At 43.9% G+C, this 57,671-nt stretch carries 49 protein-coding genes, 1 tRNA gene and 1 riboswitch (1 of these 51 running past the window's edge); of the genes, 3 read left to right on the top strand and 47 right to left on the bottom strand.

What is annotated here, in order from left to right; all coding sequences use genetic code 11:
- A protein-coding gene (locus DWX61_RS16395; RefSeq protein ID WP_118626383.1) for a DegV family protein crosses the window boundary here: on the bottom strand, window positions 1-679 show its 5' portion. 161 nt of this gene lie to the left of the window's left edge; only the first 679 of its 840 coding nucleotides appear in the window; the start codon lies at window positions 677-679; the stop codon falls past the left edge of the window.
- Between the two features lie 159 nt (window positions 680-838).
- Here DWX61_RS16395 and DWX61_RS16390 point away from each other — a divergent pair, with 159 nt between their 5' ends.
- Entirely contained in the window at window positions 839-1,342 is a 504-nt protein-coding gene (locus DWX61_RS16390) for a DUF5721 family protein (RefSeq protein WP_118516106.1), read from the top strand.
- Here DWX61_RS16390 and DWX61_RS16385 read toward each other — a convergent pair whose 3' ends face one another.
- The 30 genes from DWX61_RS16385 to DWX61_RS16240 form a co-directional block, all read right to left on the bottom strand.
- Window positions 1,343-1,675 carry a sporulation initiation factor Spo0A C-terminal domain-containing protein gene (locus tag DWX61_RS16385; protein WP_118516107.1) on the bottom strand — a complete coding sequence of 111 codons (333 nt, stop codon included), beginning with the start codon at window positions 1,673-1,675 and terminating at the stop codon, window positions 1,343-1,345.
- A 280-nt stretch (window positions 1,676-1,955) separates the two neighbouring features.
- Window positions 1,956-4,010, bottom strand: coding sequence for a molecular chaperone HtpG (gene htpG, locus DWX61_RS16380; protein WP_118516108.1), 2,055 nt, complete (start codon window positions 4,008-4,010; stop codon window positions 1,956-1,958).
- Window positions 4,011-4,250: 240 nt separating this feature from the next.
- A complete protein-coding gene (locus tag DWX61_RS19400) occupies window positions 4,251-7,199 on the bottom strand; it encodes an LPXTG cell wall anchor domain-containing protein (protein ID WP_270427748.1) in 2,949 nt (982 codons plus the stop codon).
- Window positions 7,200-7,319: 120 nt separating this feature from the next.
- The gene (locus tag DWX61_RS16370) at window positions 7,320-7,577 is read right to left on the bottom strand and encodes a glyoxalase (protein WP_118516109.1); all 258 of its coding nucleotides are present in this window, start codon (window positions 7,575-7,577) and stop codon (window positions 7,320-7,322) included.
- A 1-nt stretch (window position 7,578) separates the two neighbouring features.
- Entirely contained in the window at window positions 7,579-8,382 is an 804-nt protein-coding gene (locus tag DWX61_RS16365; protein WP_118626381.1) for an HAD family hydrolase, read from the bottom strand.
- Entirely contained in the window at window positions 8,375-9,040 is a 666-nt protein-coding gene (locus DWX61_RS16360; protein ID WP_118626411.1) for an HAD family hydrolase, read from the bottom strand. Before DWX61_RS16360 ends, DWX61_RS16365 begins: the two co-directional genes overlap by 8 nt.
- A gap of 8 nt (window positions 9,041-9,048) precedes the next feature.
- Window positions 9,049-9,654, bottom strand: a complete 606-nt coding sequence (locus DWX61_RS16355; protein ID WP_118626379.1) for a Maf family protein — start codon at window positions 9,652-9,654, stop codon at window positions 9,049-9,051.
- Window positions 9,655-9,806: 152 nt separating this feature from the next.
- Window positions 9,807-11,474, bottom strand: a complete 1,668-nt coding sequence (locus DWX61_RS16350) for a glutamine--tRNA ligase/YqeY domain fusion protein (RefSeq protein WP_015525883.1) — start codon at window positions 11,472-11,474, stop codon at window positions 9,807-9,809.
- Window positions 11,475-11,588: 114 nt separating this feature from the next.
- Window positions 11,589-11,661 (bottom strand) — tRNA-Thr (locus DWX61_RS16345).
- Between the two features lie 164 nt (window positions 11,662-11,825).
- Window positions 11,826-12,185: a hypothetical protein gene (locus DWX61_RS16340; RefSeq protein WP_118626377.1), complete on the bottom strand. Its 360-nt coding sequence runs from the start codon at window positions 12,183-12,185 to the stop codon at window positions 11,826-11,828.
- Window positions 12,186-12,269: 84 nt separating this feature from the next.
- Window positions 12,270-12,854 carry an RNA polymerase sporulation sigma factor SigH gene (sigH, locus tag DWX61_RS16335; RefSeq protein ID WP_118626375.1) on the bottom strand — a complete coding sequence of 195 codons (585 nt, stop codon included), beginning with the start codon at window positions 12,852-12,854 and terminating at the stop codon, window positions 12,270-12,272.
- 36 nt (window positions 12,855-12,890) lie between these two features.
- Window positions 12,891-13,616: a 23S rRNA (guanosine(2251)-2'-O)-methyltransferase RlmB gene (rlmB, locus tag DWX61_RS16330; protein WP_227573913.1), complete on the bottom strand. Its 726-nt coding sequence runs from the start codon at window positions 13,614-13,616 to the stop codon at window positions 12,891-12,893.
- 10 nt (window positions 13,617-13,626) lie between these two features.
- Window positions 13,627-14,052 carry a Mini-ribonuclease 3 gene (locus tag DWX61_RS16325; protein WP_021650980.1) on the bottom strand — a complete coding sequence of 142 codons (426 nt, stop codon included), beginning with the start codon at window positions 14,050-14,052 and terminating at the stop codon, window positions 13,627-13,629.
- Window positions 14,037-15,446, bottom strand: coding sequence for a cysteine--tRNA ligase (gene cysS / locus DWX61_RS16320; RefSeq protein WP_118516116.1), 1,410 nt, complete (start codon window positions 15,444-15,446; stop codon window positions 14,037-14,039). The genes DWX61_RS16325 and cysS overlap by 16 nt, the downstream gene beginning before the upstream one ends.
- A 1-nt stretch (window position 15,447) precedes the next feature.
- On the bottom strand, window positions 15,448-15,939 hold the full coding sequence (gene ispF, locus DWX61_RS16315) for a 2-C-methyl-D-erythritol 2,4-cyclodiphosphate synthase (RefSeq protein WP_044961210.1): 492 nt from the start codon (window positions 15,937-15,939) through the stop codon (window positions 15,448-15,450).
- 70 nt (window positions 15,940-16,009) lie between these two features.
- Window positions 16,010-17,275, bottom strand: a complete 1,266-nt coding sequence (locus DWX61_RS16310; RefSeq protein ID WP_118626373.1) for a sn-glycerol-1-phosphate dehydrogenase — start codon at window positions 17,273-17,275, stop codon at window positions 16,010-16,012.
- A 129-nt stretch (window positions 17,276-17,404) separates the two neighbouring features.
- Complete coding sequence (locus tag DWX61_RS16305; RefSeq protein ID WP_118626371.1) at window positions 17,405-20,257, bottom strand: transporter substrate-binding domain-containing protein; 2,853 nt, start codon at window positions 20,255-20,257, stop codon at window positions 17,405-17,407.
- Window positions 20,258-20,304: 47 nt separating this feature from the next.
- Window positions 20,305-23,247 (bottom strand): response regulator, encoded by a 2,943-nt coding sequence (locus DWX61_RS16300; protein ID WP_118626369.1) that lies wholly within the window; start codon window positions 23,245-23,247, stop codon window positions 20,305-20,307.
- 5 nt (window positions 23,248-23,252) lie between these two features.
- Entirely contained in the window at window positions 23,253-25,103 is a 1,851-nt protein-coding gene (locus DWX61_RS16295; RefSeq protein ID WP_118626367.1) for an ABC transporter substrate-binding protein, read from the bottom strand.
- A 34-nt stretch (window positions 25,104-25,137) separates the two neighbouring features.
- Window positions 25,138-26,637 (bottom strand): response regulator, encoded by a 1,500-nt coding sequence (locus tag DWX61_RS16290; RefSeq protein WP_118626365.1) that lies wholly within the window; start codon window positions 26,635-26,637, stop codon window positions 25,138-25,140.
- A gap of 79 nt (window positions 26,638-26,716) precedes the next feature.
- Window positions 26,717-27,076: an Hpt domain-containing protein gene (locus DWX61_RS16285; protein ID WP_118626363.1), complete on the bottom strand. Its 360-nt coding sequence runs from the start codon at window positions 27,074-27,076 to the stop codon at window positions 26,717-26,719.
- 47 nt (window positions 27,077-27,123) lie between these two features.
- Window positions 27,124-27,315 carry a response regulator gene (locus tag DWX61_RS16280; protein ID WP_118626361.1) on the bottom strand — a complete coding sequence of 64 codons (192 nt, stop codon included), beginning with the start codon at window positions 27,313-27,315 and terminating at the stop codon, window positions 27,124-27,126.
- A 106-nt stretch (window positions 27,316-27,421) separates the two neighbouring features.
- A riboswitch (cyclic di-GMP riboswitch) is annotated at window positions 27,422-27,497 on the bottom strand.
- A gap of 200 nt (window positions 27,498-27,697) precedes the next feature.
- Entirely contained in the window at window positions 27,698-28,069 is a 372-nt protein-coding gene (locus DWX61_RS16275; protein ID WP_302473032.1) for a RidA family protein, read from the bottom strand.
- Between the two features lie 94 nt (window positions 28,070-28,163).
- Window positions 28,164-29,630 carry a serine hydrolase gene (locus tag DWX61_RS16270; RefSeq protein WP_286188086.1) on the bottom strand — a complete coding sequence of 489 codons (1,467 nt, stop codon included), beginning with the start codon at window positions 29,628-29,630 and terminating at the stop codon, window positions 28,164-28,166.
- A 123-nt stretch (window positions 29,631-29,753) separates the two neighbouring features.
- Complete coding sequence (locus tag DWX61_RS16265; protein WP_118626407.1) at window positions 29,754-32,120, bottom strand: ATP-dependent DNA helicase; 2,367 nt, start codon at window positions 32,118-32,120, stop codon at window positions 29,754-29,756.
- Between the two features lie 178 nt (window positions 32,121-32,298).
- A complete protein-coding gene (locus DWX61_RS16260) occupies window positions 32,299-32,520 on the bottom strand; it encodes an HPr family phosphocarrier protein (protein WP_118513597.1) in 222 nt (73 codons plus the stop codon).
- A 317-nt stretch (window positions 32,521-32,837) separates the two neighbouring features.
- Window positions 32,838-34,157 carry an aspartate kinase gene (locus DWX61_RS16255; protein ID WP_118513599.1) on the bottom strand — a complete coding sequence of 440 codons (1,320 nt, stop codon included), beginning with the start codon at window positions 34,155-34,157 and terminating at the stop codon, window positions 32,838-32,840.
- 182 nt (window positions 34,158-34,339) lie between these two features.
- Entirely contained in the window at window positions 34,340-34,621 is a 282-nt protein-coding gene (locus tag DWX61_RS16250) for a DUF2325 domain-containing protein (protein ID WP_015525835.1), read from the bottom strand.
- A gap of 143 nt (window positions 34,622-34,764) precedes the next feature.
- Window positions 34,765-35,454 carry a tRNA (N6-threonylcarbamoyladenosine(37)-N6)-methyltransferase TrmO gene (gene tsaA / locus DWX61_RS16245; RefSeq protein ID WP_118626357.1) on the bottom strand — a complete coding sequence of 230 codons (690 nt, stop codon included), beginning with the start codon at window positions 35,452-35,454 and terminating at the stop codon, window positions 34,765-34,767.
- 86 nt (window positions 35,455-35,540) lie between these two features.
- Window positions 35,541-36,407, bottom strand: a complete 867-nt coding sequence (locus tag DWX61_RS16240) for a GGDEF domain-containing protein (RefSeq protein ID WP_182434034.1) — start codon at window positions 36,405-36,407, stop codon at window positions 35,541-35,543.
- Window positions 36,408-36,695: 288 nt separating this feature from the next.
- On the opposite strand from DWX61_RS16240, the gene DWX61_RS16235 reads away from it, so the two are divergent.
- On the top strand, window positions 36,696-36,950 hold the full coding sequence (locus tag DWX61_RS16235; RefSeq protein WP_118513605.1) for a hypothetical protein: 255 nt from the start codon (window positions 36,696-36,698) through the stop codon (window positions 36,948-36,950).
- Window positions 36,951-37,025: 75 nt separating this feature from the next.
- On the opposite strand, the gene DWX61_RS16230 is transcribed toward DWX61_RS16235, so the two are convergent.
- From DWX61_RS16230 to ppdK, 12 genes are all read right to left on the bottom strand, one after another.
- On the bottom strand, window positions 37,026-37,769 hold the full coding sequence (locus tag DWX61_RS16230) for a DeoR/GlpR family DNA-binding transcription regulator (RefSeq protein ID WP_118513772.1): 744 nt from the start codon (window positions 37,767-37,769) through the stop codon (window positions 37,026-37,028).
- Window positions 37,770-37,839: 70 nt separating this feature from the next.
- Window positions 37,840-38,097, bottom strand: a complete 258-nt coding sequence (locus DWX61_RS16225) for an HPr family phosphocarrier protein (protein WP_015525831.1) — start codon at window positions 38,095-38,097, stop codon at window positions 37,840-37,842.
- Window positions 38,098-38,138: 41 nt separating this feature from the next.
- Window positions 38,139-40,052, bottom strand: coding sequence for a PTS fructose transporter subunit IIABC (locus DWX61_RS16220; protein ID WP_118513607.1), 1,914 nt, complete (start codon window positions 40,050-40,052; stop codon window positions 38,139-38,141).
- Window positions 40,053-40,072: 20 nt separating this feature from the next.
- Window positions 40,073-40,984, bottom strand: coding sequence for a 1-phosphofructokinase (pfkB, locus tag DWX61_RS16215; RefSeq protein WP_118513609.1), 912 nt, complete (start codon window positions 40,982-40,984; stop codon window positions 40,073-40,075).
- 338 nt (window positions 40,985-41,322) lie between these two features.
- Window positions 41,323-42,117, bottom strand: coding sequence for an aminotransferase class IV (locus DWX61_RS16210; RefSeq protein WP_118626353.1), 795 nt, complete (start codon window positions 42,115-42,117; stop codon window positions 41,323-41,325).
- A 90-nt stretch (window positions 42,118-42,207) separates the two neighbouring features.
- Window positions 42,208-43,629, bottom strand: a complete 1,422-nt coding sequence (pabB, locus tag DWX61_RS16205; RefSeq protein WP_118626351.1) for an aminodeoxychorismate synthase component I — start codon at window positions 43,627-43,629, stop codon at window positions 42,208-42,210.
- A 36-nt stretch (window positions 43,630-43,665) separates the two neighbouring features.
- Window positions 43,666-44,280: an anthranilate synthase component II gene (locus DWX61_RS16200; protein WP_118626349.1), complete on the bottom strand. Its 615-nt coding sequence runs from the start codon at window positions 44,278-44,280 to the stop codon at window positions 43,666-43,668.
- 121 nt (window positions 44,281-44,401) lie between these two features.
- Window positions 44,402-44,611, bottom strand: coding sequence for a DUF1858 domain-containing protein (locus DWX61_RS16195; protein WP_182434033.1), 210 nt, complete (start codon window positions 44,609-44,611; stop codon window positions 44,402-44,404).
- Window positions 44,612-44,756: 145 nt separating this feature from the next.
- Window positions 44,757-46,118, bottom strand: a complete 1,362-nt coding sequence (locus DWX61_RS16190) for an MATE family efflux transporter (protein ID WP_330575507.1) — start codon at window positions 46,116-46,118, stop codon at window positions 44,757-44,759.
- Between the two features lie 38 nt (window positions 46,119-46,156).
- Entirely contained in the window at window positions 46,157-46,621 is a 465-nt protein-coding gene (locus DWX61_RS16185; RefSeq protein WP_015525821.1) for a GtrA family protein, read from the bottom strand.
- Window positions 46,622-46,756: 135 nt separating this feature from the next.
- Window positions 46,757-47,809 carry a 16S rRNA (cytosine(1402)-N(4))-methyltransferase RsmH gene (gene rsmH, locus DWX61_RS16180; protein ID WP_118626405.1) on the bottom strand — a complete coding sequence of 351 codons (1,053 nt, stop codon included), beginning with the start codon at window positions 47,807-47,809 and terminating at the stop codon, window positions 46,757-46,759.
- Window positions 47,810-48,001: 192 nt separating this feature from the next.
- Window positions 48,002-50,632, bottom strand: coding sequence for a pyruvate, phosphate dikinase (gene ppdK / locus DWX61_RS16175; RefSeq protein ID WP_118513621.1), 2,631 nt, complete (start codon window positions 50,630-50,632; stop codon window positions 48,002-48,004).
- A gap of 270 nt (window positions 50,633-50,902) precedes the next feature.
- Here ppdK and DWX61_RS16165 point away from each other — a divergent pair, with 270 nt between their 5' ends.
- Window positions 50,903-51,781, top strand: coding sequence for an aldose 1-epimerase family protein (locus DWX61_RS16165; protein ID WP_118513625.1), 879 nt, complete (start codon window positions 50,903-50,905; stop codon window positions 51,779-51,781).
- A 136-nt stretch (window positions 51,782-51,917) separates the two neighbouring features.
- Here the strand turns inward: DWX61_RS16165 and DWX61_RS16160 are convergent, their stop codons facing one another.
- The 4 genes from DWX61_RS16160 to DWX61_RS16145 are packed head-to-tail and all read right to left on the bottom strand — an operon-like array spanning window position 51,918 to window position 57,144.
- Entirely contained in the window at window positions 51,918-54,098 is a 2,181-nt protein-coding gene (locus DWX61_RS16160; protein WP_118626345.1) for an alpha-galactosidase, read from the bottom strand.
- Between the two features lie 27 nt (window positions 54,099-54,125).
- The gene (locus DWX61_RS16155) at window positions 54,126-54,968 is read right to left on the bottom strand and encodes a carbohydrate ABC transporter permease (protein WP_118626343.1); all 843 of its coding nucleotides are present in this window, start codon (window positions 54,966-54,968) and stop codon (window positions 54,126-54,128) included.
- Complete coding sequence (locus DWX61_RS16150) at window positions 54,968-55,831, bottom strand: carbohydrate ABC transporter permease (RefSeq protein WP_502696223.1); 864 nt, start codon at window positions 55,829-55,831, stop codon at window positions 54,968-54,970. Before DWX61_RS16150 ends, DWX61_RS16155 begins: the two co-directional genes overlap by 1 nt.
- Window positions 55,832-55,848: 17 nt before the next feature.
- On the bottom strand, window positions 55,849-57,144 hold the full coding sequence (locus tag DWX61_RS16145) for an ABC transporter substrate-binding protein (protein ID WP_118626339.1): 1,296 nt from the start codon (window positions 57,142-57,144) through the stop codon (window positions 55,849-55,851).
- Window positions 57,145-57,671 lie beyond the last annotated feature (527 nt).

The following is a 57,671-nucleotide window of genomic DNA, read 5'->3' as shown; positions in this document are numbered from 1 at the left end:
CCGGAATGTTGATTCCCTTCTCTCCAATGTGATCCACCATTTTTACGATTGCTTTATTCATGCCTCTTGCCTGGTCCAGCTGACAGATCGTTCCTTCCGGAGTAGATCCCATAACCGGCTTGATCTTCAGCGCACTGGCCACCAGAGCTTTCACTCTGCTCAAACGTCCGTTCTTGCGCAGAGTTTCCAGATTCTCCAACACAAAAAATGTGCTCATCTCTTCAATATATTTCTCTACTTCACTTACTACTTCTCCAAAAGAAAGTCCCTTTTCTTCACACTCCATGATCTTCATGGCAATCAGACTCTGACCACCGGATGCAGATTTGGAATTAAATACATGAACCTTTTTCTCCGGCTGCTCTTCCAGGAACAGGTTTTTTCCAAGAATTGCACTGTTATAGGAACCGCTCAATTCTGACGAAAGTGTCACCGCATAAATATGTTCCGCATCACACTCATATGCCTTCATATAGCGTTCCGGAGAAGGGCATGCAGACTTGGGGCATTCCGGGCAGGCCGCAACCTTCTTTAAAAAATCTTTCTGATCGAAATTCTCATCATCTATAATATTCTCACCACCCACCGTCAACGTCAGTGGTATGGATTCAATCCTGCCGTCATTTTTCCATTCATCTAAAAGCTCCCCACAGCTATCTATCGCAATCTTATAGCTCAATTATATCGTCCTCTTTTCCATTATATGTAGTATTCAATACCACATTTATCGTATCACATAAACAGATATTTGAAAAGAGTTTTTTAAAAAGTCTGTCCTTTTTTCTTTATCTGAGATATAATGTCTACACGCGATCACATAAAAGAAAGGAAGTGCGGCATGCTTGCATTAAGGATCACTGATATCCGGGATTTCACAAACAAACTTTTTATAGGAGAAGTATTTGACAAATTCTGTCTATCCGAAGCGACTGTGACTACTTTTAATACTTTTACCATTGACGGAAGGCTTCAGAAAGATTTTTTTGATACAGACAGCATGAACAGATTTGCAGAGCACGGCCGGACACATTCTCTCTGGAAGGACATCAGACCTTTCTGCTGGTCTGTGATCCGCGGTAAGCGTACACCCTTAAGCTTCAGGATCGTGCTGCATTTAAGTCGGAGCGGAATTGAAGCCGCAATGAGAAATACAGATTTCGGAATTTCCTCCGAACAGATAGACGGACTATTCTTAAATCTTCAATTTAAAAATAACAGCCTTCTTTGTACTACCGGAATCTCGCTCAAAACATTCTCTATGGATAAACGCCCGGAGCAGTTCTGGGATGATATGATCCTGAGCTTTCTGTCCAGGAATCAGATTCTTTTTGAAAGGCTGTAGTCAATTCTCTTCTTCTATTTCCCTCAGGTAATACGCAAGCATATCAATAAATTCACTGTTGGTAGGCTTGTATTCCAGAGGATATCCTGCAATCTCATCCAGCAGTTTTTTATTTCCTTCCCAACACACATTTACCATCGTTCTGATATCATGCTCAATATTGGTAGGTGTTGATCTGTACTTCCGTGCCAGGCATGGATAAATGTCCTTTGTGATCCGCAATGGTTTATACTGATCCCCCATAGAAATCTTTATCGCTTCCGCAACGAAAAAATATCCTTTGTATTTCGAATTTGCGCCAAGTCTTCTGATCAATTCATACACCTTTTTCATACATTTGTTCCTCCATTTCATTCTTTTCTCTTTTCAAAAGCACTCCCTTATATATAATACGACACTTATCTATATTTTTCGCTTTCTTCTGAAAATTTATTTTATACATATTAGATACTAATTTGAATTTTTAGTCATATTTTACAGGTTATTTTTATTTAATATCTATTATTTTATTAAAATTTCCTCGAATTGTGTTAAAGATACACATGTTGTTATAAAAAAAACAAAGACTTCGCCCCATTACGGGCGAAGCCTTTCGATCGTTTTGTATGTCGTTTTATTTTGTAAGAACCATAAGGATATCGTTGCTTCTCTTTACAAATTTTGTCATTTCCTCCGGAGAAAGCTGTTTATGACTCATCATTGCAAGATCATAAAGCTGTTCACAGATCACCGGAACATACTCTGATCCCTGATTTTCTGCTATAAATCTTACAAGAGGATGATTTGCGTTCAGTACAAGTACTTCCTGACCACCGAACATATTCGGATCCATTCCGTACATATTGTACATTTTCATCATATCCTGCATACGGCGGCTCTCCTCAGGAAGAGTGATCATCGCTGCAGTTCCCTCATTTTTCAGCTTCTCTACTTTTACTTCAAGTTTATCCTTGCCAAGATTCTTACGGAACACCTCAGTAAGTGTCTTGACTGTTGTTTCATCCGCTTCTCCGTCTTCACGAAGCTCTTCTGTCAGATCTGCATCAATTCTCTTGAACTGGATCGTCTGATCCTGCTGTTCAAGATGGGAAATAAACTGTGAATCGATCACATGCTTCAGCAGTACAGCATCTTTACCCGCTTCACGGAACATATTAATGTACTGGCTCTGCTGTACCTCATCGGTCACATAATAGATCACCGTTTTTTCCGGTTCCTCATTCTGGGATCCTTCAGAAGCTTTCTCCTCTGTCTTCTCCTCTTCAGCTGCTTTTGTTTCTTCTTTTTTATTTTCCTCAATGCAGTCTTTCAGGGTAAGATATTTGCCATCCAGATTCTTAAAGAGGATATAATCGTTCATCTTCTCACCAAATTTCGCATCCTTGATGCATCCAAATTTGATAAACGGGCTGATATCATCCCAGTACTTCTCATAAGACTCTCTGTCTGTCTTGCACATTCCGGTGAGCTTATCTGCTACTTTCTTGGTGATATATTCAGAAATCTTTTTCACAAAACCATCATTCTGCAGTGCAGAACGGGAAACATTCAGTGGAAGATCCGGGCAGTCGATCACACCTTTCAGAAGAAGAAGGAATTCCGGGATCACCTCTTTGATGTTATCTGCAATAAATACCTGATTATTATAAAGCTTGATGGTTCCCTCAATGGAATCATACTCTGTCCTGATCTTCGGGAAATACAGGATACCCTTCAGATTGAACGGATAGTCCATATTCAGATGGATCCAGAACAGCGGCTCCTTGTAATCCATAAATACCTTACGGTAAAATTCTTTATACTCTTCATCCGTGCACTCATTTGGGTGTTTCATCCAGAGCGGCTGTGTATCGCTTAAGGATACCGGCCGTTTATTGATCTTTACTTTATCTTTGGCAGGAGAAACTTCCACAACTTCTTTCTCACCTTTATCATTCTCCTTTTCCTCTGTCTTGGCATCCTCATGGATATGCTCAACTACCACATCATCTTCACGGAGATCAGTCTCATCGATGGTTTCATACTCCTGTTCAGCATTTGCTTTGGAAAGATAGATATTTACCGGCATGAAAGAACAGTATTTCTCAATAACCTCTCTCATACGATATTCATTGGCAAACTCCAGGCTTTCCTCATTGAGGAAAAGAGTGATCTCTGTTCCCGGTTCTGTTTTGTTTCCGTCTGCCATCTCATACTCCGTACCACCGTCACAGGTCCAATGTACCGGTGTGGAACCCTCCTTGTAAGAGAGAGTATCGATATGAACTTCATCTGCCACCATAAATGCAGAATAAAATCCAAGTCCGAAATGACCGATCATCTGATCATCCGTTGTTTTATCCTTATATTTCTCAAGAAACTCTGTGGCACCGGAAAAAGCGATCTGTGTGATATATTCCTCTACTTCATCTGCTGTCATACCAATACCGTTATCGATAAACTTCAAAGTTTTCTGATCCGGATCAACGATAACATTTACAGCCGGTTTGTAACCTTCCGGGAATGTATAATCTCCCATAACTTCCAGCTTTCTCAGTTTGGTGATTGCATCGCATCCGTTGGAGATCATCTCTCTTACAAAAATATCATGGTCGGAATATAACCATTTCTTGATAATCGGAAAAATATTTTCACTGTTGATTGATAAACTGCCATGTTTTGCTGACATATATGTCACTCTCCTTTTGTTTTTATTTTTATTTCTGATGTTCCGACAGAGCCGGAAACCTGTTGTTTTTTTCAATAAATATATACTAATACGACTTTTTACAAAAGTCAAGAAAAATTTAGCACTCATCATTGCAGAGTGCTAGCAGCAACATACAAAACGGATCTCTATGTGCAAAAAAATCCCTCCGTACATTTTTTTTACGGAGGGTGCTGTAAAACTATCTTCTACATTCTGTTCTTATTTTTTCTTTCTACGATATACAAGGATTCCTCCAATACATACCACAGCCACGATCAAAATGATCACAAATGTCATGATCGGTGTACTGTCTCCCGTCTGCACTGCAGATTTCTGATTTGTCTGTGTCACTGCCGGACTCGGAGTCGCAGTAAGAACTGCTGCCTGTGATACCGTAAAAGTAACCGCACTTTCTGACTGTGTACCGGTATCCTTCCAGCTGGAGCCGTCATATTTCTGCTGTCCAAAGGTAACTTTCAGAGTATATTTTCCCGGCTTGCTGACACGGAATGTTGCAGTATAAGGCTCTCCATCCCAGGTACGGGTCTCTGTGATCTTCCAGCTCTTCGGCTGATATCTGGTATCTCCCTTACGCGGGTTTGTATTATCCATCCCTGCACCAGCTGCTGTAAAGGTGATCTTTGTATTGGTATCATACTTGCCATTGGAATCAATTCCTGTGATCTTATTATCCGATGCAGCGGCTTCCTTGCCCTGATATCCGTTTACTGTAATACTTACTGCGATCACTGTACTGATCTTGTTGGGATTCTTAACCCCCTCCGGAAGAATGACAGTACCTTTTACATTAAATATCTGACGTTCTGCAGAAGACGGATCATAGGAAGATCCCTTAACATCCCATTTAACAGATGCCTTCTGCTCTCCCTTTGTTGTAGTGATCTTTACTGTTCCCGGAAGCTTCAGGGCTTTCTGGGTTTTCTGGGTTCCATTAGGAAGATCTTTGATATCGGATGGTTTTTTGATGCCTGTAAGGTTATTCGCTTTCTCACCGTTATCTGCTTTTTTCTTTGTAACGCTGAAATGGACATTTACATAAGCATCCACATTTGCATCATTGGCGATCACAATGTCTTCCAGATATTCCCCCTGTGAAAGTCCGCTGACCGGCTGTACGCTAAAGGTTGCATTATCTCCTGCTTCCAGCTCTGTGGCAGAAAGTGTACCAATTGTATATGCATTTGATGATGGCTGTTTCAGAACGATCTTTGTATTTCCGGTGTTGGTAACTGTAACTGTCTGCTCATCAGGAAGTTCCTTATAGCCTTCTTCTTTGGTTCCAAACTCCAGACTGTCTGTTACCGAAAGACCTGGCTCTGGCTCTGGATCCGGATCCGGTTCCGGTTCCGAAACTGTAAATTCAAGTCGGACTTCGCCCAGTGCGTTTCCGGTGTTCTGATCTGTCACAGAAATCAAACCGCTGTGATCTCCGGCCTGAAGACCTGTTTTGGGCTGTACGGTAAAGGTTGCCGCCTCATCTCCAGGATTGAGCACTTCCGCAGAAGGCTCTCCCACCACATAATCTTCCGGAACAGAAAGCTGGATTCGGATAGCCTCTGTGCCTGTATTCTTTACAGTTACAGGCTGTGCATCCGGTGCGGTCTCATAGCCCTGTTCCAGTGTTCCAAAAGACAGAGGACCTTCCGGTTTCACTGTTGCAGTAACTGTTTTTGGTGTTTCTGTCTTTACCATAACCGAAGCCGTCACTGTAGCAGATGCTTCAGTGCTTTCATCAGAAGCAAATACAAGTTCTTCCACGTATGGATCATCTTTTGCAGAGAGTCCAAGTTTAGGCTGTACGGTAAAGGTCTGCTCTCCTCCCTGCGCCAACTGGATATTTCCGCTGCTCTCCACTTCACTGACCGGCGCAATATCAAAAAACTCCGACTCAGGCTGTACTAACGTCACAGCTTCTGTACCTTCGTTTTTGATCGTGACTGTACTTGTTGTTTCTACCTTTTCATAACCGGCAGTCAGATCATCAAAAGGCAGTTCTGTCGGATTCGCAGTTAGCTTGTATATTTTTTCCGTTGCAGGGTCCGATGTTTCCCCGGGATCTGTCTGCTCATTATTTTCATTATCTTCGACTTTTTTATTTTCCGGTTCTTTTACTGTAAAGTCCGCTTCAAAGAAGACATCGGCACCTTCTTCTGTCTGATACGTGATCAGATCTTTGTATTCTCCAGCCTTCAGACCTTCTCGTGGTTTTACCCACACAGTAACACTTTCACCACTCTTTAATGGCGCATCATCAATATCTGCAGCCATGAAATTCTCCGGGGCGATCTCTTTAAAATTAAGATCTCCGGTTCCGGAATTTGTGATAGTAACCATCTGTGCTTCCGGAATTTCCGTATATCCTTCTTCCACGGAACCAAAATCCAGAATTCCACTTCCATCTTCCGTGTATGCAGATGCCGAATATGTCGGTTTCTCATTTTTTTCGGAAGCGTCTGCTGCTGTATCTGCGGAAGCTGGCGTCTCCGTCTGACTGTCTCCGGATGCATCTGTCTCATCGGTATTCTGAGACCCTGACTGTTCTCCGTTTCCGTTTACTTCTACAACAGGATTTTCTGCTGGTTCCTGGGTATCTGCGGATTCCTGCTCATCTGTGGAACCCTGTGTGCCGGTATTTTCCTGTACATCCGCAGACTCTGTTTCTTCTGCCGGCTCTGTGGTTTCCTCAGGCTGAGCACTGTCAGGTTCCTCTGACGTTCCCGCTGCTTTGGCTTCTTCCTTTTTCTTTTCTGCCAATGCTTTGGCTTCCTCTTCTGTTTCGGAAACTTCCTGGGTCGTCACCGTAAGCTCACCACTGACTCCCGTCTCTTCTTTTCCGGTAATCTTCAGAACGATCGGAAGACCCAGATCTTTTTCATCAATTTTATAAGTCTTGTCAGTTCCTACTTCTGTAAGTAGATCTCCGTCCTTTAATGACCAGGAAAAACTCACATTATCATCTGTGATCCCCTCCGGCTTGACCTTTGAGTAATCTGCACTTAAAGTAGACCCGATCGCAAGTGTTCCTTTGACCTTCAGCTTTCCATCAAGAGTTCCCGATGGAGCTGCAGTGGCAAATACCATCGATGGAAGCAGCGTTACCATCATAAGCACAGCCATGATGACTGCCAGCACTCTGCTTTTTTTCATATTCCATCCTCCTTTACATCATTTTATTTTCCCCACATTTACCCTTTCTACGCAGGGCTTTCTTTTTGCTGATGCAAGTTTATCATATTTAATTTTCAGAGGTGTAATCCCTGCTTTCCGTCAGCCTTCTACGATCATATATTTTCCGTCCGGAAGTTTGAACACTTCACTTTCTTCTTCCAGTTCCTTCAGAGAAAGCCCATCCACATCTGCGCCCATTCCATCCAGATATTTTTTTACATCCTTCAGGGAATCCAGCACAACTGCCATGCAATCCTCGAGGAACTCCTCTGCCTCCTCAAAATCCTCTGCTACCGGCTCATCAAAAAGCTGACCCTGTTTTTCCAGAAATGTCTGGACATATTCTTTCTTGTACATATTAAAGTACCTCCTTTATATCTCCGCCCGCCGCGATCAGTCTGCGAAGTACTGGTTCCACCTTCTCTGTTTCGTAGGAAGCAACCGCCTTTACCCCAGGCTTCGCATGCTTCATGGCAAAGCTGTATTTTACAGATTTCATCATTTCAATATCATTGTATTCATCCCCAAACACCATGCATTCATCCGGTCCGATTCCCAGAAGTTCCTGGTATTTACGGATCCCTTTTGCTTTGTTCGTGGTAAATGGAACAAAATCCACCCACGCAAATCCAGATGTCACAACAGTACATCTATCCTTGAACCGTTCCCTCCAATACCGGATGGATTCCTCCGTCATTCCTTCTTTCTCGTAAACCGCAACCTTCATACAAGGCTCTGTGATCTCATCAAAACTCTTTATGATCTTACACTGGTTTTTTACTTCTTCGATCATCAGATGGCGATAATGTTCTGTCTTGGGCATGATATAATAAAAATCCTTTGTAGAACAGGAAAATTCCGCTCCGGGCTTTTCCCATATTGCCTGAATGATCTCACTGACCAGTTCTTTGTCGAAGCTGTCGCAGTACAGAAGCTTCTCATTCTGAACAGCAAGCCCGCCATTTTCACTGATAAATGCCATATCGTCCTTTACCGGCGCAAAAAGATTCCTCATATTGGCATACTGTCTGCCGCTGGCTGCCACAAAGAGGATTCCCATTTTTTTCAGTTCCTTTACCAGCGGAAATATCTCTTCCGGCAGCGTCTGTCTTCCACCGATGAGCAGCGTTCCATCCAGATCACTGGCAACCATCTTAATCATGCTGCTTCTCCTCATAAATAGTAAACAGATCACCAGGTACAGCTGCTACAATATCTGCACCGTTATTTTCAAGCTCTTCTCTGTCGCGGAATCCCCACAACGCACCAACGGTATACATTCCGGAAGCATTTCCTGTCTGCATATCAGTCTTTGTATCTCCGATATACATACATTCTTCCGGCTTTACGCCAAAATCTCCCGCGATTTTCAGTGGTCCATCCGGCGCCGGCTTTCTGCGGATCCCTTCCTGCTGTCCCATCACCTCATCAAACAGATCGCCATAGATCGCCTTTACCACTTTCTGTGCCGCAACATGAGGCTTATTGGAGCATACAGCCATCTTAAGGCCTGCATGTTTCAGCTTCTGAAGAGTTTCCGGCATATCTTTATATGGCACAACTTTATACAGCGGATCTTCATCAAATTTCCTGCGATAAAGTTCCCTGACTTCTTCGTAGTGTACCAGTTCCGGATCTCCTGCATCGATCAGACATCTTCTGATCAGCATATCTGCACCTTCACCGCTGTAATAACGGAAATTATCTGCCGGCTGTGGTTTCAGGGAAAACTTTTCCATGATCTCATTCGCCACATATGCCATGGATTCCAGTGTATTCGCAATTGTTCCATCCAGATCAAATATACAAGCTTTTATCATTTTATCTTTCATCCTCTCAGGTTCATTCCCAGTTTTTTTGTCTCATAGATCAGTCTTGCCACAGGCAGTCCCACCACGTTGTTGTAATCACCACGGATTCCCTTCACATAGGCTCCCCAGGCGTCCTGGATCCCATAGCTTCCGGCTTTGTCCATTGGGTCTTTGCTGTTTACATATTCCTTTATTTCTTCCTCTGTCGCCGGATAAAAGCTCACATCCGTGCACTCATGGAAGGTATGAGCTTCCCATCTCTCTTCTTCTCTTATCAGTAAAGTTACACCGGTATATACCTGATGCGTGTTCCCCTGCAGCATAGCGAGCATCTCTATTGCATCTGTCTCATCTGCCGGTTTACCTAAGATCTTACCCTCATAAGATACAACGGTATCTGCACCGATCACAACCACATCTCTCAGCTCCCGGTTCTCCTCTTCCTCCAGCGCATATGCCGTAAACATAGCTTTCTGACGAGAAAGTTCCTCCACCACTTTCGCAGGCTCTGCACTGGTGATCAGTTCTTCCCCGCTGGCAGGCTTCACTTCAAAGGTGACTCCTACCTGGCTTAAAAGTTCCCGCCTCCTGGGAGATGCGGAAGCAAGCACGATTTTCTTCATGTGTAATTCCTCTCTTTCCTGTGTTATCAGTATAACCGTTTCTGTAAACGGGCGCAACCGAAATGATGACGATAAAACAAAACAAGCAGTACACCCTGATACCTGTTCACGGTGTACTGCTGTCATATGTTTCGTATTCTTTTTGACAGTTTTTATGCTTTCGGTAATTTGAAAGAGCTCTTCAAAGATACAATGCGGTTAAATACCGGTGCTCCCTCCCTGGAATCATGGATATCCGCGCAGAAGAAACCGTTACGTACAAACTGATAGCTGTCATAGCCTTTTGCTTTCAGAAGCTCCGGCTCTACATAAGCACTTGTTACCGTAAGAGAATTTGGATTTACATTAAGAGAACCATCTTCTTTATTGTAAACACCTTTTTCTTCATCTACGATATTTTCGTAAAGCCTTACCTCAACTTTACCTGCATTGGATGCTTCCACCCAGTGGATCGTTCCTTTTACCTTACGTCCGTCCGGTGCATTTCCACCCTTGGTCTCCGGATCATAAGTACAGTGGACTACACGGATCGTTCCGTCGTCATCTGCCTCGTAACCTGTACAGGTTACAAAATATGCATTCATAAGACGAACTTCATTTCCAATATAGAGACGTTTGTATTTCTTAGGAGGCTCTGCCATGAAATCATCACGTTCAATGTAAAGTTCTCCACTGAACGGGATCTTTCTGGTTCCAAGTTCCTCGTTCTCCATATTATTCGGAGCTTCCAGATACTCAACCTGTCCTTCCGGATAGTTATCGATCACAAGTTTGATCGGATCAAGAATCGCCATCATACGCGGACGTTTCAGCTTCAGGTCCTCGCGGATGCAGTACTCAAGCATTGCATAATCTACAGAACTGTTAGCCTTTGAAACACCACAGAGTTCTACAAATTTACGGATGGATTCCGGTGTAAATCCACGGCGGCGGAGTGCAGCAATGGATACAAGTCTTGGATCATCCCATCCATCTACGATGCCGTCCTCAACAAGTTTCTTGATATAACGTTTACCCGTAACAACATTGGTCAGGTACAGCTTTGCAAACTCGATCTGCTTCGGTGGGTGCGGATATTCCAGTTCCTTTACAACCCAGTCATAAAGCGGTCTGTGATCCTCAAACTCCAGAGTACAGATAGAATGTGTCACACCCTCGATGGCATCCTCGATCGGATGAGCGAAGTCGTACATCGGATAGATACACCATTTATCACCTGTATTATGATGTGTCATGCGGGCTACACGGTAGATGACCGGGTCACGCATGTTCATATTCGGTGACGCCATATCGATCTTGGCGCGGAGAACCTTCTCGCCATCTCCGTATTTGCCCTCACGCATCTCTTCAAAAAGCTGAAGATTCTCTTCTACAGTACGGTTTCTGTACGGGCTCTCTTTACCCGGCTCTGTAAGAGTTCCTCGGTACTCACGGATCTGATCTGCAGTCAGGTCGCAGACAAAGGCCTTGCCTTTCTTAATAAGCTTCACTGCTGCCTCATACATCTGGTCAAAATAATCAGATGCAAAGAAAAGTCTGTCTTCCCAGTCTGCACCAAGCCATTTCACGTCAGCCTTGATGGACTCTACAAATTCGGATTTCTCCTTTGTAGGGTTGGTATCATCAAAACGGAGATTGAATTTTCCGTTGTATTTCTGAGCCAATCCATAATTTAAAAGAATGGATTTCGCATGTCCGATATGAAGATAGCCGTTAGGTTCCGGTGGAAAACGTGTATGCACGGTGTCATAAACGCCTTCTTCAAGATCTTTGTCTATAATATTTTCAATAAAGTTTTTGGAAACTGTTTCGTTCTCCATTGCTTTCCCTCCTAAATATCATCCTGATGTTTTATCTTATCATAAATCCGGAGTTTTTGAAACCCGCAAAACCTGTATTTAAACAAAAAATTGTCTGTTTTTGGACACAAAAAAAGCTGCTGACGGGAATCGAACCCGTGACCTCCGCCTTACCAAGGCGACGCTCTACCGACTGAGCCACAGCAGCTTGTTTCGCGACGTTTATGCCGCTCACAGTTGTTTATATTATCAGATGATTGTCATATTGTCAATACATTATTTTTATTTTTTTAAAAATTCATATTTTCATGATTATAGCACAAAAAATCCTGTGTGCCGCCGCTCACAGACACAGCACGCAGGATTCTCTTTTTACTCTTCTGTCTTTGTCTCTTCTGTTTCTGTCTCTTCTGTTTCTTCTGCTTCGGCCTCCGATTCATCATCAGCAGGTGTTTCCTCTTCTGCTTCTGTTGGTGCCTCTTCAGCATCCTCTGCCTCTTTGGAAACTTCTACAGTCTCAGATGCAGTCTTGTCCCAGTCCTGGAAGACTTCTTTCTCTTCTTTTTCTTCCTTCTTCTCGTCATCCTTGAAATCATCAAGATCTTCGAAATCATCCTCAAAGTCTTCTTCGCATACGGATCGTCTGGATACAAGTGCTGCGATAGCTCCTGCTGCGGCGGCGGTAAGCGCTCCTACTGCAACAAGTCCCCAGTATTTATTGATCTTTGCCATAATTTGGCCTCCTTTCTTATTCTGCTCCTTATGAGTATTATTTTAATACTTTTACATTCAAAAGGAAAGAGGTATTTACTCTTCTCAAAAATAGCTTTTAATTTTCCCACGGATTCTCTGCAGTGCATTATCAATGGATTTCGGTGTTTTTCCAAGAATCCGGGCAATATCCATATATCCATTTCCATCCAGATACAATTGCAGTACCCTGTTTTCCAGAGGGCTCAGGCTCTTTTTTATTTCATTTTCGAGAGCCTCCACATTTTCCCGGTCGATCAGGATCGATTCCGGATTATCATACTCCACACAGGAATCTCTGTAACTTTCTTCCGCTTCTCCGTCGCTTAAAGACACATAAGTGTTCAGTGGCTGATGTTTCTGGCGGTTTGAACTTTTAATGGCAGTATAGATCTGTCTGTCAATACATATATTTGCAAAAGACTGAAAAGACGCCTCCCTGTCTGGCTGGTAATCACGGACTGCCTTAAACAGTCCGATCATCCCCTCCTGTATCAGATCATCTGTGTCTCCGCCTATCAGAAACATGGCACGAGCCTTTTTTCTGACCAGACCTTTATACTTTTCCATCAGATAATCTGCAATTGCAGATTCCCCTGCACGAAGTCTTTCGATAAGAGCTTCATCCGTCATCTCATTATATCGGCACATTTTTTCTCCGAACAGCTATGGCTGTATTTGATGTATTTATTTTGACAGTCTCTGTCTTACGATCTCAAAAGCAAGGACTCCTGCAGCTACAGAAGCGTTAAGGGAATCGATATCCCCCTTCATCGGGATCGCGGTAGTAAAATCACATTTCTCTTTTACAAGGCGGCTTACACCATTTCCCTCATTTCCGATCACAAGGCCAATAGGTCCTGTCAGATTCTGACGATACATCACCTCTCCGTCCATATCTGCACATACGAACCAGATGCCTTTTTCTTTCAGTTCATCAATAGTCTGTCCCAAATTAGCAACCTTGGCAACCGGTGTATAATTCAGTGCGCCTGCCGACGTCTTGGCAACCGTAGCAGTCAGTCCTACTGCTCTGTGTTTGGGAATGATCACACCATGAGCACCTGCAAGATTTGCGGTACGGATGATAGCTCCCAGATTATGAGGATCCTCAATATTATCAAGAAGAATGATAAACGGAGGCTCTCCTTTATCTTCTGCTTTCTTTAAGATATCCTCTACTGTGGAATAATCATAAGCCGCAACCTGAGCGATCACTCCCTGATGCGCACCTGTCTCGCTCATGGAATCCAATCGTTCCTTTGGAACAAATTTTACAATGGTATCATGTTTTCTGGCTTCTCTTGCGATGGTGCGGACCGGTCCGTCCTGACAGCCATCCAGAATAAACAGTTTATCAACACATTTACCGGAACGAAATGCCTCAAGTACCGCATTTCTTCCTTCTATCATTTCAGTCAATTTAAATTTCCTCCTTCTCAAGTCCTGCATGGACCAGTTCCAGTATCCTTGAAAAATCCTCTTTCAGGTAAAGATATCCCATCAGCGCCTCAAAACCTGTAGCACGCCGATAATCCGCCATGGTGGCATGTTTGGCCATGGTAGCGGAATGGGCATTTCTTCCTCTTCGATATACACTTTTTTCTTCTTCTGTCAAAAGTGGTTCGAGGATCTCCATCATACCCGACTGTGCAGATGCTTTTACAAGGCTGCTGGCTTTTTTGTGGAGACGATTTACCGGACAGTTCGCTTTTTTCACAAGAATAGTACGGATCACCAGCTCATAAACACCATCCCCGATATAGGCCAGTGTCAGCGGCGAATAAGTCCGAAGGTCTGCGTCTTTCAGATCAAACAGCTCTTTAAGTTTCTTTAAGCTCTCTGCCATTTCACACCTTCTCTTGTATCTTTGAGGATGATACCTTTTTTCAAGAGCTCATCACGGATCTCATCTGCTCTCTTGAAATCCTTTGCCTTTCTTGCAGCCTGGCGCTCCTGGATCAGATTCTCGATCTCTTTGTCAAGAATCTCTTCTTTTTTCTCAATTTTCAGTCCCAGCACATCACTGAGCTTAAAAAGTTCCTCATAAAGGCCACCGGCAAACTCTTTTGAGCTGTTCTCATCTACGTTTGTGTTGGCAAATTTAACAAGCTCAAAAATTGCCGCAAGCGCATCTGCGGTATTAAAATCATCATCCATGGCCGCTTCAAATTTGGTAACAAAACCTTCTGCCTCTTTGAGAAGCGCAAGCTCTTCCTCTGTGATATTCTCTGCCGCCCCATTGTCTTTACGGTCACTGAGCTTTCCTGCCGCCTCAAGGATACGCTCCAGAGAGTTCTTTGCTGCTTCCATAAGATCTGCGCTGAAGTTCAGCGGACTTCTGTAATGTGCGTTCAGCATAAAGAAGCGAAGGACCTGAAGATCATACTGTTCACCGATCTGACGAACGGTACGGAAGTTTCCGAGAGATTTGGACATCTTGCGGTTGTCGATGTTCAGGAAACCATTATGCATCCAGTATCTTGCAAAAATTTTACCATTGCAGCACTCACTCTGTGCGATCTCATTCTCATGATGCGGGAAGATCAGATCCTCACCGCCTGCATGGATATCGATCTCTTCTCCAAGATATTTCTTAGACATAACAGAGCACTCAATATGCCAGCCAGGACGTCCGTCGCACCACGGTGACGGCCAGGACGGCTCGCCCTCTTTCTTTGGTTTCCAGAGCACGAAGTCTAACGGATCTTCCTTCTGATCCTCACCGGATACCTTAAGAGAACGGAATCCCGACTGGAGATCATCCAGGTTTTTATGAGAAAGCTTGCCATAATCTTTGAATTTCTTTACACGGAAATAAACGGTCCCGTCAGCTGCCGGATATGCATATCCTTTATCAATAAGAGTCTGGATCATGTCGATCATGCCCTGGATCTCCTGTGTAGCCTGGGGTGCAGTTGTAGCAGGTTTTACATTCATATCTGCCATATCCTTCTTGCACTCTTTGATATAACGGGTAGAGATTTCCTCTGCGGAAACACCCTCTTCAATGGCCTTCTTGATGATCTTGTCATCTACATCGGTAAAGTTGGATACATAATTTACTTCATATCCTTTATATTCCATATATCTGCGCACCGTATCAAAAATGATCATAGGACGGGCATTTCCGATATGGATCAGATTGTATACCGTAGGTCCGCAGACATACATTTTTACTTTTCCTTCTTCCAGAGGTACAAATTCCTCTTTTCTGCGTGTCAGTGTGTTAAAAATCTTCATGTTACTCTTCCTCCAATTTCCCGATTCTGTACAGGGAGCAGATCGCCTGTGAGGAGATTCCCTCTCCCTGTCCTGTAAATCCAAGGCCTTCCTCTGTGGTCGCCTTGATATTCAGCTGTGATATTTTAATCCCAAGTGCTTCTGCGATATTTTCTCTCATCGTCGGAATATGTGGTGCCATCTTCGGTTTCTGAGCGATGATGGTGGCATCGATATTTCCGATCGCATAGTCATTCTCCTTCAGTAATCCGGCAACATGCACCAGAAGTTTCACACTGGAGATTCCCTTATATGCAGGGTCTGTATCCGGAAAATGCTTTCCGATATCTCCAAGAGCCGCAGCTCCCAGAAGTGCATCCATGATCGCATGGATCAGAACATCCGCATCCGAATGGCCCAAAAGACCTTTTTCCCAGGGAATATCAACACCACCAAGGATCAGCTTCCTGCCCTCTGTCAGTTTATGTACATCATATCCCATTCCTACTCTCATCAAACCGTTCATCACTGCCTTTCCTGAAATTTATATCAAGTCAAAAGAACCTTTTATGAGCTGTTCCTGCTCAGTATGTGAGCATCTTCCGAAGTCTCAGAAGGCTCAGCCTTCTTCTTGTATACGGTGCAAGTCTGAGACTTTCCTCGATTGCTTTTCCCGGCAGTCCGATATCCCGGACTCTGCTTACGCAGCCGACGATACTCATCATCTCCTGCATATCTGTAACTGCCGGAAGAAAATCTATGATCTTAAGGATTTCCGGAAGTGCACCGGAAAGTGTTTCTATGCTCACATCATCCAGAAGTTCCGGAGTGTTTTCTTTTTCAAGTGCTCCAAGAATCCCTTTTCTGCCGAAGGTCTCCTGCAGGAGTTCTCTGTCTCCGTCTGCAAAAGCATGCACTCTGCAGGTTCCTCTTCTGATAGCATCTGCAAGCTTTTTATATTCCAGAAGGACCAGCATGGTTGCTGCAGAAACCTTCTCCCCGTGAAGAGCATTCAGGTGGCCATTGACCACTTCCATATCCCAGAGGTGGACCATATGGTGCTCCGCCCCGGATGCCGGTCTGGAGTTTCCTGTCATCTGCATGGCCAGTCCGGAAAGGATCAGTGCATACATCAGCTTCTCACATGCATCTTTCTCTCCTGCTGCGATTTCTTTCAGATTATCCTTAACAGTCCGGATCGCTTTTGTTTCCAGATTTACCACCTCTGTACAATAGTATTCATTCATAAGAATACTTGCTATCTTCCAGTCTGCCAGCGCAATGTATTTTCCCAGAATATCCGACACCCCGGCTGCTGTAAGCCTTGCAGGCGCCTCTGCAAAAATATCTGTATCCGCAAAGACAAAAAGCGGCGCAGATGCCTGAAATACTTTTTTTACACCATTCCAGGTCATGTCTGCTACTGTGGAAGTAAATCCGTCTGAACTGGCTGCGGTGGGCACAGAGACAAAAGGGATCCGGTACTGATGGGCGACAAAACGACTGAGATCATGGATCGTCCCTGCTCCAACTGCAAGAACAAGATCGATGTCCTCTTCCATATAATTCTCCACGATCTCCACGGCACGCTCATCTGCCTCAAGACCTTCAGCATCCAGGATCAGTACCTGACACCGGTCATAGATATCCTCCATCAGTTCCTCTGTAGCTTTGTAACTGTTCGTGTCACAGATCAGAAGCGGGGAAATATATTCTTTCAGATCACCGTCTGACATTTCCTTTTCCAGTTTCCCGATAGCTCCTGATTCAATTACAATTTCTCTAACGTCTATGTGGTGCTCCCTCCCGCAGCTGCAAGGTCGGGCAAAATCGTCCGCATCGACTCGCATGTACTTATGTCCTCCTGACTTCTTTTAATGATTCACAGCGTATTTCTCTGTTCGCTGAATGATACAATATTACAGTTTGGTATTATACAGGATTTTTTTTTAGAACGCAATAACAGGCTTTAACTTGTTTCATCCTATATATTTTGCGATGACAGATATTAAAATACTCAGATCAACCGGCTTTGCAATATGGTCATTCATTCCGGCTGCAACAGCATCCCGCTTATCTTCTTCAAATGCATTTGCCGTCATTGCAATGATCGGTATACACGCTTTATCCTTATCTGGCAAGCGTCTGATTTCCTGTGTTGCTTTATAACCATTCATTTGGGGCATTTGTATATCCATGAGGATCATATCATATGTTCTCGCCGGCATTTTTATTATCCTGTTTACACACTGAATGCCATCCTCCACACGTTCAACCTTAAGACCGGCACGCTCAAGTATTGCTTCTGCAATCTCTGCATTCAGATCATTGTCCTCTGCCAAAAGGATATTCCTGCCTTCAAGGATTTCACTGGCTATTCCCGAGCTTTCATCGTGTTTTTTCACATAATAGCTTTCATCCGCTATCCTGTGTTTTAGTATTACAGTAAAGATGCTGCCCTTTCCAGGCTCACTCTCCACATCTATTGTTCCGCCGAGCTGATCAACATATTTCTTTACGATTGACATTCCCAATCCGCTTCCTGTGATTTTGCTCTTTGTAGTGTTTCGCTCACGCGTGAATGCGTCAAAAATCTTTGTCAGATAATCCTGGCTCATACCGATTCCGGTATCGCTCACCCTGGTCCTTACCATCATGTACCCGGGCTCATCACATACTAATTCGTCTATGTTTACCATAACAGAACCACCGGATGGAGTATATTTTATGGCATTGCTCAGGATATTGGCAAATATTTCTTTTACCTTGGTAGTATCTGTCAGTATATGTTCATGCTCTACATTTATTGTGTAATGAAGTGCAATATTCTTTTTCTTTGCTTCATCATCAAATATTTCAAATAAAGTCTGCCGAATATCTTCAATCCGGCCATAGTTCTCATCAATTTCCATCTTTCCGCTCTCAATCCGGGCCATATCAAGTACATTATTTATGATAGACAGAAGAAGATTTCCCGACTGCCGCAATTTTTCCAGATGATCTGAAGTTTCAGGCAGATCCTTTCCTTTTAGTTCTTCCTCCATAAGCTGTGCATAACCCAGAATTGCATTCATAGGAGTACGGATGTCATGAGACATATTGTTAAGAAAACGAGTCTTTGCCAGACTGGCATCCTCTGCTTTTTTCAAAGCGATTTCCAGTTTGTCATTAAGTTTTTTTGTATTCTTTGCCGCAAGCTTTGCGACAGCTTCTGCTTTCTTTGCCTTCCGCAAAAGTACGAGGATAATACCAATGATAGTGAGTACAGAAAGTCCTGCTGTAACAAAAAAAGCGAGCATATTGTCTTTTATAAAGTCCAAAAATGTTACTTTATCTGCAGTACTGTCATAGATAGCAAGTGCACTTGTAAGCATGTCAGACGGCATAGCCTTTATAGTTTTATTCAGTATTGACAAAAGGCTTCCCTCTCCACCTCTTACAGCAAAGCATGCCTCCATTGTTTTTGTAAGTGGAACACTCTTGAAGTTTTGACTGTTATCATATATCAGCGCCTGGCTTGCTCCCATGAGGAAACAGTCTGCTTTTTCTTGGATGACCATATCTGCTGCATTGTCAAGCGAATCACAATCTACGATCTTCCATTCGGGATAGCTGAATGCAATATGCTGTTTTAAGGCATATTTTTCCTTTGGCACAGCTACAGTATACACCTTATTTTCATCAAATTTTTTCTCATCGGTTACGGCCATCAAACTGTAAGTCCAGGCTGTGTTTGTAAGTGCATATCCGTTTTGTTCTGCAAAATATGGATTCCTGCCGACATAAAAAATCATGTCAATCTCACGGTTCTGCAGCGCCTGAATCATTTCATCATAATTATCATATGCCTGTATATTAAATTCCAGTGTCTGATTTCCCAGACAATCTTTGGCATAGGAGGTATATTCCGCCAGCATACCGGTAAGTTTTCCAGTCTCTTCATCCATGGAAAAGATTGCCGGATCATTGTTCAAAAATCCTATCCGGATACCTCCATGCTCTTCCACCCAGATCTTTTCTTTCCCTGTAAGAACCTGAATATAATCAAGTGTAAAATACTTCTTATACAGATCTGTCTTAAAAAAGGGACTATCCTGTTCCAGTTGACGCATAGCATAGTCCAGCTCCGTCTTGATATCGCTGCGTTCTTTATTTATTGCAAAATATATGCCTGATTTGCCAATCGTGGTAACGGATGATATTCCCTGTTCAGACCAGATAGATTCCTCCAGAGATACAAAACAGTCGATCTCATGATTTGCTAATTTCTTTTCGACATCATCATTATTATTCACATTTACATGTTCTGTATGTATGCCATTCTTATTTTCCCATTCTGTCAGCATGAGCTCAGGTTCTGTATCCATGAGCACACCTACACGTTTCCCATCCAGAGACTTGAGATCAGACATTCCAATATCCGTATCCGATAAATCAGCATAAAGGATATATTTTTCCTCCCCCATCGGTTCATCCGGGAAAAGCATCTTTTGTGCACGTTCATCGGTGTAAGAGATATCACCCATGATATCAATCTCACCATTTTCAAGCTTATCAAAACAGTCAGACCAGTCACATTTCACATACTCAAGTTTCCATCCGGTGTAACCTGCCAGAGCCTGCATGAGTTCGTATCCATATCCTCGTCTTACACCGTTTTTATCGACATAATTAAAGGTATCCTCAAATGAGCCGACACGGATGATCCGTGACTGCTTTTCATCGTTATTCGTCTCGGCAGCCCGGCATGGTACCGTCAATACCATCCATATTCCTAAAACCACAAATATACCAGCACATAGTACGATTGATTTTTTTCTACTTTTATCCATATTTTTTATTTCCTTTATTTGTGTGGTTTTTCTGATACTCCGAACACCTAATCCAGGTTCTTCTGCAGGATGCTGATCAATTCCTCTATGACAATTGGTTTGGACAGGAACCCATCCATACCACATTTCAGTGCTTTCTTTCTGTCCTCATCAAAGGCATTGGCAGTCATGGCAAGAATAGTAATTCCTGCCAGCGCCGGATCATCCAGCGCACGGATCTGTTTCGTGGCCTCATATCCGTTCATTACAGGCATCTGCACATCCATCAGCACAAGATCATAATTACCCGGTGTAGAATTTCGGACTTTCTGCACTGCCTCGACACCATTTTCGGCAGTATCAACCAGGAATCCATATTCATTAAGGATTTCCACAGCAATTTCGCTGTTCAGTTCGTTGTCTTCCACAAGCAGTATACATCTGCCCCTGAAATCCGAATCTACTGACGGAAGGATTGTATCCTCTGCCAGCTTCTGGCCGATAGCACTCATCAAGGTATTTCTGATATCTGACATGAACATTGGTTTTGCACAGAAAGCAGTCACTCCGGCCGCCCTGGCTTCCACTTCGATATCTGACCAGTCATATGCAGTCAGGATAATGATCGGCGTATCATCGCCGAGGCTGCGGATCTGGCGGGTAACTTCAATGCCATTCATATCCGGCAGACGCCAGTCGATGATATAAGCATGGAACGCATCTCCCAGTTCCATAGACTGCCGTGCACGTAGAACAGCTTCCTTGCCGGAAAGTGTCCATTCCGAACGCATTCCAACCCTCACAAGCATTTTTGTCACGCTGTCACAGGTATTAAAATCGTCGTCTACAACTAATGCTTTAAGTCCTTCCAGTTCTGCGATCTTCTCTATACGTTGATGCTCAGACTGAATCCGAAATGGCAGACGAACAATAAATTCAGTACCTTTTCCCTGTTCTGTATGAACCTCAATGGTACCGCCCATCATATTCACAATGTTCTTGGTAATGGCCATACCAAGCCCTGTGCCCTGGGTCCTGCTGACAGTGGAAGTCCGCTCTCTCTCAAAGGGAGAAAATATCTTCTTCACAAATTCCTGACTCATGCCAATTCCGTTATCCTTTACCCGGATTTCGTACAGTCCACTGCCTTTCTGTGTCCCAGGACACTGTCTGATCCGGACAGAGACGGTTCCTCCGGCTGGTGTAAACTTGACTGCATTAGACAAAAGATTCAGCAGTACCTGGTTCAGTCGCGTCTTGTCACAATAAACATCCTCATTGGTAACATCCATGGCATCCATATAAAGTTCCAGCTGCTTCGCATGGATCTGCCCACTGATGATCGTCTTCAGGTCATGAAGTACATCTGACAGACTGACCTCTGTTTCTTCCAGATGGATCTTTCCGCTCTCAATCCGGCTCATATCCAGGATATCGTTGATCAGTGAAAGCAAATGGTTACTGGAGGAAAGGATCTTACCCAGATAATCCCTGACTCTTTTCTTATCATCAATATTACTTACAGCCAGTGTCGTAAAGCCGATGATCGCATTCATTGGTGTCCGGATATCGTGAGACATATTGGAAAGGAAATTACTCTTAGCCCTGTTTGCTGTCTCCGCAGCACGTACTGCCTCAGAAAGTGCCTGATTCATATTCCTGTCAGAGGTACGGTCCGACATAACCAGAATATATTTCTTCTTCCGGTTCACCTCACTGCCCATTGCCACAATATGAAACCAACGCCGTTCTCCTGTTTTCTGATGAACATATTCAAAATCCCATTCCTTCTGTTCCGAAGTCTGGATTCCCTTCAGATAATTCTTCTTCAGATTCTCAGAATCCCATGGATGCAGTTTTCCCAGAACATAAATATCCTTCCGGATCTGCTCTACCGTAAATCCCAACAGTTTTTCCACATTCGGGCTGACATAATCTGCCTCATATGTTTTGGCATCCAGCATCAGGAAAACATCATCCACATTCATTGACAGCTTTTGAAACAGCTCATCCCTGTACAGGATCTCTGTATCTTTTCTCCTGAGACTTGCCCTGCTTTTTTGAATGATAAGGCTGATAAAAAAGGCGGCAATACAGAGCACGATCATACCAACAAGAAGCATTGTACTACGCTGCAGGCTATTCATACTGGCATTGACAATATCCGCCTGGACAAGTCCCAGAAACATCCAGTCCTGGATATCTGATTTTTCATAGACCAGATAGTAGCTCCTTCCATCCAGATTCACCAGCATCGCATCGGTACGTCCTGCTTTAAACTTTTCCGAAAGCTTATTGATCTCTTTTTCAGACATATCGGAATTCTCTCTCAGAACACCGAAGAAATTATACACATTCCCCCATGACTCAAAAGAATGATCGACCACAACACGGCCATCCGGATGAACAATAAAACTCTGGGCATTTCCATTAAAAGCAGAAATATCCAGTACATCAATGATATCAGAGTTTTCATAAGCAATGGCAATCGCATCATATTCAAATCCCTGATAAATTCCATGAGCCCTGGGTGTAGCAAAAACAAGTAGCTGGGATTTTCCGGGAACTGCTGCATTTGCTATCACATCATTTCCCTGCCGGATCTCCTCTTCAATATTTTCCTGTAATCCAAGATACCCTGTTTCGCCTGTTATCACCTTATAGTTCCCGTCAGCTGACAGAAAATAAAATTCTAAAAATCCTGCATCTTCCTGCGCTTTCTTTATATAATCACGAATTTCTTCTTCACTGGCGGTATTCTGCAGATTCTCACCCCACATATGAAGATAGGTCAGGTTCTTATCTATCAGTTCTCTCAGCATATTATCAGACTGATGAAAAACCTCCGTCAGATGAGATACACTTTCCTCATAAATAGTTTTCGACACAAATCCAAAATATTGGAAAACCATCAAAGCAATTCCCACCAAAACAGCTATAAAGACAGCTGCCTTTAATTGTTTTCTCCTGACAGGCTTCTTTCTATCTGTATTATGATTCTTAATATCCATTCTTCTCACCTCAGAGTCATATAATCTTCAGGTTCTGCAAGAATGGCATCACGATCTGAAACATATCCTGTCCAGGTATCTTTCACAGTGGTATCTCCTCCATCAAACACAATATTCTCATCTGCCGGATAAGCCTCCATGTATTTTGGTGTCGCAAGACAGGTTACCGTGAAAGTATCCTCATCCTGAATTTGTTTTCCGCCCGTTGTAACTTTGCTCAATGAGTAACCATCTTCTGTTTCCTTGATTTCCACAGAAATGCCACTGACCACCGGCAGAGAGCCACGGTTAAACGGATTAAAGCCTCCCTCATAGCCTTCTACAAAGTTTTTAACTATCTCTTTCAGTTCAGCACCGCTCATCTTGCTGCTGTAAGCTGCCAGACCATTTGGCATGATCATATCACCTGCCATTTTTTCTGTATAACCGGCTTTCAGCACATTTCCGGTAAAGCTGTTTCCGGTTGCGATCAGTACATCCGTCCCATAGATGCCGCGCAGGGTGTTAGCCATAACAGAATAGGCTTCATTGCCTCCACCGGTATGGAAGCGATTGGAATAAGTTTTCTTTGAATCCAGCACAATATTCTCAGAAGTGGATTTTTTTTCAAGAAGCTGGGAATTAAATGACTGATAAGCCTGCTCTGCATCATATTCTCCTGAGATCATCTTAGAAACCACATCCTTGGAAACAGAGAAAAAGTCATTTGACGCAATACGGATATACATGTGGTTTTCCTCTATCACAGGTTTCACATCTTTCATATATTCCGTAAGATGGGTATCCACATCCTGACTGTAGCTTAACAGATCCTGTCCATCACTAATGATCCGGTTCTGCGCATCCTCTGAAAGCATTGTGTTCAGTACCTTCATTGCTTTCTTTCGACGTGTCTCATCCTGTGTCAGATTGCGGTTTAAAGCCACCTGGAAATATGGTGTAGTCATAATCCACTTTTCACCGTTTTCTTGAAAGAATGGAAGAAACGTTGTGTTTATGCCCTGATCCTGAAACATTTTTACACCGGCAGAGCTGCCAAAGTACATGGCAAGCCTGTTACTTTGATACATCTCAACTATATCATCATAAGTCATGTTCAGATCATCCTGGCTAAGCCCTGTATCCTGGATGAACTGTTTCATACGTTCAAAAGCCCCCGGCCAGACGGAACTGTCCAGACCTTCTCTCTCTGTATTATCCGGGCCACTGTAGGTAGTACGCCACTTACGTCCGGCCACAGAAGACAACTCTGATGCAGACAGCCCCTGCAACATCTCCATACAGGTATAATCATAATAATAATCTGCCGTAAACCCGCAAATCCCCGCTTTGTCAAATTCCTGGCAGGCAGAGACAAAGCTTTCGTAATCTGTCGGAAGAGGGATATCATATTTTTCAAAAAGGTCTTTGTTCACTACAAAACCATGTGCATCCGCACACACGGGAAGCCAGTTTACGCTTCCATCCTCATTCATAAAATTGCTGAGGTATGTATCATAGACAGCCCCTGCCGCATTTGTTGTGGAAAGATCCATCAAACTGTCTTTCAGAGGATTTGCATCATGCAGTGAAAAACGACAGCAGGTTATAATATCCGGCAATCCATCGTTTTCCTTAAGGAACTTGTAGAAATCCAGATCATTATTCCCTACTACAAATTCAACATTGATATCCGGGAGCTGTTCCTGGATATATGGTGCATATTTTTCATACAGGTTTGTGCTCCACAAATACACCGTGATCGTATCTGCATCTTCTTTTTCCGCGCTCTTCCCGCCACAGCCTGACAAAAGTGATATAACTGCCACCATCACCAGGAACACCGGCAAAACTTTGTTCCATTTTTTCTTTTTCATTGGGATCCTCCTTCTGAGCCTCCTTTGCATTTTTCTATTTTACAATATTAAAATATCCAACGACCCCGATATATCCATCCTTCTTTAAAGGCGACCACAATGTATGCAACTTCAGTTTATACATTTGGCGGACATTCTCCACCGTTGCTTTTATCTGCACAGAGATTTCTTTATTTTGTACAGATGTCTGATGTAATAAAGCCTGAATATGATGAACATCTTCTTCATTTACTCCGAATTCTTTGAACAGATTGAAATTCGGATTATTTCTCTGACATAATATCTGCTGCTTTCCGTTTAATATAGTCAGCTGACCTGAAATTGTATTGTACTCAATTGAATTCATGCCACTGTTCGATTTGAAGAAATCGAGTTTTTCCTTCATGACCCTGACAACATTCTGTGAATAATTATGATTCGGTAAAGATCTGTCGCTGAGTATCTCATTTGAAAGTCTCTGTACTTCATGGTAATAGCTAGTATCATCCATCTCTTTATCAATCATTTTTGAAAGCTGAAGACTCAGTTCTTTCAGACACATAAGGAGGATGGGGTTAAATTGTCCACATTGCCCATCCAGGATCATTTGAATCGCTGTGTCATGATCAAATGCTTTCTTATAACATCTTTCACTTGTAAGTGCGTCATAAACATCGACAATCGACACCACCTGTGCGGAGATTGGTATTTCTTCTCCTTTCAGGCCATCCGGATAGCCTTTTCCATCCCATCTTTCATGATGCCATCTGCAGATTTCCCATGAAGCACGTACCAATGAATTGTCTTTTGGGAAATGCATATCCCGGATCATATCTGCACCAAGCTCACTATGAGTTTTCATAATCTTGAATTCTTCATCGGTAAGTCTGCCGGGTTTGTTCAGAATTTCTTCCGAAATACGGATCTTACCAATATCATGAAGAGAAGATGCTGTTGTGATCAAAGAAATATCTGCCTCTGTCATAGGATAAGCATCTGTTATTTTTACCAGTTGTCTCAGCATCATTTCCGTTGCTGTTTTAATATGCAGGATGTGTTCTCTGCTCTCACTGTTACGTGATCCCAATACATTACTCAGAATCCGGATCATAATATTATTATTTTCTTCTTTTTCGTAAACCTGATCATAAACCACATTGATCAGATGCTTTTGCTTCATATAGAGTCCAAGGGTATTCTGAACTCTTTTCTTTACAATCACAGAATCAAACGGTCGTGTGATATAATCCGTGATTCCCAGCTCATATGCCTTACGCATCGTATCAACAGCATCTTCAGAAGATATCATGATTACCGGAGTTTCATCTATACACCGACTTTGGTTCATCCATTTCAGAACTTCAAAACCATTCATCTGTGGCATATTGATATCTAAAAGCATCAGATCGATTCCCGGATTTTCTCCCATAATCTGAATTGCCTGATTTCCATTTTCAGCTTCCAGGTAATTATAAGTTTCTCTGAGAATCTCCTTCAACATATCCCTGTTAAATTCTGAATCGTCTACGATCAGGATCTTTTGTCTTTTATCCATATTTTTTATTTCCTTTATCCATGTGGGTTTTATGATATTCCGGACACCCGGTCAAAAACAGAAAGTCGTGTCGCATCACTTAATTCGACAGTCCCTTCTTTATTTCTTCAATCATCATTTCATATACTTCTGTTACTTTTTCCATTGCCTCCGATATCCCCGGCTGCGCTCCGGTTCTATCTCTCAAAAGTTCTGTTAACTCATTACTAACCTCATACAGACGGTCAAAAGAAAGATTCTGACAAACCCCTTTCAATGTGTGTGCACTGCGGAAAGCATCTTCATAATTTCTATTCTTCAATGCCAGTTTTAACTGCGGGTAACTCTGATCCTCAAGGAACTTTAATGTAAATTTCCGAATCAGTGCTTCGCTTCGAAGGCGTCCTAAAACATCTTCATAATTTCCTCCGATAGCTTCATAGCATTCCTGTATTGTCATAATTTTGTCCTCCTATTATGTTTCACTGCTTATTTATCATTGCTACATCAATTACATTCCACCAATTTATGAATTACTTTTATCAGTAATCCCAGATCAACAGGCTTAACAATATGTTCATCCATCCCTGCTTTTTTTGCTCTTATTCTGTCCTCCGTGAATGCATTTGCTGTCATTGCAATGATCGGTATTGTCTTTGCAACTTCATAACCATTCATTACCGGCATCATAATGTCCATAAGAATGACTTTCGATCACAGCGGATATTCGCAATCCGCTTCGCTGCTTGTTCATAACCGAATAACACCATAAAAAAGCACCGTCTCACAGACAGTGCACGTCATTTCATGCAACTGGCTGCCATTTTACAGGCCCTGTAGCTTTGCGTCCCAGATTTTCATCTGGTTTGCCGATCATCCTTATTATAGCTTTTACACGTATACCAAAAAACTGGTCTTATTATACTATAGCGCTCTACTGTACACAAGAAAAATATTACCGTTTCAACACCTGAAAACAAAAAAGGAGTGCACTCCAGAACAGAGAAAAATACTTTATCCCCACGAAAAAAATCCCCGCTGTCTGACTGAAATCAGACAACAGGGATTTTTTATCAAATCATCAGATTGCTGCGATCACTTCTACCTCGCAGAGAACGTTCTTTGGCAGTGTCTTGACTGCAACACAGGAACGTGCAGGTTTGTTTACGAAATATTTGGCATATACTTCATTAAATGCCGCAAAATCGTTCATATCTGCAAGGAAGCATACTGTCTTGACTGCATTCTCATAGCTGGAACCGGCAGCTTCCAGAACTGCTCCGAGATTCTTCATAACACGGTCAGCCTGCTCCTCGATGGTTGTTCCAACTACCTCTCCAGTTGCCGGATTCACCGGGATCTGACCGGATGTGTAAAGCGTATCTCCATGGATGATAGCCTGGGAGTATGGTCCGATTGCTGCAGGTGCTTTGTCTGTATGTACTGTCTTCATAATAGAATTCTCCTTTCATGAACATTTCGGATACTTCTCTGTCGGAAATATCCATCAGGATCTTACTCAGCTGTTTTTTATTCTAACTCACAGATCACCCCTGGTCAAGGTCCATATTCAGATAATTATAAACAATACCGGAAATATCCCGGATATGCGAAACTGCGTCCCCAGGTTTACAGTCTTCTGACATCACACAGAGGATATATGTAGTCTTTTCTCCATATACAATGGCGATATCATGCTGGTCCGTATCCGTTTCTCCAGTCTTATTTGCAATTTCCACGGACGCAGATATCCCGCTGGGGATCTTAGTAGTAACCTGCTGGTTCAGAAGCAGATTACGCATAGCCTCCGAAGCTTCTTTCGATACACATTCTCCTTTATAGATCCGGAAAAGAAGCTCTGCGCAGTCTTTTACGGAAGTGGTGTTCCTGCCGCCGAGGCCGACGTCCTTTGAAGAGGACGGGCTTAAGATGTGCTGAACGGAAGTATCTGCAAATTTCTGTTCCGCAAGAAATCCATTTACAGCCTGCGCTCCGTCCTTAAAAACACCCGATGCTGTCTGCAGACGTACCAGCTCATTAAAGGATTCATTGTCACTGACTGTGATCATATTCCAGAGAAGATCATTGACCTTTGTGGATACGGACGGATCTGTAACATCTTTTTTCATTTTTGCCGCTTCGCTCTGAAGGACTGTATCCATGTTGGCATAGGTCTGGGCCATGACAAACACTTTGATCAGACTGGCTGAGTACAGCGACTGGCTGTTCTGTTCAAACTCCTGACCACTGGTCAGATCCTTTACATAAACGCTCCATGTACCCTCATAGGTTCCAAGAAGATCCGCAAGCCGTTTCTCAAGGCCATCCATTCCCAGATCTTTAGTCTCGACTTTTCCGGATGCATCAACGGAAAATCCCTCCGGAGTCTCTCCCTCTTCCTGGAGCAGAACGCCGTTTTCTCCGCCAAAATAATAATATCCGTCAAACATCTGTCCTGCAGCATTCATTTCCAGATAATGGATACCCGGATCCGTAACCATTTTTCCATATTCATCAAAATAATACAGCCCGTTGTACGTTGTTTTGTCCACCACCAGATTATCCATATAACGTACCTGTGGAGAGGCGCTGAGTTTTCCCAGATTGTTTACCATATAACAGCCGTCAAAAGAAACTTCCGCACCGCTGCCGTCTTTTGCCGGCGCCTTCAGATCGGTGATCTGGACCATATGCGAGTTTCCCGCTGTAAACTTACCGCTTTCGTCGTGATAATAATATCCATCAAAAACCGTTCCGTCGATCTCAAAATGATCAAAATAATACACTGCCGGAGTATTTTCTTTGGTTCCATCTTCATTCAGGCAGTAAAAGCCATTGCTTTTCAGAATATATTTCCCGCTTTCACCGGGAATTGGAAGTATCTGGGACTCCTCCGTAACAGAACCAAGGCTTCCCTGTGCCGTCTGCTGCACTGTTGTCGCAAAAACCGGCTGTGCGAGCATCACTGTGCTCAGACAAAATGCCAATACTTTATATATTTTTTTTCGTCTCATATACTTCTTTCACTTTTCTTATGATCCTGTTTTACAGTTTCCTGTCCTGATCCGGCATCCACGCATTCCTCCGGTGATTTTCCAGATAAAGACTCTATAAGTATATCGGATTTCTCCGTTCTGTCAAGTAAACCTCTTCCAGAATGTCTCCACTGCGCCTTCTACCGTATCCAGCCTGCAGCCTGTACGGTCCTGCCATTCCCGGGGAAAGATTTCCTGGTAATCCCGGTCCCAGAAGCGGTCATCCAGAAGCAATATCACGCCTTTATCCTCTTTTGTGCGGATCACGCGCCCGGCGGCCTGAAGCACCTTGTTCATACCCGGATAGCGATATGCATAATCAAAACCACAGTGATTCTTTTTATCGTAATACTCTTTCAGGATCTCACGCTGACTGCCGATCTGGGGAAGTCCGGTTCCTACGATCACTGCCCCGATCAGACTTTCCCCTGTCAGATCAACACCCTCGGAAAAAATCCCTCCAAGGACACAGAACCCTACCAGGGTACCTTCCCGTTCCTGAAATTCCTCCAAAAATCCTTCCCGTTCCTTTTCTGTCATATCCGGTGTCTGACACACGCAGCGCACCCAGTCTACGGAAAATTCTTCCTCATAAACCTGCAGTACGTCTTCCATAAGACGATACGACGGAAAAAACACCATATAATTTCCCGGCCTCTGCCAGACACACCTGGCAATATATCCGGCGATCTTCCGGTATTCTGCACGATTTCTCCGGGTATACCGGCTGCTTACATCGCTGCCGATAAGAATCCTGCGGTTTTCTTTTGGGAAAGGAGACTGCACATAAATCCCATATGCATCACGATCTGTTGTCAAAAGCTCCCGGTAATAGAGCATTGGAAACATTGTAGCTGAAAAGAAAATAGCACTTCTCCCTTTTTTCAGGTATTCTCTCAGATTTTCTGCCGGGTTCACACAGAACAATCTCAGGCGAAATCCTTCTTCCACGTGGTTTTCGGTATACACCACATAATTTTCATCTACCAGTTCTGAAACATTTAAAAAATCACGCACTATAAAATAAAATTCCAGGATTTCCCTGCGCAGTTCTTCTTCCAGCTCTTTTTCCTCCAGGATTTCTTCCAGTTCACCTGATATTGTAAGAAATGTGATCGGCAGTACTCCGGGATTGGGCAGCACCTGATACCCTTTTCCCGTTTCCGCAAGGTTCTCTTCCAGTTCCATCATCTGGCGATTTGCTTTGTCCAGTGTTCTGGCCAGTTTTGAAAAACGCTTTTTTATCTTCTTTCGAAGGGCGACCAGACTCCGGCGGGAAATACCGGCACTGTACATCTCTCTGCCACGTTCTACCAGATTATGTGCCTCATCGATCAGAAAAATATGATCCCCGGAAATATTTTCCCCGAAAAAACGTTTCAGATGAACATTGGGATCAAACACGTAATTATAATCACAGATGATCCCGTCTACCCAGATTGAAAGATCCAGACACATTTCAAAAGGGCACACATGCCATTTTTCTGCATGAGCACGGATCACTTCTCTGGAATATACCTCTTCTGTGGTCCAGAGCTCATAAACCGCATCATTTACCCGGTCAAAATGTCCCTTTGCATAAGGACATTTCTCCGGTGTACATTCCGGAGTATCCTGAAAACACAGTTTTTCCTTTGCCGTGATCGCCGTTACCTTGAATTTCAGACCTTTTTCCCGCAGGATATGGAATGCCTCCTGCGCCACAGTTCCTGTGATGGTTTTTGCGGTAAGATAAAAAAGTGTTTCCCCTTTTCCCTCACCGATAGCGCGCACCGAAGGAAAAATGGCAGACATGGTTTTTCCCACACCGGTAGGTGCCTGAACAAATAAGGTCTTCCCGCTGGAAACCGTATGGTACACACCACTAACGATATCCCGCTGTCCCTCTCTGTATGGAAACGGAAACTGCAGATCCTTCATGGATGCATTCCTCTCTTTTTTCCAGTTAAGGGAATATGCGATCCATTTGTGATAGGCATCCAGAAGCTTCTGATACCAGCCTTTAAGCTCCTCTATGGAAAAATCCTCACGAAATCTCCTGGTTTCTTCCGTCTCAAGATGAGCGTAGGTCATCTGAATGTGGATTTCTGAAATCCCTTCTTTTTCTCCCCAGATCAGTCCGTAACACATAGCCTGGGCACGGTGAACCGCTACTGGTATGTCCATTGCCTGGACATTTCCGTAAGTTCCCTTGATCTCGTCAATATAAACGGCTCCGTCCTCTGTAAAGATCCCGTCTGCACGGCCCTCAACCTGAATGACCACATCGTCGTATTCACTTTCTTTTTTCAGAGAAACCTCTGCCTGATAATCGCCCTTCATACTCCGCTGTATCTTGCGGTGAAGCCTTCCGCCTTTTAACATGGCTTCCTTATCTCCGGATGTCCCACTGCTGTTATCCAGATCTCCGCTCCTCAGTATAAATTCCACAAGATTTCTGACAGAAATCCGCACTCTTGGTTTTTCCATATTTTCACTCCCGGCAGCTGCCGGAATTCCAGCCCGGCAACTATTCTTTTTCCATGCTATACTAGGATTATACCATAAAATATGATCCGAAAGCTCCCCATAATAAAAAGGACGCATGTTCTGCTTTTCTTCTCATGAACTGCGCCCTTTTATCACCGTTTTTCCTTATTCATATTTCTCAACCTACTGCATACTTGGAAAGAACACGGTTAAAATCCTCATCTTCTCCGTAACACTTTACTGTCAGAGTCTTTGTCAGATCCAGACTCAAAAGTCCGAGGATCGACTTTGCGTCAATGATAATACGGTTATAAAATACATCAATATCAAATTTACATTTGCTGGCTGCACTGACAAACTCCTGTGCACTTTTTTCATCCAGTTTGATCTGTTTCTCCATGGCTGACTGCCTGCCTTTCTGATTTTTTTATATGTCAGTTTTACACAAAAGTTAAGTTTTTGTCAATACTGTTTATTTCATATCAAGCATTTTTCGACACAATGTACAATATCTTTGTCTTTCCTTTGGAAATCCTGTTGAATTTGATTGTATTATTTTTAGTCCAAAAAAATCCGCCGCAGAACGTGTAATATACTGTCCTGCGACGGATTTAATCAATCGGATATAAACAAAATCCGTTTCCGGATTTAATCGATCGGATATTCGGAATCCGCTTCGCTACTTCCTCATAAACAAAATCCGTTTCCGGATTTTGTTTATATTCGTGTCAGAACAAAAATATCGTAGATTGCTCTGACTGCTTTTTCGAAATCACGGTTCTCTACACCGATGATGATATTCAGCTCACTGGAACCCTGGTCGATCATTTTTACATTTACATTTGCATGGGCAAGAGCAGAGAAGATCCTTCCTGCAGTGCCTCTCTGGGATTTCATTCCACGACCAACAACTGCGATCAGTGCAAGGTCAGATTCCATCTCCACAAAATCAGGCTGTACCAGACGGTGGATACCTGCGATAACCTGCTGCTCTTTCTCCTCAAATTCGTCCTGATGAACATATACAGTCATGGTATCGATTCCGGATGGTACATGCTCAAAGCTGATCCCCTGATCTTCAAATACCTGAAGTACCTTGCGTCCGAACCCAATCTCACTGTTCATCATGGATTTCTCGATATTAATAGAGCAGAAGCCTTTCTTTCCGGCGATACCGGTAATAGTAAATTTCGGCTTCTTACAGGTGCTCTCTACGATCAGAGTACCTTTATCCTCCGGGCTGTTTGTGTTACGGATATTGATCGGAATTCCCTCTTTACGAACCGGGAAAATGGCATCCTCATGAAGAACAGTAGCTCCCATGTAGGAAAGCTCACGAAGTTCTCTGTATGTGATTGCCTCGATAGGCTCCGGATTGTGAACGATGCGTGGATCTGTTACAAGAAAACCGGAAACGTCCGTCCAGTTCTCATAAATATCTGCATGAATAGCTTTTGCAACCAGAGATCCGGTCACATCAGAACCACCTCTGGAAAATGTCTTTACCGTGCCATCTGCACATGCGCCGTAAAATCCCGGAATAACCGCATGCTGGGATTTGCTGAGTTTTTTGGAAAGGAGTTTATTGGTCTCCTCCGCTTCCAGATTACCAGCTTTATCAAAACGGATCACAGAAGCTGCATCCACAAAATCATATCCAAGGTATGCAGCCATGATCTTACCATTGAGGAACTCTCCTCTGGATGCCGCATACTGGATTCCTGCCTGTGCACGGAAATCTTCATCGATTTTCTTGAACTCCTCCTCAAGAGAAAGGCTCAGTCCGAGGCCCTTGATGATCTCATAATATCGCGCCTTGATCGCATTAATCTTCTCAGTGATATCCTCCCCTTTAGATGCTGCGTCATAACATCCATAAAGCATATCAGTCACTTTGATATCATCGTCAAATCTCTTTCCCGGAGCTGACGGAACTACATAACGGCGGCTCTCATCACTGCGGATGATATCGCCCACTTTCTGGAACTGCTCCGCATTTGCAAGAGAACTTCCACCGAATTTTACAACTTTTTTCATGATAACACCTCTCACCTGTAATTTCGACTTCCAGCGCTGCATTTTCACCATTCACTGCAACGCTTTACCACAGAAACCTACGGCTATTTTATTGAATAATTTGTAGTTTTGCAAGCCTTTCTGTAACATTTCTGCAAAAAAAGTCAAATTATACAAGAGAAAAGTATCTCCTGACCGGTTTCTTATGCACAGTACTGCTTCAGAATGTTCTCAAGAGCTGCAGCGCTGCTTGTATGACAGCGGCATACCGGAATGGATTTTTTCTTTGCTTCTTCTACTGCGCAGTTTACCATTTTGTGGGAAACAGTACTTGTGAACAGGATCATCAGATCCGGCACCCCGATCTTTTTCTTCATGGCTCCTTTTTCCTTGGCAAAGACTTTCGCCTTGCATCCGAAGCCTTTACAGATATCCTCATACTGACATACCATTCTTTCATTACCACCTACAATTACAACGCTCATAATTCACTCTCCTTTGATCTCTGAACTTTTATATGACTGTTTCAATGTTATTTTAAACTAACTTCATTTTTAAAATAATGAGTTAGCGTTTGCTAACTCATTTATTATAATATCATCACTTAAAAAGTTTGTCAAAGGTATTTTTAAATTTTGTCTGATTTTTTATATTCTGTGATCTCACATACTGTAAGTATGCCGTTTTTTACCTGAAAACGAACATCCATCCCTGCAAAAGGCATTCCGTATATCCTCTCCGGATCTTTCTGGTAGGCAGGCCTCGGATCTTCTCTGAGCACACCTTCCAATGCAGAAAGCTTGTCTTCCGGGATCCTTGCCTTCCATTCTTCCGGGATTTCCACCTGTAGAAAATGCTGCTCCACCTTCGTCGCAAAGCCGCCCAGTGCTTCCGGATGACAGTCTGCCACAGGCAGATATGGCTTGATATCATAGATGGGGGTTCCGTCCATCAGGTCCGCACCGGATACGATCAGTACAGGAGCTTCTTTACTTTCCATGTCTATCTTTTCAAGCTTCACACAGGATAAGCCTACAGGATTGGGGCGGAAGGGCGATCTGGTGGCAAATACACCCATCCTTTCATTTCCGCCCAGACGTGGCGGACGTACCGTAGGGGACCAGTTTTCACGGATCGACTGTGAAAACTCCCACAGCAGCCAGATATGCGAAAAATCTTCCAGTCCCTTTACCGCTTCACGCACCCGGTATTCCGGTTCAAAAACAATACAGGCTGCCAGTTCTTCCACTCGGCCGCTCTGACGTGGGATTCCGAATTTTGTCGGAAAATCACTTCTGATCCTTGCGATTATCTTCATATCGCCCTTCTCCTTTTACCTGCCAAAGAAATATCTCTTGCGTCTGTTACATAATTCTGCCTCCAATGGCTGTTCTGCCATTTCCGTCAGATCCGCTTGTAAACAACACAGTTTTTTTGCCGCTTGGCCTGATAGAGAAGCATGTCCGCTTCTACCACTCCATCTCTGACCTTACAGTTTCCATATACACCTCCCACGCTCGTGGAAAGCCGGATTTCTTTGTATTCCGGCACATCTGCCATTGCGATCTCTTTCCGGATATCTTCCAGCTTCTGCTGAAATACCTTTTCCGGAATTTCTTCAAACATCAGAAGAAATTCGTCTCCTCCATAACGCAGTACCACGTCATTTGCCCGCACATGATCAAAAATCGTTCTGACAATGGTGCACAACGCCGCATCTCCGGCTACATGGCCATAGCTGTCATTGATCTGTTTAAAATTATCCACGTCGATCATAGCTATAGCCCCCATCTTATCCAGGGATTTCAGCTGTTCCTCAAAATATCTCCGGTTTCTGGCACCAGTCAGCGGATCTTCATATAATTCCCGATTGAATTTGCTGATCTTATCGATCAGAGGCCCGCTTCCGTAAGCTCCCAGAAAAATCTTATCCGTCATTTTAAAGACCATTTCCATAACAAGAGGTGTCCCGTCTATAACCACATATTTGGCGATCACCTGGTAAATGTCATCATTGACGAACTCAAATTTCGTCATTCTGTTTTTGCGGGCAAAAACTTTGGCAGAAATACAGTTCTCACATCTTCTGTTTTTATTCCACACTGCAAAGCATTTATGTTCTGCTTCATAAGAGCAATCATCTGAGCCAATATTTACCGGAGCTGTACGGCTGACATCCACCAGTCTTACAATGTCAAAAACCGTCTTTAGAATTTCTATTTCTTTATTTACTTCCTGGGCAGTCATAAATACGCCCTTATCTTTATTCATAGTATTTTCCTGCGTTTCTGAAATATTATATACATCCATGATAACATTACTGTTCACCCCGTTCTCAGTAACACGCTTCGCGATGCACAGAATTTATGCTGATCGCATAAATTCGCGCAGTATGTCTCGGGTTTTCTGTGACCTTCGCTCACAAAAAACACATCGCGGAATATTACCAGTGAACAGTAATATGATAACACATCGTACATTAATTCACAATTGTATTTCATCGTCATTTATGCTATTGTATAGTATATAAGAAGTAATATTTTTATCAGGAGGTTTCATATGGCACAGAGACGTACAAAGATAGAAGTACTCAATGAGAAAATTTCCAAAGTAGATTCCAAGATTGCTGCCTACACCGAAAAGATAGCAGCGCTGGAGGATGAAAAAACTGCACTGGCAGCTCAGCTGGATGAGATCCGCAAAGCTGAGCAAAAAGCAAAGGAAGCTACCGAACTGAAACGTCTGCTCAAGCTGATGCACAAAAAAGATATTTCCGTGGAAGATCTGGAATCCATGATCTCCAAGGAAGATTGAGACAGATCCTTAACGAATAAAAAACCGGTTTACGAAGAATTTTTCTTCCAAACCGGTTTTTTATTTGTGATCTTTCTATGATACGATCTGTATATTTCTGCAATCTTTATATTCTTTGGAACAGCTTTCCGTCAGAATTACCGCTCCGTCAAATGAAAAGAATGTCACCGCACTGATCTGTCCGAATTTGGAGCTGTCAGACACCACGTACTTTTCCAGACACTGCTCCATGGCTGTTCGCTTTACCAGTGCCTCATTGGATTCCGGCGTGGTAAAACCTTCTCTCTGAGTCATCCCATTGGTCCCGAAAAAGCCCTTGGTAAAATGATAATTCTTCAGCATCTGCATGGCCTGACTTCCGATCACAGCTTCCGTAGATCCCTTCAGCTCTCCGCCGATCAGCAATACACGAACTCCCATCTGAGCCAGAGCCCTGGCATGGGAAACACCATTGGTGACAAAAGTCGCCCCGGAGCCTTCCAGATGTTCCAGCATATATCCGGTAGTCGTTCCCGCATCCAGATACACAAAATCTTCCGGACGGATCAGAGCTGCCGCATAGGCTGCGATCTTCTTTTTTTCTTCAATATTCAGCTCAACTTTCTGGGCTACGGTAGGCTCATAGGCATTGACAGTATGTTCCAGCGCTACCGCACCGCCAAAAACCCTGGTCAGCCTCCCCGCCTTGTAAAGCGCCGTGATGTCTCTGCGGACCGTAGATTCCGATGCATCCAGGATATCTTTCAGCTCTGTTACCGTAACACTGTTTTTTTCTCTGAGAAGGCCGAGTATGATCTCGTATCTCTGCTCCGTCAGCATTCCTTTTCCTCCTTGAAAAAAAACATCCCGATCACCGGACCGGGATGCCTTCTGTTCACTCATTCTGAGATTACAGGTTCTCCTGCATGAATTTGCTTACTGCCTCGTATGCTGCATCCTCGTCTGCACCATCGAATGTAAAGGTAACCTCATGGCCCTTCTTTACGCCAAGTCCCATAAGTGCAAGAAGCTTTCTGCACTCTACAGTCTTGCCATCCTTCTCGATAGTGATCTTGGACTCGAAACCTTTTACAAGCTTCACAAGCTCTCCGGCCGGACGTGCATGGATTCCTTCGTTATCTGTCACTACATACTTGAATTCTTTCATTTCTTTATCCTCCAGGTTTTTTATTTTTAATTTTAAAAAATTTAAGCAACCTTTTTCTTCAGTACACCGAGAAGCATAGCTGAGATCAGAGTTCCCACAACCAATGCGACCAGATACATCAGTGCATTACCTACAACCGGGAATACGAAGATTCCACCGTGTGGTGCCATCAATGTACAGTTGAAGAACATGGAGATCGCTCCGGCTACTGCGGAACCAACGATACAGGACGGAAGTACATGGATCGGGTCAGATGCCGCAAAAGGAATCGCACCTTCTGTGATAAATGCAAGTCCCATAATAAAGTTGGTCGGTCCTGCCTCACGCTCTTCTTTTGTAAATTTGTCTTTAAACAGCAGAGATGCAAGTGCGATGGCACACGGAGGAGTCATACCTCCTACCATAACTGCTGCCATAATGTCATAGTTTCCTGCCGCAATAGCTGCTGTACCAAATACATATGCTGCCTTGTTGAACGGACCACCCATATCAATGGCCATCATACCACCGAGAATCAGCCCTAAAATTACTTTACTTGAATTTCCCATACCTGTCAAGGCATTATTTAATCCTGTATTGATACCACCCATGATCGGCTCTACAATAAAGGTCATACAAAGTCCCATAAGGAGGACACCAACGACCGGATAGATCAGTACAGGCGCTATTTTTTCCAGTGCTTCCGGAAGCTTATCACAAACCTTACGAAGTCCGAGGATCAGATATCCTGCAAGGAAGCCTGCAAGAAGAGCTCCAAGGAAACCGGATTTTCCGTTTGCCGCGATCATACCGCCCACAAGTCCAACTGCAAGTGCCGGTCTGTCACCGATGGCCATTGCGATAAATCCTGCCAGGATCGGAAGCATAAAACCAAACGCAGTGCCACCAATACTTTTCAGAACAGCCGCTGCCGGTGTGATTGTACCAAAGTTTGCTCTCTGGTCTGCAGGAAGGGAATTTAAATCTATACTTAAACCATCAATCAGGAACGCAAGAGCGATCAGGATACCACCGCCTACAACCAACGGAAGCATGTGAGATACACCGTTCATCAGCTGCATATAGATCTTGTGGCCTGCTCCGCCGCCTGCTTTTGTATTTGAGGAAGAGCTCTGACTGCCTGCTGCCGCATGATATACCGGAACATCTCCGGAAATCGCACGTTCAACAAGCTGGTCCGCTTTGCTGATTCCATCAGAAACCTGACATTCGATGACTTTCTTTCCATCGAAACGATCCATAGGAACCTTGGCATCTGCTGCTACGATGATGCAGTCTGCCTCCCGGATCTCCTGATCCGTAAGTACATTTTTTGCTCCGCCGGAGCCTCGTGTCTCTATTTTAATGAAACAGTCTTTCGCCTTCGCTGCTTTTTCCAGTCCCTCTGCTGCCATGTAGGTGTGGGCAATACCTGTGGGGCAGGAGGTAACTGCCAGCAGTTTAGCTCGGGCTCCTTCGGAACTTCCTGTATCTGCCAGTCTTTCATCAATATCTTTTTTCTCATCATCTGCCTTGTCGATGATCTCCATAAATTCATCTACAGAATCTGCGTTGCGTAAGGACTCTGTAAAATTATCATCCATCAGCATTACGGAAAGCTTGCTGAGTACATCCAGATGAATGTTATCTTCTGTATTCGGTGCTGCGATCAGGAAAAGAAGGGTAACCGGCTCATCATCCAGTGCCTCAAATTCCACACCGTTTTTTACTACCATGGCAGCAAGTCCCGGTTTCTTTACCGCATCACATTTTCCATGAGGAATGGCGATTCCCTCACCGATTCCTGTCGTACTTTCTTCCTCTCTTAAATACACCTGTTTCCGATAAGCTTCCCTGTCGCTGATCTTTTCGCTTTTTACCATAAGATCTACGGCCATGTCCAGCGCTTCGGATTTCGTCTTCGGTGCCGCATCCAGTGATATGCTTCTTTTGTCAAGCAAATCTGTGATTCTCATCTTCTCTTCCCCTTTCTTATTTACTCCTCTGTCACCTGTTCATATACAGCCTGAATCTCTTCCCTTGTGGCAAGATTTTCAGAAAATGCACTTGCGCTTCCTGCGGAAATTCCCATGTGAAATGCATATTCGTGATCCTGTTTTTCCATCCAGCCTGCCATAAAGCCTGCTACCATGGAATCTCCGGCTCCTACGCCGTTTACCAGTGTTCCTTTCGGTGCCGGTTTCTCAAATACCTGACCATCTTCCGCTACCAGGACAGCTCCCTCTCCGGCCATTGAGATCAGCACATTTCTGGCTCCTTTTTCCTGGAGCTTCTTTCCGTAAGGAATCACATCCTGACGGGTCTTAAGCTCTACGCCAAAGATTTCTCCAAGCTCATGGTTATTGGGCTTCACCAGGAACGGATGATACTTCAGTACATTCACAAGAAGATCTCTCGTTGCATCCACAACGATCATCACACCTTTCCCGTCCAGTCTCGCCATGATCTTCTCATACATGTCATCCGGCATGGATGATGGAATGCTTCCTGCCAGGAAAAGCACATCTCCTTCTTTCAGTGTGTCAAGCTTTTCCATCAGCTCCTGAACTTTTTCTGCGCTGATCTCCGGTCCCATTCCGTTGATCTCGGTTCCGTCAATGGATTTCAGTTTCAGATTAATCCTGGAAACACCTTCCGGGATCCTGATAAAATCGGATTTTACTCCCATTTCCTCAAGTTTTCTTACGATTTCATCTCCAACGAATCCTGCCATAAAACCAAGTGCGGTATTCTCAATCCCGAGGTTCATCAGCACTGTGGAAACATTGATTCCTTTTCCGCCCGGAAGCATCAGCTCGGAACTGGTCCGGTTGGTAAGCCCCAGTTTGAAGTTTTCTACGGAAACGATATAGTCCAGAGATGGATTAAAAGTAACGGTACAGATCATTTCTTTCTCCTCCCTATTTGTTAAGCGGGTATTCGCATTTCTGCGGGTTTCTGACCGCTTTTTGTTGTTCCTTATTTGTTGAACTTAGTATACTTTCAAATTCGTTCAAAGTCAACCAAACTACTTCACAAAATTTATGACCGTTTTTGGTTGAGTTTGCACAAAAAAGTGCATCATCCCTAGTATTTCCAGGTTGATGCACCTTTATCCCTGATTGTCTTGGTCATATTCTCTCAAATTCCGTTATCATTCTATGTATCATTTCGAATTCCTGATTATACTTCCGCCATCTTCAAGTACATTTCTCATTCCGGAATGTGATGGTTTCGCAATAACCTTTATCCGACTTGTTTCTTATTCACAGTATCTCTGACCATCTTCTGATATTTTCCCATCAGCTCCTTCGTCACTTTGTCTTCCTCGAATCGGATTCCCTCAATCTGGCGCACCGGCATGATCCCCATCAGGGAATTGGTGACAAAGCATTCCTGATACCATTTAAGATCCTGAACATAGATATAAGTTTCTTCCACCTCTTCCGTGTCACAAAGGTATTCACGGAGGATTCCCGGGAGAAGTCCGCAGCTGACTTTTGGTGTATAGATCACGCCTTTTCGCACAAAGAATACATTGCTTACTGTCCCTTCAGATATCTGTTTCTTTGTATTCAGAAACAACCGTTCATCCATTCCTGCAGCTGCTGCATTTCGTTTTTCCAGGATACAGTCCCCGTAATTCATGGTTTTATGATATACAAGAGGCGATGTTTCATTCCGTTTCACCTTGCTGACATCCATGGTAAAGCCTTTTTCATAATTCTCCGGCGTATAATGATTGGCACGAAGAGAATACACTGCATTTTCCTTTGTGAGCATGAGCTTCAGCGCACAGTGTTCCAGTCCGTCAAATTCTTTTTGCACCTCCGGACGTTTTTTTTGTTCTTTCAGATACTCTTCAATCTTCCCGGCTGTGATCCCCCGTACTGTCGGATCACCCAGCTTCAGGAAATCTGCCGCCCGTTCCAGTCTTTTCAGATGCTTTTCAAGAAGTATGGGGGTTCCCTGCTCTATTCCTATGGTCTCAAATGCTCCCAGACCAAACTGAAAACATTCGTCTAAGGTTATGTTGTTCATCTCCTCTGACCTCCCTCCTTATGAAGTATCCCTGTCAGATTCTCTGATCTTTCTACAGAGCCTTTTACTTTTACCGTTCTGTATGTTTCTCTACTGTAGCGCATCCAGGATCGCTTTCGCCTTCTGCAGTGTTTCCTCGTACTCAAATTCCAGATCTGACTCTGCTGTGATCCCGCCGCCAACGCCAAGGTGATATTTTCCGTTTTTATGAAGAGCTGTACGAATCACGATGTTGAAATCGCAGCTTCCGTCCAGTGTCAGATAGCCGATAGAGCCTGTATAAAGATTTCGCTTGCCGTGTTCCAGCTCGTCAATGATCTCCATGGCACGATATTTCGGCGCACCGGTAATAGAACCGCCGGGGAATGCAGCCTCCAGAAGATCCATAACATTTTTTCCGTCTTCCAGTTTTCCTTCAATATCCGATACCAGATGAAAAACCGTAGCGTATGCTTCCACTGTAAAAAGCTCGGTTACCTTCACGCTTCCCGGTGTACACACCCGGTTCAGATCATTTCGCTCCAGATCTACGATCATAAGAAGTTCACTCTTATCTTTTCCTGAATCCTGAAGCTCCCGACGGAGCATTTCATCTTCCTCAGATGTTACGCCACGTTTTCTTGTTCCCTTTATAGGACGAGTATTTACATGACGGTCTTTCATCTTCAGAAAACGTTCCGGAGAGGCACAGACGATCTGATAGTCTCCGAAATCCAGATATCCGCCGAAAGGAGACGGATTATTTTTTCGAAGATCATAAAAAACATCCAGAGGCGGTTTTTCGCTTTCAATAGTCAGCTGCTGCGTCATGTTGGCAATATAGATATCACCCTCTATAATATACCGGATCATCCGGTCTACTGCCTGTTTGTATTCTTCTTTTTCAAAATTGGGATGAACCTGGATCCTGAATTTCTCACGGTGAGAATTTTCCGTGACCATACTGTTTCCGGATTCCTTTTTTTCTCCTGTTTCCGATCCTTCCTTTTTCCCCGCCTCTGTAAATTCCCGGATTGCTTTTTCCATCGCTCCGATTTCTGCTGCAGCGTCTTCACTGATTCCATTTGACACAAGATAAGTTCTTTTTTCCTGACAGTCTTCTACAATAAAACAGTCATAAAACGTCAGAACTGCCTCCGGAACGGTCACAAGCTCCTTTTCTCCGGATGGTACTCCCATCTGTTTTCTTCCGTAATCATAGGAAAAATACCCTACTGCTCCGGATACGATGGGAAGTCCGCTGTTATTTTTGTCCTCATGGGTATTCAAATATTCCCGCATATAGTCTTCAAAGGTTGTCTCTGTTTCCGGTCTTCCATTGATAGTAAAGGTCTCTCCGTCCTTTACCAGCTTCAGATACGGACATCTTCCGATCACGGAATACCGTCCCAGATCGTTAACAAGGGAAGAATCCAGAAAAGCGGCTCCCAGTTCCTTTTCGTAGATCCGGAAGATCTCTGCTGCCGGAATATATGTGTCCAGTTTCTTTATGATACGATGATCTCTGTACATGTTCAAGCTCCTATTTATTTCCCGTATTTTCTCTGCTCAGGCTGTTTTTTCTATAGCTACCCTTTCCTGCTCCTGCTGAAATCTTTCCGCGATTTTGCAGAAATTCTCAAGAAGCTCATGACCGTATTCCGTAAGGACTGCTTCCGGATGAAACTGTACCCCGTATAACGGAAGGATTTTGTGGGAAATTCCCATCACTGCCCCGTCTTTGGAAACTGCATCTACCTGATATTCTTCCGGAAGACTTTCTCCACGGACAATCAGGGAATGGTATCTTGTCACTTTAAATTCTTCCGGCAGACCGGCAAACACTCCGGTTCCATAGTTGCGAATCTCTGTCACCTTTCCGTGCATGGGACGTTTTCCCTTTTCTACCACCGCACCTGCGCAGTGTCCCAACACCTGATGTCCCAGACAGACTCCTAAGATCGGAACCCTTCCCTGAAATCTGTTTACGGTTTCCACACAAAGGGCTGCGTCCCAGGGGCGTTTGGGGCCCGGAGAAAGAATGATTCCTTCCGGCTTCAGTTCCTCCAGTTCTTCCAGGGTGATCTCGTCGCAGCGCTTTACAAGGATCTCACGCCCCAGTTCCTCAAAATACGCTTTTAGATTATAAACAAACGAATCAAAATTGTCGATCATTACATACATGGTGTTTTCCTCCGCTTTTCCGTATAAAACGTGTAAAAAAAATAAGGGATAACAACGGCATGTCAAAAAAACATGCACAGTCGTTATCCCTTACGGTCCGTAATCTGTACGTTTCTGTTATTTATTTCTGGTTCTTGGTCTCTTCATAGTGATGGATGTCTGCCAGTACAGCGTTTACATCAAGTCCGTGTACCATACATGCCTCCTCAAGAGACTCACCGATAGAAGACGGACAGCCGATGCAGTGCATTCCTTCCTGCATAAGAATGTATGCAATCTTCTCATCGTATGCAAGCATCTCGCCCATTGTTGTTTTCTTTGTGATTTCCATGATCTATATTCTCCCTTCTGGATCTGTAATCTTACCCGGAATCCCGGTTTCCTGGTTTTTTTCCGCAGTTATAATATCATTATAACTGTATCTTCCATAATTGCAAGCCTAAATTTATTCTTTTCATTTTCTGTATTATGCCCACTCAGGCAACAGTTTCCTTTTTTCCCCTGCTCCACTTTTTCATCACATAAATATAATACGGAATCAGCGGGATCAGTGCCGCGATCCATGCAGCAGGATCCGCCAGACATACACCGGCAAAACTTGTTTTTCCTGCAACAAACATAACGATCGCACTTCTTGCCACCAGTTCAAACACACCGCCCAGCATGGGAACCAGGCCATATCCCAGTCCCTGAAGGCCGTTTCTGTAAAGGAAGATACTTCCAAGGAACGGATATGCCCAGAATACAGTATGAAAATAAGTAACAGAAACATTAATAACATCTGTCTGGGACTTGTCAATAAATAACCAGGTCATGTACTTTCCGAAAAAGAACATTATGATCATAGTGATCACACTCCAGATCAAGACCATGATCTGGGTATATTTCATTCCTTCTTTTACACGGTCCATCTTTCCGGCGCCACGGTTCTGTCCTACAAAGGTTGCCATCGTCGCACCAAAAGCTACAAATACAGTTACAATGATATTCTGTAGTTTTCCCGCAGCGGAAAATCCTGCCATGTATACAGAACCGTAAATATTTACAGCACCCTGTACAATAATGGTTCCGATCGCTGTGATGGAAAACTGAAGTCCCATGGGAATACCAAGGGCCAGCAGATAACGGAAGCTGGTAAAAGAAATTTCAAAGTTTTCTTTCTTCAGATGCAGGATCGGGAACTTTTTGATAATATAGATCAGGCAGCAGACTGCGGAAATTGCCTGTGCGATAACCGTAGCATAAGCACAGCCTTCCACTCCCATTCCGATTTTTACAATAAAAAGAATATCCAGGAACACATTGATCACTGCCGAAATGATCAGAAAATACAGCGGAGATTTTGAATCTCCAAGTGCGCGGAGAAACGCTGCCAGTGAATTATATGCCGCTGTTACGATCAGGCCTGCATAAATAATTCCCATATATCCCTTCACAGATCCCATCAGATCCTCCGGCGAATTCATCAGTCGTAGGATCGGTTCATTCAAAGCCTCAAAGCCAATGGTCATCACAATGGCAAAGGCTGCTGCCAAACAGATGGACATAGCTACGTAATGACGCATCTTATCATATTGCTTCGCCCCGAACCACTGGGATACCAGAATGGCAAAACCACTGCTCAGTCCGTTAAGCCATCCGGTAACAAAAAACATCAGTGAACCGGTGCTTCCGATCGCAGCCAGCGCATCTACTCCCAGGAACTGACCCGCAACAATGGAATCCGCAATATTATAAAACTGCTGAAAAATATTTCCAAGGCACATGGGAATCATAAACCGGATGATCAGGCTCACCGGATTCCCTACAGTCATATCATTTGTCTTGTCCTTTGTCAATTTCAGTTCAACTCCTTTCCTGCAAATATAAATATCTTTTACTTTTTAAAAACAATCAATTTACTGATCACATAATTCAATACGATCACAACCACCTGAGCAACAAGTTTCACTGCCATGCTGTTAAATCCAAGCCAGGTGATAAATACCGCAAGGATTGCTTCCTCCACAATCAGCGTAAAGAGCCGGCCTCCGAAAAACGAAGCCATCTGCTTTAAAAATCCGGCGGCGGAATCCACCTGCCCGTCGAATACCCATGTCCTGTTTGTAAAATACTGGAACAGTACGCAGACCACCCAGCAAATCACATTGGCGATCAGCGCATTCATGCCCAGGCCCTTATCCAGCCATGCATACAACGCAATGTTCAGAAAAAATGTGAGCCCTCCAAAAAACAGATACATCAGAACTTCCTTATGTTTCTTATAAAAAGGTTCAAATATATTCAGCACCGGAAGATGCATCAGTTTATCAAAAATGTCCTTCTTTTCCTCCACATCCATATCCTTTCTCCTATTCGGTTTAAGCCGCAGCTTTATCATATGTAAACTTATATAACATAGCAAAAAAAATCCCGGATGTCAACGCATTCCAGGATTTTTTTGTTTCTGTATCAGAACTGCTCTTTCACTCTTCACTCAGGCCTTCACAGCCCAGCGCATCTTCGTGGATCTGGCGCGGCCATTCTGTGCACATTCCTGTGCGGAAGGACGGATCACATCTTTTGAATAGTCAGAATAGATGCCGTCTTTATAGCCCTGCTTTAAGGCTTTCTTTACCAGCTTGTCCTCGCCGGAATGGAAGGTAAGGATCGCTACACGGCCGCCTGGCTTCAGAGCTCCAGGAAGTTTTTCCATAAAATCATAGAGGACCTCGAATTCCCGGTTCACATCAATACGCAGTGCCTGAAAAACTCTCTGGCATGTTTTTTTCACCGTGTCTTTCCTCTCTTTTTCAGGAAGGAAAGACAATGTCTTCTCAATGACTTCACGAAGCTTCGTAGTAGTATCTATGTGGTTTCCTCTTCGGATCTCATCTGTGATGGCCTTCGCGATCTCCTCACAATACGGCTCATCGGAATTCTCATCCAACATTCCGGCAAGCTCTTCTCTCGAAATGGTATCCAGCCGTTCCGCTGCGCTGATCCCGGTTTCCTGATTCAGCCTTAAATCCAGAGGGCCATCCACCTTAAAGGAAAACCCTCTCTTGGGATTGTCGATCTGCATGGAAGACACCCCAAGATCCGCCAGGATAAAATCAAAGCCACCAACTTCCTCTGCGATCTCATCAATAGTACAGAAATTCTGGAGTTTAATTGTCAGGATATCTTCTCCGAATCCCTGCTCTGCCAGACGTTTCCTTGTCTTGGCAGATTCTTCCGGGTCCACATCCGTGGCGTACATGTGTCCCTGACCTTTCAGGCATTCCAGCATGGCCTTTGTATGCCCACCGTAACCAAGTGTAGCATCAAATCCAACCTGCCCCGGCTTAATCTCCAGAAAATCAATGATCTCTTTCACCATAATGGAAATATGCATTCCAGCCGGTGTATTCCCCTTGCTGATCACATGTTCAATGGTATCTTTATATTTCTCAGGCTGAAGCTCTTTATATTTCTCCTCAAATTTCTTCGGATATTTTCCTTTATATCGTACCCGCCTCTTATGTGGTGTCTGTGATTCCTGGTTCATAAAATTCTCCTTATCCTCTGGCATTCTCTGCCCTGTTTCTTTCATGATACCATGAATCCTATTTTTCGTAAACCGTCGGAATACTTCAAAAAATATCATAAAGAAAAAACTCCTGACAATCTGTATTTCTACAGACTGCCAGAAGTTTTATATATGCTCAGACTGAAATTTCAGCCTGAAATGTATTCTTACTTATGCGTTCTTCTTAGCGATTGCTGCCTGTGCTGCTGCAAGACGAGCGATCGGTACACGGAACGGTGAGCAGGATACATAGTCAAGTCCGATCTCGTTGCAGAACTCTACGGAAGACGGATCTCCGCCGTGCTCACCGCAGATACCTACGTGAAGTTTCGGGTTAACCGGTTTTCCAAGCTCGATAGCCATCTTCATAAGTTTGCCGACACCTGTCTGGTCAAGCTTAGCGAATGGATCGTTCTCGAAGATCTTAGCATCATAGTATGCGTTAAGGAACTTACCAGCGTCATCACGGGAGAATCCGTATGTCATCTGTGTAAGGTCGTTTGTACCGAAGCAGAAGAAGTCAGCCTCTTTAGCGATATCATCAGCTGTAAGAGCTGCTCTCGGGATCTCGATCATAGTACCAACCTCGTACTCAAGGTCAGAACCAGCTGCTTTGATCTCAGCGTCTGCTGTCTCTACAACGAATTTCTTAACGTATTTAAGCTCTTTAATGTCACCAACAAGCGGAATCATGATCTCCGGTTTGATGTTCCAATCCGGATGATTCTTCTTAACGTTGATAGCTGCACGGATAACAGCGCTTGTCTGCATCTTAGCGATCTCTGGGTAAGTAACAGCAAGACGGCATCCACGATGTCCCATCATCGGGTTGAACTCGTGAAGGGAAGCGATGATTGTCTTGATCTGCTCTACAGTCTTGCCCTGAGCGTCAGCCAGTTTCTTGATGTCCTCTTCCTCTGTAGGAACGAACTCATGAAGTGGCGGATCAAGGAAACGGATGGTTACAGGATTTCCTTCAAGTGCCTCATAGAGTTTCTCGAAGTCTCCCTGCTGCTCCGGAAGGATCTTAGCAAGTGCTGCTTCTCTCTCCTCTACTGTCTCAGAGCAGATCATCTCACGGAATGCGTCGATTCTGTTGCCCTCGAAGAACATATGCTCTGTACGGCAAAGACCGATTCCCTCTGCACCAAGCTCACGAGCTTTCTTAGCATCAGCAGGAGTATCAGCGTTTGTACGAACTTTCATTGTTCTGTACTTGTCAGCCCATCCCATGATACGTCCGAACTCACCAGCGATCTTAGCATCTACAGTCGGGATAAGTCCGTCATAGATGTTACCTGTTGTACCATCGATGGAGATTGCATCTCCCTCATGGAACTCTTTACCAGCAAGTGTGAATTTCTTGTTCTCCTCATCCATAGCGATGTCGCCACATCCGGATACACAGCAGGATCCCATACCACGAGCAACAACGGCTGCGTGAGATGTCATACCACCACGAACTGTCAGGATACCCTGAGCAGCCTTCATACCTGTGATATCCTCTGGGGATGTCTCAAGACGAACAAGAACAACTTTCTCTCCTCTTGCAGCCCACTCAACAGCGTCCTCTGCAGAGAATACGATCTTACCGCAAGCAGCTCCTGGAGAAGCTCCAAGACCTTTGCCCATCGGTGTAGCAGCTTTCAGAGCAGCTGCATCGAACTGCGGATGAAGCAGTGTATCAAGGTTACGAGGATCGATCATTGCAACAGCCTCTTCCTCTGTTCTCATTCCCTCATCAACGAGGTCACAAGCGATCTTAAGAGCAGCCTGTGCAGTTCTCTTACCATTACGTGTCTGAAGCATATACAGTTTACCATGCTCTACAGTAAACTCCATATCCTGCATATCTCTGTAGTGTTTCTCCAGAGTCTCGCAAACCTGTTTGAACTGTACGAATGCTTCCGGGAACTTCTGCTCCATCTCGGAGATGTGCATTGGTGTACGAACACCGGCAACTACGTCCTCGCCCTGTGCATTAGTAAGGAACTCACCGAACAGGCCGTTAGCACCTGTAGCAGGGTCACGTGTGAAGGCAACACCTGTACCACAGTCATCACCCATGTTACCGAATGCCATCATCTGTACGTTAACAGCTGTACCCCAGGAATATGGGATATCATTGTCACGACGATATACGTTCGCACGTGGGTTGTCCCAGGAACGGAATACGGCTTTGATCGCACCAACCAGCTGCTCCTTCGGATCAGTTGGGAAATCAGAACCGATTTTGGATTTATACTCAGCTTTGAACTGGTCAGCAAGCTCATGCAGGTCAGCAGCTGTAAGCTCAACGTCCTGCTTAACACCTCTCTTAGTCTTCATCTCATCGATGAGCTCCTCGAAGTATTTCTTACCAACTTCCATAACTACGTCAGAATACATCTGGATGAATCTTCTGTAGCAGTCCCAAGCCCAACGCTCATTGCCGGATTTCTCAGCAAGAGTGTTAACAACTTCTTCATTTAAACCAAGGTTGAGGATTGTGTCCATCATACCAGGCATAGATGCTCTCGCACCAGAACGAACGGATACAAGCAGAGGATTTTCTTTGTCACCGAATTTCTTACCGGTAACTCCTTCCATCTTGGTAATTGCTTCCATGATCTGAGCCATGATCTCATCATTGATGGATCTGCCATCCTCGTAGTACTGTGTGCAGGCCTCTGTTGTGATTGTGAAGCCCTGCGGTACAGGAAGACCGAGGTTTGTCATCTCAGCAAGGTTGGCACCTTTGCCGCCCAGAAGATTTCTCATAGTAGCATTACCTTCTGTAAACATGTAAACCCATTTTGCCATTTTACATTTTCCTCCTAATTATTGTTCTTTAAAACATAAAAATGTATGTTTTCTACGCACATAATTATTGTATAGATTTCTCCTTCATTAGTCAAGGTTATTCTTCCAAAAAACAGCAATTTCTCTTGGTAAATCTGACAGATTTTCCAGTTATTTTTTCCATGGATCGTATTTTTCTCGTTATCGTCTGTAAAATGTGCTAAAATAGAAAAAAACATGCAGCAATTCCGGGGTAATATTACCCGAATGCTGTCATACAGGAGGTTTATCATGACACGAACGATTGAAAACAGCTTTCTTAAGATTTCCGTTTCCGACCACGGTGCTGAACTCACCGGAATCTATGACAAGACTAATGACAGGGAGATCCTCTGGCAGGCAGATCCGGCTTACTGGAAACGCCATGCGCCTGTACTTTTTCCCAACGTGGGACGTAACTACAAAGATATCTGGCGTCTGAACGGAAAGGAATATCCTTCCAGACAGCACGGCTTTGCAAGGGACAGCGATTTTATCTGCACGGATATTACCGATACTTCCCTTTCCTTTGTCCTTAAGTCCTCCGAAGAAACCCTGAAGGTTTATCCGTTTGCTTTCGCTCTGAAGATCACCTACACTCTGAAGGAGCATGACCTGGACGTATGCTGGGAAGTAGTTAATAATGATTCTGAAACTATGTATTTTACCATCGGCGGCCATCCGGCATTCCGTGTTCCGGTACGTGAAGGAGAATCCCAGAGCGATTACCGTCTTGCTTTTGAAGGCCTGGACGTTCTTACCTATCTCCTCATCGATACGTCTGCAGGAACAGTCATTGCTGACGAGCCACATACACTTTCCCTTGAAAACGGAACCTGTTCCATTGCTCCTCATATGTTTGATAAAGACGCTCTTGTTTTTGATAACGGCCAGATCCAAAAGGCCGGTATCCTCTTCCCGGACGGAACTCCATATCTGACACTTACCAGTGAGGGCTTCCCGAATTTCGGTATCTGGTCCGTACCCGGTGCTCCCTTTGTATGCCTGGAGCCGTGGATGGGACGCTGTGATGACTGTGGTTTTGAAAAATCGCTCTCTGAAAAAAATAATATCAACGTTCTGAAACCGGATGAAGAGTTTATTAAAAGCTATCAGATTACCGTCCACTGATCTTATAATTCTCAGAATACATAATATTTCATCACAAACGATCAAAAAATCCGCCGATCAGACAGTTATCAGAGAACTGTTCGATCCGGCGGATCTTTTATTTTATCTTTATTTCACAGATTAAAAAGGCTCTGTTTTATTCTCGCACAAAATGATACTGATAAGCTCTGTACTCCCCAAACTCTGCTGGAAGCGGCATTCCACCATGCATCAGAGCAGCTCCGGAATAGATCCTGCCGGTAGCCTGTTCCTTATACAGAGCACTCTCATCAAGTCCGCGAAGCTGCACATAATTCACAGTCATGTTTCCATGGATCTCCTCCATGACAACATTGAGCAGAACTTCTTCCTGAGAATTTCCAACGATCTCCCATGCACAGATCTCACTCTTAAACGGATCTGTCAGGCGATAGTATCGTCCGTTCTGGATCAGTGGCGCATACTTACGGAATTCCCCGATCTGGCTGCGGACCTCGTCTTTTTCTTCCTCAGTCAGCTTCAGAAGATCCAGCTCGTAGCCGAAGGTTCCGGACATGGCAACCACACCTCTGGTATGTAACGGAGTGATCCTTCCTGTCTGATGGTTCGGCACTGCAGACACATGTGCTCCCATGGCCGATACCGGATATCCGAAGGAAGTGCCATACTGGATTCGAAGCCTGTCAACAGCATCAGAGTTGTCGCTGCACCAGATCTGCGGTGTGTAATACAGCATGCCTGCGTCAAATCTTCCGCCACCGCCGCTGCAGCCCTCGATCAGAAGATCCGGATAACGGTTCACCATACGGTCCAGAAAATCGTACAATCCCAGGACATAATCATACATTACACGTCCCTGATCCTTGGTCATTACGGAAAATACATCCATCAGGCTTCGATTCATGTCCCATTTAACGTACTCAATATTGGCATTATCCAATACCGCACTGATCTGTCCGAAGATTCCATCTACAACTTCTTTTCTGGAAAAATCAAGTACCAGCTGATTTCTGGACCTCACTGGTTTTCTTCCCGGAATCGTAAGTGCCCAGTCCGGATGCTCGCGGTAAAGATCACTGTCCTCAGAGATCATCTCCGGCTCGACCCAGATACCGAATTTCACTCCGAGGTCATTGACTCTTTTTACCAGTCCGCCGAGAGTCTCTCCAAGCTTCTTCTCATTAACATACCAGTCCCCAAGACCACTGTTGTCATCGTCACGTTTTCCAAACCAACCGTCATCCAGAACCAGCATATCGATACCAAGGCTCTTTGCCTCTTTTGCCAGATTATATAAAGTCTCCCCTGTAAAATCAAAATATGCTGCCTCCCAGCTGTTTACCAGTACCGGACGAATCGCTGTTTTATATTTGCCGCGGCAGATATGGTGACGGATGCAGCTGTGCAGATTCTGGGAAAGACGGTTCATTCCCTGATCTGTGTAGCTTAAGATCACCTCAGGCGCATAGAAGGTCTCCCCGGCTTCCAGCGGATACCGGAAGCACTCCTCCTGTACACCAAGGAGCATTCTTGTCTGATTGTACTGATCCTTCAGAACCTCACCCTGGAAATTTCCACTGTATACAAAGGACATAGCATAGCAACCTCCATGATCCTCTGTAGTGTCCTTTTCTGCCAGGATCATCATCGGATTATACTGATGGCTGGATGTACCACGGACACTGCCGATCATCTGACTTCCGTGTGCTACCGGAACCCTCTGCAGATTCCGTTCCATGGCATGTCTTCCGTAAAAAGTAAGCAGGTCATAATCTCCGTAAAGAAAATCCAGTTCTGCGGACATCACCTTATTCACATAGATCTTCTCACTGCTCTGATTACGGACATAGACGCTTCTCGTAATGATATCCAGTTCCGGAAGTACACCGTAAAGAAGCATGGCCTCCACGCCGGTAGCCGGATCCTCCAGTACGATCTCCAGAGTCTGTGCCTCATCGTTCTCCGCATAAACAGCCGGAAGCCCCGGAAGGCTGTATTTACCGTCACGGATAGTATAGTTCTTGTAACGCATATCACAGCTCATGCTTCCGTCACCGTTTTCCAGCATCAGTGATGCACTGCGGAAATCTCCGTTTCCGTAGCAGGAAAGCTCCTGTGGAAGAGAGTCCATGGAATAGGTTCTGTCTGTTCCCGCATCATAGGGATTTCCGGAAAATCCTCTGTCATAGTAAGTCAGAAGATAATCCATGCAGCCTTCTGCCTTTTTACCATAATAGAGATGAAGAAGAAATCCGTACTGATCCACCTGCATCTGATATGTAGTTTCTTTTGTCTGCAGGGTAAACGTTCTGTCTTTCTCGCAGTAGATGATTCCCATATGTGAATCCTCCTTTTTCTTGTGTTTTTATTTTACGGCACCGTTTACAACACCATTTAAAATGTGCTTCTGGCAGATCAGATAAAACAGAAGGATCGGAAGCAGTGCCAGCAGATAAGAGGCAAACGCAAGGTTATAGTTTGTTCCGAACTGAGTCTGGAAATTCAGCTGTGCCAGAGGCAATGTGGTTCCACCTGTAGATCCGGACATGATAACCAGCGGAGTCATAACATCATTCCAAGTTCCAAGTGCTGTCAGAACTGCCACTGTGGCATGCATCGGCTTCATGATCGGAAAGATGATCTTCCAGTATGTTTTCCAGGTGCTGGCTCCATCCACACAGGCGGCCTCCTCAAGGGCCATCGGAATGTTTGTCAGATATCCGGAATAAAGAAGCACGTTCATAGGCATATAAAATACCGTATAAAGAATGATCACACCGACTTTGTTATCAAGCCCCATCTCAGCAGTCTGCTTTACAAGCGGCATCATCAGGATAGCAAACGGAACAAACATACCGCTCACTACATAGAGATAGATAAATTTATAAAATTTACTTCTCTTGTTTCTGGCTATAGCATAACCTAAAAGTGAATGAATTACAATAGCAAGAACCACTGTGATCACAGTGATCAATACACTGTTTCCAAGAGAATGCCAGAAGTCTGTTACCTCCATAGCTTCCCTGAAATTGGCAAGACTGAATTTCTGCGGCAGAGACAGGATCCCGGCTACACTGTTGGTCATCTCTGTCGGCTGCTTGAATGCGATCACAATTGTCATATAAAGCGGAAATACCACTGTGATAAGGCCAAGGATCAGAAGGATCGTTACCGGCCAGTTCGCTTTTTCCCTTACTTTCGTTTTCATTACAGCTGCTCCTCCTTTTTCCCTGTGATAGTCAACTGCATTGCAGAAATGATCACGATCACAATAAAGAATATAACCGCATTGGCACTCTGGAATCCAAACTGACCGCCACTCATACCATTGTTATAGATCAGATAGGAAATGGATTCTGTACTCTGTGCAGGACCACCTTTTGTCAAAGCCATGATCTGATCAAATACCATCAGGAAGTTTTTCACACAGAGAACCATGTTGATACTGAAAAACGGAACGATCAGTGGGAATGTCAGGTAACGGAACTTACTGAATCCGGTAGCACCATCAATAGCTCCTGCCTCGTATACATCCTCCGGCACTGTCTGAAGCCCGGAAATATAGATGATCGTATTCATTGCAATGGACTGCCATGCACACACGATCACGATGGCTACCCATGCAAGGCTCGTACTGGAAAGCATGCTGGAAGACAATGTTTTATTTCCGACCATCTTTCCGAATGCAGGCAGGATATATGTAAAGAAATAATTGAAAATATATCCTACGACCAGTGCGCCAAGTACATTAGGAATAAAATAAGCTCCACGCAGTGCACTCTTGAAACGGATCTTGCTGTTCAGTCCAAGTGCCAGGATCAGGCTGAGTACATTCGTTACGATAGTTGCCACGATGGCCAGCTTAAAGGTAAACAGATAGGAACCGCCAACACGGCTGTCTGTAAAAAGATCCTTATAGTTTCGAAGCCCTACCCAGTCATAGCTTCCATAGCCTTTAAAGTTTGTAAAGCTGTAGATCACACCCTTGATCAGAGGCAGTGTGTTAAAGCAGAAAAATAATGCCACGATCGGAATGGTGATCAGAAGAAAGGTCAGCTTTCTTCCACTCATAGATTTTTTTTCCATGATCAGTTCTCTCCTTCCCCGTTCTTCTCCTCATAGTCCTGTACTTTACGGATAATGTCACGGTTATATCTTGTCCAGTCTGTATCAAATTTTTTCAGGAATGCATCTTTATCCTTTTTCATCAGGAAGGTCTGTATCTGTGCATCCACAGCCATCTCTGTAGGATAATAATGATCCTGGTAGTCGGCCATCCTTCCCTCTTCTATGTATTCCTTCATACCATCCAGAGTAGCGGGAAGTGTGAAATCACCCTCTTTGCATGGAACTGCCTTCTGGTCATCCAGATATGTCTGTACATTTTCATCCTCAAGGAGAAAATCCAGCACTTCATAGGCAGCTTCCTTATTCTCACAGTCATTCATCACACAGAACTGAAGGTCAACTCCGGAATTCAGTTTGTTTTCTGACGGATCATTGCTTGCCGGTGTCACAAAAGAATCAATATCCATATCCGGGTTTACACTCTGGATCTGCGGGATCGCATAGCTTCCGATGGGATACATGGCAGCTTCCCCTTTTGCAAAAGCGGTGCAGGCTCCATTGTAATCATAGGCAAAGGGATCATCCGGTCCATACTGGATAAGCTCCAGCATACGGTCTGCTACTTCCTTATACTCTTTTTCAAAAGTAGTTTTTCCTTGGTTTACCTGATGGCATACATCAGATGGTGCAAGATCCACCGAAATAGAATTCCACGGTGCAAGACAGGTCCAAGTATCTTTAAATCCGAAATAAAGCGGCTGGATACCTGCATCCTGGATTTTCTGGCAAAGGCTCATAAATTCATCCCATGTAGTCGGGATCTGCCAGCCATGCTCCTTGAAAAGCTCACGATTGTAAAGGATCCCGGCGGCATTGGCCACGTAAGGAACCGCATAGACTCCGTCTTCCGGAACGAATTCCAGCGCTTTATCAATTTCTTTATATGCATCTTTGATCGAATCCAGTCCCTGATAATCGGAAATATCCATCAGCATATCAGAATCAATAAAATTGGAAAAGTTAACATCGCCTCCGATTCCGATGATATCCGGATTGTCCTCACGGATAAATCTTGTCTTCAACACAGTCATAGCATCGTTTGGGGATTCGATGGTAAGATGGATATCATCATGAGTGGCATTGAATTTTTCTTCCAGCTTTTCAAATGCCTTGACTGCTTCCGGTTTATACTGCACAAGTTCGATCTCTGTCTTTCCGCTGTCCTTTTTACCTGTGCCGCATCCGCTCAATGTAACGGAAGCTGCCATGGTAAAAGCAAGTCCCATACAGAGGATCCATTTACTTCTGTTGCGCATCTTGTAATGCTCCTTCCTTTTCCTTTTATTTGATAAGTCGGATATCACCCATTTAACTGATATGGCCATCCGGGTTCTCCAATACTTATTCTCTGGTTTCTTTTTTCTGAAATCTATTTTAACATAGCTTTATGCTTGCATAAATAGCAGCGTTTTTCTTGTTTTATATCAAAATGCAATTTTTCTCTGTCTTCATTAAAGTCATCTAGCATTTTGATATATTTTATACCTATATCACTACTTTTATCTAAAATTAGTATATTCCAGATTTATCGAAAATCAATAGGTTTCTCGAGAAACTTGATTTCCTCACAAAGTTTGATCGATTATTTTTCTCTTTTTTGTATATTTTACAGGCTGTCTTTGTAATTACATTTTTATACATATGTTGAAGTTCCCTGCTGTTTTAACAAATGTAGCAAGAATTCTCCCACCTCTTCAGGTGGTGAGATAAATTGCACATCTGAGCATATCTGCTCAAAAAAATCTCTATAGTATAAAAGAAACACTTGTTCTCCCTTCCCTGA

The sequence above is a fragment of the Ruminococcus sp. AF20-12LB genome, from assembly GCF_003478985.1.
In the GTDB taxonomy this organism is placed as follows: Bacteria; Bacillota; Clostridia; order Lachnospirales; family Lachnospiraceae; genus Blautia_A.
The sequence above is the reverse complement of the archived record's forward strand: the minus strand, read 5'-3'. Positions and strand labels throughout refer to the sequence as shown.

What these genes read in the sequence shown, in the direction of transcription:
- htpG (WP_118516108.1), bottom strand. Translation starts at nt 4,010, where the DNA reads ATGTCAGCAAAACATGGCAGTTTATCAATCAACAGTGAAAATATTTTT.
- DWX61_RS16155 (WP_118626343.1), bottom strand. Translation starts at nt 54,968, where the DNA reads ATGAAAACGAAAGTAAGGGAAAAAGCGAACTGGCCGGTAACGATCCTT.
- pfkB (WP_118513609.1), bottom strand. Translation starts at nt 40,984, where the DNA reads ATGATCTGTACCGTTACTTTTAATCCATCTCTGGACTATATCGTTTCC.
- DWX61_RS16350 (WP_015525883.1), bottom strand. Translation starts at nt 11,474, where the DNA reads ATGGAGAACGAAACAGTTTCCAAAAACTTTATTGAAAATATTATAGAC.
- rsmH (WP_118626405.1), bottom strand. Translation starts at nt 47,809, where the DNA reads ATGAACCAGGAATCACAGACACCACATAAGAGGCGGGTACGATATAAA.
- DWX61_RS16355 (WP_118626379.1), bottom strand. Translation starts at nt 9,654, where the DNA reads ATGAAGAAAATCGTGCTTGCTTCCGCATCTCCCAGGAGGCGGGAACTT.
- DWX61_RS16310 (WP_118626373.1), bottom strand. Translation starts at nt 17,275, where the DNA reads ATGCGAGTCGATGCGGACGATTTTGCCCGACCTTGCAGCTGCGGGAGG.
- DWX61_RS16370 (WP_118516109.1), bottom strand. Translation starts at nt 7,577, where the DNA reads ATGTACAAGAAAGAATATGTCCAGACATTTCTGGAAAAACAGGGTCAG.
- DWX61_RS16295 (WP_118626367.1), bottom strand. Translation starts at nt 25,103, where the DNA reads ATGAAAAAGAAAAAATGGAACAAAGTTTTGCCGGTGTTCCTGGTGATG.
- tsaA (WP_118626357.1), bottom strand. Translation starts at nt 35,454, where the DNA reads ATGAAGATAATCGCAAGGATCAGAAGTGATTTTCCGACAAAATTCGGA.
- DWX61_RS16325 (WP_021650980.1), bottom strand. Translation starts at nt 14,052, where the DNA reads ATGGCAGAGAGCTTAAAGAAACTTAAAGAGCTGTTTGATCTGAAAGAC.
- DWX61_RS16360 (WP_118626411.1), bottom strand. Translation starts at nt 9,040, where the DNA reads ATGATAAAAGCTTGTATATTTGATCTGGATGGAACAATTGCGAATACA.
- DWX61_RS16240 (WP_182434034.1), bottom strand. Translation starts at nt 36,407, where the DNA reads ATGAATAAAGATAAGGGCGTATTTATGACTGCCCAGGAAGTAAATAAA.
- DWX61_RS16270 (WP_286188086.1), bottom strand. Translation starts at nt 29,630, where the DNA reads ATGAGACGAAAAAAAATATATAAAGTATTGGCATTTTGTCTGAGCACA.
- DWX61_RS19400 (WP_270427748.1), bottom strand. Translation starts at nt 7,199, where the DNA reads ATGAAAAAAAGCAGAGTGCTGGCAGTCATCATGGCTGTGCTTATGATG.
- DWX61_RS16305 (WP_118626371.1), bottom strand. Translation starts at nt 20,257, where the DNA reads ATGGATAAAAGTAGAAAAAAATCAATCGTACTATGTGCTGGTATATTT.
- pabB (WP_118626351.1), bottom strand. Translation starts at nt 43,629, where the DNA reads ATGTACAGAGATCATCGTATCATAAAGAAACTGGACACATATATTCCG.
- DWX61_RS16225 (WP_015525831.1), bottom strand. Translation starts at nt 38,097, where the DNA reads ATGAAAGAATTCAAGTATGTAGTGACAGATAACGAAGGAATCCATGCA.
- DWX61_RS16250 (WP_015525835.1), bottom strand. Translation starts at nt 34,621, where the DNA reads ATGAGCGTTGTAATTGTAGGTGGTAATGAAAGAATGGTATGTCAGTAT.
- DWX61_RS16150 (WP_502696223.1), bottom strand. Translation starts at nt 55,831, where the DNA reads ATGAGTGGAAGAAAGCTGACCTTTCTTCTGATCACCATTCCGATCGTG.
- DWX61_RS16165 (WP_118513625.1), top strand. Translation starts at nt 50,903, where the DNA reads ATGACACGAACGATTGAAAACAGCTTTCTTAAGATTTCCGTTTCCGAC.
- DWX61_RS16390 (WP_118516106.1), top strand. Translation starts at nt 839, where the DNA reads ATGCTTGCATTAAGGATCACTGATATCCGGGATTTCACAAACAAACTT.
- DWX61_RS16260 (WP_118513597.1), bottom strand. Translation starts at nt 32,520, where the DNA reads ATGGAGAAACAGATCAAACTGGATGAAAAAAGTGCACAGGAGTTTGTC.
- DWX61_RS16290 (WP_118626365.1), bottom strand. Translation starts at nt 26,637, where the DNA reads ATGGATAAAAGACAAAAGATCCTGATCGTAGACGATTCAGAATTTAAC.
- DWX61_RS16235 (WP_118513605.1), top strand. Translation starts at nt 36,696, where the DNA reads ATGGCACAGAGACGTACAAAGATAGAAGTACTCAATGAGAAAATTTCC.
- DWX61_RS16145 (WP_118626339.1), bottom strand. Translation starts at nt 57,144, where the DNA reads ATGCGCAACAGAAGTAAATGGATCCTCTGTATGGGACTTGCTTTTACC.
- DWX61_RS16265 (WP_118626407.1), bottom strand. Translation starts at nt 32,120, where the DNA reads ATGGAAAAACCAAGAGTGCGGATTTCTGTCAGAAATCTTGTGGAATTT.
- DWX61_RS16210 (WP_118626353.1), bottom strand. Translation starts at nt 42,117, where the DNA reads ATGAACAACATAACCTTAGACGAATGTTTTCAGTTTGGTCTGGGAGCA.
- ispF (WP_044961210.1), bottom strand. Translation starts at nt 15,939, where the DNA reads ATGAGAGTAGGAATGGGATATGATGTACATAAACTGACAGAGGGCAGG.
- DWX61_RS16220 (WP_118513607.1), bottom strand. Translation starts at nt 40,052, where the DNA reads ATGAGAATCACAGATTTGCTTGACAAAAGAAGCATATCACTGGATGCG.
- DWX61_RS16230 (WP_118513772.1), bottom strand. Translation starts at nt 37,769, where the DNA reads ATGCTGACGGAGCAGAGATACGAGATCATACTCGGCCTTCTCAGAGAA.
- DWX61_RS16200 (WP_118626349.1), bottom strand. Translation starts at nt 44,280, where the DNA reads ATGTATGTAATGATCGACAATTTTGATTCGTTTGTTTATAATCTAAAA.
- DWX61_RS16300 (WP_118626369.1), bottom strand. Translation starts at nt 23,247, where the DNA reads ATGGATATTAAGAATCATAATACAGATAGAAAGAAGCCTGTCAGGAGA.
- ppdK (WP_118513621.1), bottom strand. Translation starts at nt 50,632, where the DNA reads ATGGCAAAATGGGTTTACATGTTTACAGAAGGTAATGCTACTATGAGA.
- DWX61_RS16255 (WP_118513599.1), bottom strand. Translation starts at nt 34,157, where the DNA reads ATGAAAAAAGTTGTAAAATTCGGTGGAAGTTCTCTTGCAAATGCGGAG.
- DWX61_RS16160 (WP_118626345.1), bottom strand. Translation starts at nt 54,098, where the DNA reads ATGGGAATCATCTACTGCGAGAAAGACAGAACGTTTACCCTGCAGACA.
- DWX61_RS16340 (WP_118626377.1), bottom strand. Translation starts at nt 12,185, where the DNA reads ATGGCAAAGATCAATAAATACTGGGGACTTGTTGCAGTAGGAGCGCTT.
- DWX61_RS16280 (WP_118626361.1), bottom strand. Translation starts at nt 27,315, where the DNA reads ATGGACATTATGATGCCGGTAATGAATGGTTATGAAGTTGCAAAGACA.
- DWX61_RS16275 (WP_302473032.1), bottom strand. Translation starts at nt 28,069, where the DNA reads ATGAAGACAGTACATACAGACAAAGCACCTGCAGCAATCGGACCATAC.
- cysS (WP_118516116.1), bottom strand. Translation starts at nt 15,446, where the DNA reads ATGAAGATTTTTAACACACTGACACGCAGAAAAGAGGAATTTGTACCT.
- DWX61_RS16385 (WP_118516107.1), bottom strand. Translation starts at nt 1,675, where the DNA reads ATGAAAAAGGTGTATGAATTGATCAGAAGACTTGGCGCAAATTCGAAA.
- DWX61_RS16285 (WP_118626363.1), bottom strand. Translation starts at nt 27,076, where the DNA reads ATGACAATACAGGAATGCTATGAAGCTATCGGAGGAAATTATGAAGAT.
- DWX61_RS16195 (WP_182434033.1), bottom strand. Translation starts at nt 44,611, where the DNA reads ATGGAAATCACAAAGAAAACAACAATGGGCGAGATGCTTGCATACGAT.
- rlmB (WP_227573913.1), bottom strand. Translation starts at nt 13,616, where the DNA reads ATGATAGAAGGAAGAAATGCGGTACTTGAGGCATTTCGTTCCGGTAAA.
- sigH (WP_118626375.1), bottom strand. Translation starts at nt 12,854, where the DNA reads ATGTGCCGATATAATGAGATGACGGATGAAGCTCTTATCGAAAGACTT.
- DWX61_RS16185 (WP_015525821.1), bottom strand. Translation starts at nt 46,621, where the DNA reads ATGGATGTGGAGGAAAAGAAGGACATTTTTGATAAACTGATGCATCTT.
- DWX61_RS16365 (WP_118626381.1), bottom strand. Translation starts at nt 8,382, where the DNA reads ATGATTAAGATGGTTGCCAGTGATCTGGATGGAACGCTGCTCATCGGT.